The sequence below is a fragment of the Ruminococcus sp. SR1/5 genome, from assembly GCF_000209835.1.
GTDB classification, from domain to species: Bacteria; Bacillota; Clostridia; order Lachnospirales; family Lachnospiraceae; genus Blautia_A; species Blautia_A fusiformis.
The window spans coordinates 266,954-324,624 of record NC_021014.1 but is presented as its reverse complement, the minus strand read 5'-3'; the positions used below and the strand labels follow the sequence as shown (position 1 = coordinate 324,624).

The 57,671-nt window shown below is 41.9% G+C and carries 47 protein-coding genes and 7 pseudogenes (1 of these 54 cut by a window edge); 4 read left to right on the top strand and 50 right to left on the bottom strand.

The window, feature by feature from the left end; genetic code table 11:
• The 31 genes and pseudogenes from CK1_RS01655 to CK1_RS01515 all read right to left on the bottom strand — a co-directional run.
• Positions 1–1,781, bottom strand: the 5' end (the start) of a protein-coding gene (locus CK1_RS01655; protein ID WP_306288681.1) for a SpaA isopeptide-forming pilin-related protein. The gene continues 2,341 nt to the left of window position 1, outside the view; 1,781 of the gene's 4,122 nt are visible here — the first part of the coding sequence; it begins with the start codon at positions 1,779–1,781; its stop codon lies beyond the left edge, outside the window.
• 83 nt (positions 1,782–1,864) lie between these two features.
• Entirely contained in the window at positions 1,865–4,342 is a 2,478-nt protein-coding gene (locus CK1_RS01650; protein WP_015524589.1) for a SpaA isopeptide-forming pilin-related protein, read from the bottom strand.
• A 36-nt stretch (positions 4,343–4,378) separates the two neighbouring features.
• Positions 4,379–6,481 (bottom strand): DNA topoisomerase 3, encoded by a 2,103-nt coding sequence (locus tag CK1_RS01645; protein WP_055066058.1) that lies wholly within the window; start codon positions 6,479–6,481, stop codon positions 4,379–4,381.
• Positions 6,482–6,529: 48 nt separating this feature from the next.
• Positions 6,530–8,257: a DUF4315 family protein gene (locus CK1_RS01640; protein ID WP_306288680.1), complete on the bottom strand. Its 1,728-nt coding sequence runs from the start codon at positions 8,255–8,257 to the stop codon at positions 6,530–6,532.
• A gap of 12 nt (positions 8,258–8,269) precedes the next feature.
• A complete protein-coding gene (locus tag CK1_RS01635; RefSeq protein WP_306288679.1) occupies positions 8,270–10,537 on the bottom strand; it encodes a CD1108 family mobile element protein in 2,268 nt (755 codons plus the stop codon).
• Positions 10,538–10,551: 14 nt separating this feature from the next.
• Positions 10,552–11,109, bottom strand: a complete 558-nt coding sequence (locus CK1_RS01630) for a hypothetical protein (RefSeq protein ID WP_306288678.1) — start codon at positions 11,107–11,109, stop codon at positions 10,552–10,554.
• Positions 11,110–11,136: 27 nt separating this feature from the next.
• Positions 11,137–14,000: pseudogene (locus CK1_RS01625) on the bottom strand (VirB4-like conjugal transfer ATPase, CD1110 family).
• Positions 14,001–14,014: 14 nt separating this feature from the next.
• Positions 14,015–14,887 (bottom strand): VirB6/TrbL-like conjugal transfer protein, CD1112 family, encoded by an 873-nt coding sequence (locus CK1_RS01620; RefSeq protein ID WP_015524586.1) that lies wholly within the window; start codon positions 14,885–14,887, stop codon positions 14,015–14,017.
• Positions 14,888–14,891: 4 nt separating this feature from the next.
• On the bottom strand, positions 14,892–15,107 hold the full coding sequence (locus CK1_RS01615) for a Maff2 family mobile element protein (protein WP_015524585.1): 216 nt from the start codon (positions 15,105–15,107) through the stop codon (positions 14,892–14,894).
• 241 nt (positions 15,108–15,348) lie between these two features.
• A pseudogene (locus CK1_RS01610) lies at positions 15,349–16,148 on the bottom strand (VirD4-like conjugal transfer protein, CD1115 family); the annotation flags it as partial.
• A 41-nt stretch (positions 16,149–16,189) separates the two neighbouring features.
• Entirely contained in the window at positions 16,190–16,348 is a 159-nt protein-coding gene (locus CK1_RS01605) for a transposon-encoded TnpW family protein (protein ID WP_015524582.1), read from the bottom strand.
• 142 nt (positions 16,349–16,490) lie between these two features.
• Positions 16,491–18,362 carry an AAA family ATPase gene (locus tag CK1_RS01600; RefSeq protein WP_015524581.1) on the bottom strand — a complete coding sequence of 624 codons (1,872 nt, stop codon included), beginning with the start codon at positions 18,360–18,362 and terminating at the stop codon, positions 16,491–16,493.
• Positions 18,359–19,855 carry a MobQ family relaxase gene (gene mobQ / locus CK1_RS01595; protein ID WP_015524580.1) on the bottom strand — a complete coding sequence of 499 codons (1,497 nt, stop codon included), beginning with the start codon at positions 19,853–19,855 and terminating at the stop codon, positions 18,359–18,361. Before mobQ ends, CK1_RS01600 begins: the two co-directional genes overlap by 4 nt.
• On the bottom strand, positions 19,821–20,180 hold the full coding sequence (locus CK1_RS01590) for a DUF3847 domain-containing protein (protein WP_015524579.1): 360 nt from the start codon (positions 20,178–20,180) through the stop codon (positions 19,821–19,823). Before CK1_RS01590 ends, mobQ begins: the two co-directional genes overlap by 35 nt.
• 44 nt (positions 20,181–20,224) lie before the next feature.
• On the bottom strand, positions 20,225–20,410 hold the full coding sequence (locus tag CK1_RS01585) for a hypothetical protein (RefSeq protein ID WP_005944784.1): 186 nt from the start codon (positions 20,408–20,410) through the stop codon (positions 20,225–20,227).
• Between the two features lie 153 nt (positions 20,411–20,563).
• Complete coding sequence (locus CK1_RS01580) at positions 20,564–21,169, bottom strand: ATP-binding cassette domain-containing protein (RefSeq protein ID WP_015524578.1); 606 nt, start codon at positions 21,167–21,169, stop codon at positions 20,564–20,566.
• Complete coding sequence (locus CK1_RS01575) at positions 21,166–23,130, bottom strand: DUF1430 domain-containing protein (RefSeq protein ID WP_015524577.1); 1,965 nt, start codon at positions 23,128–23,130, stop codon at positions 21,166–21,168. Before CK1_RS01575 ends, CK1_RS01580 begins: the two co-directional genes overlap by 4 nt.
• A gap of 215 nt (positions 23,131–23,345) precedes the next feature.
• Positions 23,346–23,690, bottom strand: coding sequence for a TnpV protein (locus tag CK1_RS01570; RefSeq protein ID WP_002593326.1), 345 nt, complete (start codon positions 23,688–23,690; stop codon positions 23,346–23,348).
• Positions 23,687–25,186 carry a DUF6075 family protein gene (locus tag CK1_RS01565; RefSeq protein ID WP_015524576.1) on the bottom strand — a complete coding sequence of 500 codons (1,500 nt, stop codon included), beginning with the start codon at positions 25,184–25,186 and terminating at the stop codon, positions 23,687–23,689. The genes CK1_RS01570 and CK1_RS01565 overlap by 4 nt, the downstream gene beginning before the upstream one ends.
• Before the next feature lie 552 nt (positions 25,187–25,738).
• Positions 25,739–25,948 carry an integrase gene (locus CK1_RS01560; RefSeq protein WP_502685084.1) on the bottom strand — a complete coding sequence of 70 codons (210 nt, stop codon included), beginning with the start codon at positions 25,946–25,948 and terminating at the stop codon, positions 25,739–25,741.
• Positions 25,949–26,115: 167 nt separating this feature from the next.
• Entirely contained in the window at positions 26,116–27,693 is a 1,578-nt protein-coding gene (locus CK1_RS01555) for a recombinase family protein (protein WP_012744257.1), read from the bottom strand.
• Positions 27,690–29,381 carry a recombinase family protein gene (locus CK1_RS01550; RefSeq protein ID WP_015524574.1) on the bottom strand — a complete coding sequence of 564 codons (1,692 nt, stop codon included), beginning with the start codon at positions 29,379–29,381 and terminating at the stop codon, positions 27,690–27,692. The genes CK1_RS01555 and CK1_RS01550 overlap by 4 nt, the downstream gene beginning before the upstream one ends.
• A 1-nt stretch (position 29,382) precedes the next feature.
• On the bottom strand, positions 29,383–29,919 hold the full coding sequence (locus CK1_RS17790) for a DUF4368 domain-containing protein (RefSeq protein ID WP_353611207.1): 537 nt from the start codon (positions 29,917–29,919) through the stop codon (positions 29,383–29,385).
• Positions 29,920–29,973: 54 nt separating this feature from the next.
• Positions 29,974–30,069, bottom strand: a pseudogene (locus tag CK1_RS17785) (hypothetical protein); the annotation flags it as partial.
• Between the two features lie 122 nt (positions 30,070–30,191).
• Positions 30,192–31,073 (bottom strand): annotated as a pseudogene (locus CK1_RS17780) (recombinase family protein); the annotation flags it as partial.
• Positions 31,074–31,181: 108 nt separating this feature from the next.
• Positions 31,182–31,301 (bottom strand): DUF6870 family protein, encoded by a 120-nt coding sequence (locus CK1_RS17775; protein ID WP_353611206.1) that lies wholly within the window; start codon positions 31,299–31,301, stop codon positions 31,182–31,184.
• 108 nt (positions 31,302–31,409) lie between these two features.
• Entirely contained in the window at positions 31,410–31,790 is a 381-nt protein-coding gene (locus CK1_RS01535) for a type II toxin-antitoxin system PemK/MazF family toxin (RefSeq protein WP_012744261.1), read from the bottom strand.
• A gap of 498 nt (positions 31,791–32,288) precedes the next feature.
• Entirely contained in the window at positions 32,289–32,837 is a 549-nt protein-coding gene (locus CK1_RS01530) for a sigma factor-like helix-turn-helix DNA-binding protein (RefSeq protein WP_306288677.1), read from the bottom strand.
• A 326-nt stretch (positions 32,838–33,163) separates the two neighbouring features.
• A complete protein-coding gene (locus CK1_RS01525) occupies positions 33,164–33,595 on the bottom strand; it encodes a hypothetical protein (protein ID WP_012744263.1) in 432 nt (143 codons plus the stop codon).
• Between the two features lie 7 nt (positions 33,596–33,602).
• Positions 33,603–33,815, bottom strand: a complete 213-nt coding sequence (locus tag CK1_RS01520) for a sporulation initiation factor Spo0A C-terminal domain-containing protein (protein WP_012744264.1) — start codon at positions 33,813–33,815, stop codon at positions 33,603–33,605.
• Between the two features lie 175 nt (positions 33,816–33,990).
• Complete coding sequence (locus CK1_RS01515; RefSeq protein WP_015524570.1) at positions 33,991–34,284, bottom strand: helix-turn-helix domain-containing protein; 294 nt, start codon at positions 34,282–34,284, stop codon at positions 33,991–33,993.
• A 179-nt stretch (positions 34,285–34,463) separates the two neighbouring features.
• On the opposite strand from CK1_RS01515, the gene CK1_RS01510 reads away from it, so the two are divergent.
• Positions 34,464–34,670 (top strand): DUF6219 family protein, encoded by a 207-nt coding sequence (locus CK1_RS01510; protein ID WP_015524569.1) that lies wholly within the window; start codon positions 34,464–34,466, stop codon positions 34,668–34,670.
• A 74-nt stretch (positions 34,671–34,744) separates the two neighbouring features.
• On the opposite strand, the gene CK1_RS01505 is transcribed toward CK1_RS01510, so the two are convergent.
• Positions 34,745–35,116 (bottom strand): hypothetical protein, encoded by a 372-nt coding sequence (locus CK1_RS01505; RefSeq protein WP_012744266.1) that lies wholly within the window; start codon positions 35,114–35,116, stop codon positions 34,745–34,747.
• A gap of 53 nt (positions 35,117–35,169) precedes the next feature.
• On the opposite strand from CK1_RS01505, the gene CK1_RS01500 reads away from it, so the two are divergent.
• Entirely contained in the window at positions 35,170–35,508 is a 339-nt protein-coding gene (locus CK1_RS01500; RefSeq protein WP_306288676.1) for a S24 family peptidase, read from the top strand.
• A 56-nt stretch (positions 35,509–35,564) separates the two neighbouring features.
• The gene (locus CK1_RS01495; RefSeq protein WP_005344265.1) at positions 35,565–35,765 is read left to right on the top strand and encodes a helix-turn-helix transcriptional regulator; all 201 of its coding nucleotides are present in this window, start codon (positions 35,565–35,567) and stop codon (positions 35,763–35,765) included.
• Positions 35,766–35,822: 57 nt separating this feature from the next.
• Here the strand turns inward: CK1_RS01495 and CK1_RS01490 are convergent, their stop codons facing one another.
• Positions 35,823–36,212, bottom strand: coding sequence for an MmcQ/YjbR family DNA-binding protein (locus tag CK1_RS01490; protein ID WP_012744272.1), 390 nt, complete (start codon positions 36,210–36,212; stop codon positions 35,823–35,825).
• 250 nt (positions 36,213–36,462) lie between these two features.
• Here CK1_RS01490 and CK1_RS01485 point away from each other — a divergent pair, with 250 nt between their 5' ends.
• Positions 36,463–36,642 (top strand): plasmid mobilization protein, encoded by a 180-nt coding sequence (locus CK1_RS01485; RefSeq protein WP_015524568.1) that lies wholly within the window; start codon positions 36,463–36,465, stop codon positions 36,640–36,642.
• Between the two features lie 591 nt (positions 36,643–37,233).
• Here CK1_RS01485 and CK1_RS01480 read toward each other — a convergent pair.
• The 17 genes and pseudogenes from CK1_RS01480 to CK1_RS01400 all read right to left on the bottom strand — a co-directional run bounded on the left by CK1_RS01480 (position 37,234) and on the right by CK1_RS01400 (position 57,569).
• Complete coding sequence (locus tag CK1_RS01480) at positions 37,234–38,982, bottom strand: ABC transporter ATP-binding protein (RefSeq protein WP_015524566.1); 1,749 nt, start codon at positions 38,980–38,982, stop codon at positions 37,234–37,236.
• Positions 38,975–40,756: an ABC transporter ATP-binding protein gene (locus CK1_RS01475; RefSeq protein ID WP_015524565.1), complete on the bottom strand. Its 1,782-nt coding sequence runs from the start codon at positions 40,754–40,756 to the stop codon at positions 38,975–38,977. Before CK1_RS01475 ends, CK1_RS01480 begins: the two co-directional genes overlap by 8 nt.
• 121 nt (positions 40,757–40,877) lie before the next feature.
• On the bottom strand, positions 40,878–41,735 hold the full coding sequence (locus CK1_RS01470; RefSeq protein WP_015524564.1) for an AraC family transcriptional regulator: 858 nt from the start codon (positions 41,733–41,735) through the stop codon (positions 40,878–40,880).
• Positions 41,736–41,829: 94 nt separating this feature from the next.
• Positions 41,830–43,366: pseudogene (locus CK1_RS01465) on the bottom strand (ABC transporter ATP-binding protein).
• 4 nt (positions 43,367–43,370) lie between these two features.
• A complete protein-coding gene (locus CK1_RS01460) occupies positions 43,371–43,922 on the bottom strand; it encodes an energy-coupling factor transporter transmembrane component T (protein WP_502685083.1) in 552 nt (183 codons plus the stop codon).
• 184 nt (positions 43,923–44,106) lie between these two features.
• Complete coding sequence (locus tag CK1_RS01455; RefSeq protein WP_015524559.1) at positions 44,107–44,685, bottom strand: MptD family putative ECF transporter S component; 579 nt, start codon at positions 44,683–44,685, stop codon at positions 44,107–44,109.
• A 656-nt stretch (positions 44,686–45,341) separates the two neighbouring features.
• A pseudogene (locus CK1_RS01450) lies at positions 45,342–45,911 on the bottom strand (toprim domain-containing protein); the annotation flags it as partial.
• Positions 45,908–46,468 (bottom strand): MT-A70 family methyltransferase, encoded by a 561-nt coding sequence (locus CK1_RS01445; RefSeq protein ID WP_306288675.1) that lies wholly within the window; start codon positions 46,466–46,468, stop codon positions 45,908–45,910. The gene CK1_RS01445 and the pseudogene CK1_RS01450, both read right to left, overlap by 4 nt.
• Before the next feature lie 4 nt (positions 46,469–46,472).
• Positions 46,473–47,906 carry a CD1107 family mobile element protein gene (locus CK1_RS01440; RefSeq protein WP_015524557.1) on the bottom strand — a complete coding sequence of 478 codons (1,434 nt, stop codon included), beginning with the start codon at positions 47,904–47,906 and terminating at the stop codon, positions 46,473–46,475.
• Complete coding sequence (locus CK1_RS01435) at positions 47,860–48,162, bottom strand: DUF4315 family protein (RefSeq protein WP_008688068.1); 303 nt, start codon at positions 48,160–48,162, stop codon at positions 47,860–47,862. Before CK1_RS01435 ends, CK1_RS01440 begins: the two co-directional genes overlap by 47 nt.
• A 42-nt stretch (positions 48,163–48,204) precedes the next feature.
• The gene (locus CK1_RS01430; protein ID WP_353611205.1) at positions 48,205–50,976 is read right to left on the bottom strand and encodes a CD1108 family mobile element protein; all 2,772 of its coding nucleotides are present in this window, start codon (positions 50,974–50,976) and stop codon (positions 48,205–48,207) included.
• A gap of 175 nt (positions 50,977–51,151) precedes the next feature.
• Complete coding sequence (locus CK1_RS01425) at positions 51,152–53,608, bottom strand: VirB4-like conjugal transfer ATPase, CD1110 family (protein WP_015524555.1); 2,457 nt, start codon at positions 53,606–53,608, stop codon at positions 51,152–51,154.
• Positions 53,490–53,952 (bottom strand): annotated as a pseudogene (locus CK1_RS01420) (PrgI family protein). Before CK1_RS01420 ends, CK1_RS01425 begins: the two are co-directional and overlap by 119 nt.
• Before the next feature lie 23 nt (positions 53,953–53,975).
• On the bottom strand, positions 53,976–54,845 hold the full coding sequence (locus CK1_RS01415) for a VirB6/TrbL-like conjugal transfer protein, CD1112 family (RefSeq protein WP_015524554.1): 870 nt from the start codon (positions 54,843–54,845) through the stop codon (positions 53,976–53,978).
• A gap of 12 nt (positions 54,846–54,857) precedes the next feature.
• The gene (locus CK1_RS01410; RefSeq protein WP_017144663.1) at positions 54,858–55,073 is read right to left on the bottom strand and encodes a Maff2 family mobile element protein; all 216 of its coding nucleotides are present in this window, start codon (positions 55,071–55,073) and stop codon (positions 54,858–54,860) included.
• A gap of 121 nt (positions 55,074–55,194) precedes the next feature.
• Positions 55,195–57,054, bottom strand: coding sequence for a VirD4-like conjugal transfer protein, CD1115 family (locus CK1_RS01405; protein WP_330620328.1), 1,860 nt, complete (start codon positions 57,052–57,054; stop codon positions 55,195–55,197).
• A 23-nt stretch (positions 57,055–57,077) separates the two neighbouring features.
• On the bottom strand, positions 57,078–57,569 hold the full coding sequence (locus CK1_RS01400; RefSeq protein WP_015524552.1) for a PcfB family protein: 492 nt from the start codon (positions 57,567–57,569) through the stop codon (positions 57,078–57,080).
• Positions 57,570–57,671: the final 102 nt, after the last annotated feature.

The window sequence follows — 57,671 nt, the reverse complement described above, 5'->3', positions numbered from 1 at the left end:
TTCACAACTGACACTTCTACTTTCTGGCGGTCATTTATAAACTCTGCACTCTGTGAGATCACTGGTGTATCCTGGTCTGCATAGACGAAAGAAACCTTCTGTTCTTCTTCATTTAATACAAATCCCTCCGGTGCAATTTTTTCTACAACTTTGTATTCTCCTAGAGGCAGATTATCAAGATCTGCTTTTCCGGATTCATCCGTTGTCAGTTCTGCAACTTTTGCACCCTTTGCATATTCCAGGATTCTTTTTCCTGTGTCATCTTTCTGGAAATCAGCTGTATAAATATCCTCTGCAGCATACACTTCATATACTGCACCGGAAAGATTCTGAACTTCATACTTAAAATCATTCTTATAGGTCGAAAGAACCTCTCCTTTTTTCTGTACAGTGAGTTTTCCTTTCACCGGATGATTCTCATATACAACTTCAATGATTGCATCACCTGATACCGGATCAGTCTGATACAGGGTATTGGTGTCCACCTGTATTTCGACATAATTTTTGTTAATGGTATAACCGTCCGGTGCTGTTACCTCTTCGATTCTATAATGACCGATTTTTAAATTCTGCGGCAGGATCAGATATCCATCTGTATCTGTGAAATAAGAGATATGTGTAACGGTTGTCGGATATGTAGTTACCTGCTCTACATATTTTTCATGATCCAGATCATAAATTTTAAACTCTGTTCCCGGAATTAGAACAGATTTTTTAGTCTCATCATCCTGTTTGATAATTTTCAGTTTTGCAGAAAATTCTTTATCCAAAAGAACTCTCCATGTCTGCGGCTCTGTTGGTTTATTCTCTGTAACCCGGACAATAAAATCATCTACAGGTTTGTAATTATGGGGTGTTGTAGTTTCTCTCACCAGATATGTTCCATATGGAATTGCAATGGATTTTACATAGCCTTTCTCATTTGTAAAAATTTCCGTTGCTCCATTTTCACCGATCACAACCGGCTCTGCAGAGGAAAAATCATAATTTCCATCCTCTTTTACCACCAAAGAAGATACCAGATATGCACTAAATCCAGCTCCGGATAGTAATGCAGCATCTGTGTCTCCATTATTGGCAGCTTTAATAAGTTCAAACGGCTGTTTCTTCACCGTTTCCAGTGAGGTACACTCTTTTTCTACAACCGCTGTCAGATCACCTTCATCACTGCATACAAGATCATATTCATGCTCGTCTGCCAGATATCCTACGGATGGGGTAATTTCCTTGATGTAATACTCTCCAAGATAAAGATTCTCTATCCTTGCTTTTCCTTCTTTATCGGTAGTTAGCGTACAAATCTGGCTTCCGGCTTTATAAATAACGCCTGTCTTTCCATCTGGATGGGTAATGTCGTTTCTTGCATAAAGTCCATACACCGCATTTTCCAGGGAAGCATCTCCCTGTGCCTTATTTTCTTTTGTCTCGGCATCTTTTTTATTCAAAGAGATTGCAGCACTGACCCTGTCATTCACAAAAGTATGACTGAAAGAAATTTTTGCCTGTTCATCATTGGTATAACTGAACTGGAAAGAATAAGTATCTTTCTCATTTCTGACATAACCAGCCGGAGCCTGGACTTCTTTTACATAATAAGAAAATCCCACTGGAAGATCTGCTTTAAATGCTGCTTTTCCATCAGTACCAGTAATTGCAGTCTCAATCAGAGCATCTTTTTTTACTGCTACTTTTCCATCCACAGTTTTCATATCCTGCGCTGCAAACAGAGCAAAATGCCCTCCGGATAGTGTATTTTCAGTATCTTTGTCTTTCTTTATCACCTGCACCACTGCTTTCTGACGGTCATTTGTAAAGGTAGTCTCTGAGAAAGCCGCTTCTGCAGTTTGCCCTGCATAAGAAATGGTTACTTTTTTGTTTCTTTTGCATTATAAAAATTTTCCGGGGCCTGTGCTTCTGTTACATTATAGCTTCCAAGCGGAAGATTCTTTACCGTTACAGAACCGTTCTCACCTGTGATCAGATTTTTTGCTACTTCTGCGCCTTTTTTGTAAACTGTTTTTCCACCTGCTGTTACAATATCCTCGGCAGCATATACGTTATAAACGGCTCCTTTCTGACGGCGTTTCTCATACTGGAATAAAGTTCCATTTTCATCAGATACAGCTCCTACGAAAACCTCACCCTCTTTATAAACGGTCAGATTTCCTTTCTGCTCTTTGTCCGTTACAGTCTGTTTGGTCGTACTGCCAACTACTAATTTCACTCCATAAGAGGAAGCCTGGACAACATAACCTTCTGGTGCTGTAATTTCCTTTAAGTAAACTGTATCCTGTGTCTTAGTAAGAGTTACACGTGAAGAACCATTGCTGTCTGTTGGCGGCATTTTAGCAATCAGCTTTGTGCAGGCGTTATCACTATATACCCCATACACGGCTCCAGCTAGATTTTTTCCAGTGTCTCCATCTTTCTTTGTAATTTCAATAACTGCTTCTTCCGGCCAGTCAACTGTAATCTGCAGGTCAGAGGAATCTGTATAGTAGCCAAAACCAATGTCCTGTGAACTCTCCAATTTTAAGAGCATTGCATGGAAATCCAAAGGGAAATTAGATGTAATCGCATACTTTCCTTTCAGGCTACCCATATTGGCTGTTGTAGCTACAAGATGGAATTTCTCTCCACCCTTTACAGTGACATTTCCAGATGCCGTTTTTCCTGTGGTTTCATTAACAAGGCTTACTCCGTTCTCCAGATGAATGGTAATGGTAAATGCTTCATTTGCCTTCCAGGTAAAACTTTCTGTTTCCTTTCCCGTTGCATTAACGGAAAGTCCTGGAAGAAGTTTCATTGCTGTCGGATCAGGCATTTTAGCAAGAGCTGCTTTAATCTCTTTCAGCATATTTTTAGCGGTTGTAGAAAGCGCACCTCCAAATCCGGATTCGCCATCATATAAATAGTCAACCAGGTAATGCTGCATGGCTCTTGTCTCAGAACTGCATCCATATTTTTCCATAATGGATTTTACATTATATCCATTGAATGTATGTCCCCATCCTGGACCGCCATATCCATAGAATAAGGCTTTTCTCAAATATTTATCATCTCCGCCTTCATCCAGTTCAACCATATTTTTATATGTTGTCCCACTTGGAGGTGACTGCATGGAGTGCTGCATACAATACGCATTTACTGTATAAGTCTTTCCGCCTGCTTTGTAACGAACATATTTGTAGCTGTCATTTCCACCCTGTCCCATAACTGTATCAAACGGATGAAGCTGGCCATCTGAATAATAGTAATATTTATTTGCTTCAATATTTGTTGCATCATCCCATGGAGTATCGGTTGCAAGTAACATGATACCGTTTTCTGCCTGATCCATGGAAACACTTAGGTCAATGTCATCTGCTGGCATTTCAAAACTGAATTTATCCGATTCTTCGTGATAAGTCACCTCTGAATACAATAAATCTTCTGTATTCTCTGTCTGGTTTGCCTGTACTTTTGTTGTTCCTACTGCAATTAAGCTGCCTTGCGGCATATCTCCGGAAAATACAACGGTTTCTCCTGGCTGATACTGTCCATCTTCATGGTTCAGCTCAATATGAAATTCCTCTCCACGAACAATATTTACCTGATAATTTCCATCTGCATCTTCTGTTTTCTCTGTTCCATCTGTAAAAGAGTCGTCTGTCGCCTCTGGCATTTCTTCCGGATCTGTATCTGTAATTTCTTCAAATGTGCTGTCTGTATCCGGATTATCATCTATGGCAGGTTCTTCTGTTGAAACTTCCTCAGACGGGTTTTCCGGGATTGGTGTATCTATTGGCTCTTCCTCAACCGGAATTTCTGTCGGAGTTACTTCTTCATAGATTTCATCCTCTGACGGAATTTCTACATTTACCTCATCCTGCACAGGTTCTTCACTCTCTGCAGTGCCTATGGCTGGTTCCTCGCCTTCTGCTTCATTCTCATCTTCCTGGTTGCTTACAGATTCCTGATTCTCAGATTCAGCAACCTGCACCACCGCTTCCTTTACAATCAGCTTACGATTGATCTGATAAATTGGGTGGCCACTTACTGGCTCTACATAATAAACAGCTTTGTATGTATCTTCGTAATCTGTTGTAAAATCCTGCTTTTCCTCATTTTTTGCCTCATGGAAAGTGATCTTCACCTTTTTTTCATCTGGTATTTCCAGTCCGGTAAAATCTTTCTCCACTTCAAAAATACTGCCTGTTTCCAGTTCCAGATCTTTTGCTTTTACCACCTCATCTGCATCAAGTTCATTTTTTACCTCTTCGTATAACGGTGGCTCTTCTGGCACTACATCTGCCGCATAGGACAGTATTGGAGATAGAATTGTAGATAACACTGTAAGCATTGCCAAGAATCCCGACAAAAATCTTCTCATATTTTTTTATTCTTCATTCTTTTTTCCTTTCTTCCGTTCCGGGAAAATCAACTGAAACTTTGGATTTCCGGTTTCTGAAACCTCCATCTTTATAGTTGCTTCATACTTCCTTTTTGTTTTCTCTGATACCAGATCTTTGAAATGCACCTGCTTCTCACTCAGCAGCTTCCTGACAGTTGCTTCATCAAGTGTTTTTCCCTGACTCTCAAAAAATCGGTTATTTTTCCATAAAGTAAAACTGCAATCACTTCCTGAACAATAATAATTTCTCTTTCCCACATAAACCTTATTGCCACATCTTGGGCATTTTCCAATTTCCTTCCGACCATCTGAAAATAGTTTCTGGTATTCTTCCACTGGCTGTCCATTATCACTTACCAATTTGGTAACCATTTTTTCAATTTCGAAGAGAAATTCTTCTACATTTTTCTGGCCTCTGGAAATCAGTGTCAGATCATTTTCCCATTCTGCTGTAAGTTTTGGTGATTTGATCATTTCCGGAAGAATCCTGATCAGATTTCTTCCATCTGCTGTAGGTAATATCTGCTTCTTTTTACGCTCAACAAAGCCTTTCTCAATCAGTTTTTCAATAATCGCTGCCCTGGTAGCCGGAGTTCCAAGCCCTTTTCTCTCTGCGTCTTCTATCATATCCGAGCTTCCAGCGTGTTCCATGGCACTAAGGAGCGTATCCTCCGTATAATGTTTCGGCGGTGCTGTAAAATGTTCACTAAATTTTACAACAACACATTCAAATACCTGCCCTATTTTTATATCTGGAAAATCACTTTCCTCCTCTTCTGGCTTTTCTGCATTTTTCCCATATGATTTAAAGAACCGTTCTTCCACTTCTTTCCATCCATATTGGAGAACATTCTTTCCAGATGCAGTAAACAGTTCTCCATGACAGGAAATTTCAGTCTTAATACTCTCATATATGTATTCCTGTTCCGATGCACATAATAACTTTGATGCAATCAGCATGAGAATTTTCTTTTCTCCACCCGGAAGTGCTTTTAAATCCATGTTTGTAATTTCTACCGTTGGTATAATTGCATGATGATCTGATACCTTTTTACTGTTCAAAATTCTCTTTATATCTGGTTCTGAACCCTTTATTGACATTTCAGGAAACATACTATTTACTGCCCCGACAACTAGAAGAGCATTTTCTTCCATATCATCTGTAAGATATTGGCTATCCGTCCTTGGATACGTCACCAGTTTCTTCTCATAAAGGCTTTGGGTATAGTCCAAGGTTTGCTGTGCCGTAAATCCAAGAAGACGATTTGCTTCCCTCTGTAATGTGGTCAGATCATATAATTTCGGCGGCTGTACCTTTTTCTTCTCTTTCTTTACTGAAAGAATCTGTGCAGTTTCATCCTTCATATCCTCCATCATCTGAACGGCAGCACTTTTCTCTTTTATCCGGCTGCTTACAGCATCCAATCCATCCATCAGAAGATGAACCAGATAATACTTCTCTTTCTGGAAGTTCTCGATGCTCTTTTCCCGTTCCACCAGCATTGCAAGTGTAGGTGTCTGCACCCGACCTACAATCAACCGATGGTGATACAGTACCGTAAACAGTCTGGTGGCATTAATTCCTACCAGCCAGTCTGCTTCACTTCGCGCCACTGCAGAATAATAAAGATCATCATATTCATGTCCATCTTTCAGCTGCTGAAATCCTTCCAGAATTGCTTTTTCCTCCATGGAAGAAATCCACAGTCTTTTAAAGGGAAGTTTACATTCTGCCTGGTTATATACCAGACGGAAAATCAACTCCCCTTCTCTTCCTGCATCTGTTGCACATATAACTTCTGTGATATCTGCTCTGTGAAGCAGTTCCTTTAAAACCCGAAACTGCCCTTTGGTACTTTCTTTAATCTGATATTTCCAATTCTCCGGAATCATGGGAAGTGTTTCATATTTCCATGCTTTCCAGTCATCCCGGTACTGATCCGCACTAGCCAGTTCAATCAAATGCCCAATACACCAGGAAACCAGATATTCTTTTCCTTCCAGGTAGCCATCTTTTACGTTTGTGGCATGAAGCACCTTCGCAATGTTTCTGGCTACGCTGGGTTTTTCCGCAATTACAAGCTGCAATTTTCAATCTCCTTTCTGCACCTGTCGCTGTAATTAAGTGAAACAAAGTTATTCCTCTGATTCTTCGTCTTCTACTTCACCTTCCATTTCATATTCTTCTAATTCTTCATCATCCTCACGAATTGTATCTTCCTCCTCATCGTCGTCCTCGTCCTCTTCATAATCAAAAGAAGTATTTCTTCCTTTCATAAATTTCCAATAATAGTAAGCACCACAAACTCCTGCCAGAACCAGCAGCATTAATAAAATCGTGCCAGAATTATTGCTTTTCTTCTCAGGTTCTTCCTTTTCTTCCGGTATGATCGTAACTTCTGGTTCCGGTATCTCTGTGATCTTCTCTGTTTCAAGTGGCAGTGCGGATTCTGCAATAGCCTGGTTCTGTGGAAGTGTGACCATGTTGGTATCCGTAAAGTTCAAAAGATCATTTTCGCCTACCTCTGTAAGAAGATAAACATTTTCATCCGTTTTATCCTTATCTACGATCAGATAAAAAACCTTATCACTTTTTGTCTTGATCGTATAAAATTCCTTTCCCCCTTTGTCCTGAACTGTTCCTGTTGTCATGCCGGAAGCAGAACTTTCTCCCTGCACCCGTCCGGTATCTGCTTCTGTATCCGTTTCATTTCCTGTGTTTTCTGGTTCTGTTGGTGCAGTAGCAGTCTCGTTCGTTGTCTGATGTTCCGTTACGGTTGCCGTAGCACTGGTGGGCTTACTTGCAGTTCCATCGGCTGGCAAAGAAGCTGCATTCTGCTCCGTTCCGGAAACCTCTGTATTCTCTTTTACTGCATCTGGATTTTCATAATAAGGGTTTCCTACTTTATAGATCTCTGACATATTTCCTGCTTTGTCTTTTGCCTGCAGGGTAAAGTATTCATAGGAAGTATCCGCTTTTTGCAAACGGACATTTAATGTATTATTCGTCAGTTCTGTGAATTCATTTCCATTGACATACAAAGCAGCAATTCCCGATTCCGCATCAACTCCCTGCACGATCAGTATCCCATTCTTCGCAGCCGCAATAATAGTTGGTTTGGTTTTATCAAAACACTCTATGTAACGATTCTGCTCATAAGTATTTCCATTCTGATCGGTAACTCTCACATAAACACTACAATTAGAAGAGATGGATACTTCCATATTTCCGGTTATGTCTGACCATCCTCCATTTTCTGAAAGTCTTGCTTCTACTTTTGCAATAGAAAAAGCACCTGTATTCTTTGTATCTTCCACTTGAATTTTTACGGTTGCCGTATCTGTCTGCCAGCCTTCGGGTTCTGTAAAGGTAATCCCTACTTCCGGTGTTTCCGTCACATCATTTCCTGCATCTTCCTGTGCCTGTTCCACTGGATCTGCAAGAATTTCAGCTTCTGATTCATCTGAAAAATCAACATCTTCCGGGCTGCTTTCTTCTGATGATTCCACTTCTACATTATCTGCCCATACAGTCAGACTTCCGGGCGAACTATAAAAGAAAGCTCCTGCCGGAAGTCCTGCTAACGTAGCTGCGGTTAAAAATACAGCTGCTCTTTTATGAAATTTCTTCATTTTCTGTCTGCTCCTTTTCTCTGGTTTCCAATATCTTTTTTGTTCCTCCTTACTGATATCAATCATCAACTGAAGTTCCTCTGCGGAAACTCCATTGCTTCGGATAATTTTCAGATACTCCATATCCTCTGCCTGTTTCTTCTGTTCTTCCAGATCCCTTGCTTTTTTCTGTAGCTTTTCAATCTTAGCGTAGGTTCTTGCAAGTTCTTCTTTTATTCGTTCAATGTTCAAATACGCCCCTCCTTATGGCCTGCCAAAAGCATAAAAATGAGACTGCCAGTATGCAGAATTAATGGACGTATACTGAATTGGATTTCCACAATGGATCATCTGTCCATCTCCGGCATAAATTCCTACGTGGGTAACCGGCTCTCCCGCATCATACGTCCCAGTGAAAAAGATAATATCTCCTGGCCTTGCTTCTTCTGGTGATACAGGCATACAAATGTCATAAATTCCCTGTGCAGTAAGTCTTCCCATATTGCAGACACCCGAATTGGTAAACACATAGCTTACAAAACCAGAACAGTCAAAAGAAGTCTCCGGGCTGGAACCGCCCCATACATACGGCATACCAAGATATTTGTCTGCTTCCGCAAATAATCTCCGCACAGTCTCATCATCATAACTGCCGCCTCCACCATACAGCCCGCTATCTCCGGTACTGATATAAAAAACAGGATTATAATATTCCCCATCTTTGACCAGTTCCAAATATAACTGGCTTCCGGTTGCACTTCCTGTACTTCCCGTTGTACCAATTACAGTATCTGTTGTTACTTCCTGACCATTTGCTACCGAAATGCTCTGCAGATAAGCGTATTTAATCTGCACACCTTTTTTATCCTGCGTAACTACATAATTTCCAAAAGTTCCGCTATATCCTACATCTACAACAAAACCATTCATCGCTGACTTCACTTCTGTTCCCTGTCGTACATTAACCGTCACACCTCTGTGAAGTTGTGTCTGCCCGGTTCCATTGTTTACAGAATACCCATAATAGGTACTGATATAGGCATACCAGTTTAACTCAACCGGAGTTTTATATGTCTGTAAATTTCCTCTGTTGGAATAGACCTCTTCATAAATTTCCTGCTCATCCTCTTCCATTCTGGACAGAATAACACTTCTAAGCGGTTTTGCCTGAACAGAAACATTCAGTACATCTGCAGTTACTGTACGGGTAACTTCCACAGAGTTCTGATTGCCCTCTGCCAGAAAACATTCCCAGGTCTGATGACCATGTGCCTCAGCTACTGCGTGATTATCATAATAAACATCAAACTGGACACCATACTGGGCAAAGTTTCCAGTATCTTCTACGGTGTACTCAATCCCATTCATCACTACTTTCGTCCCCATTGGAAGAAATGGGTTTGCAGCATCAACCGCAAGCGTATGATTAGCCTGTGGCATTGCCCCTGAAGCAGTTGGTCCTCCACTCCACACGCCACAGCAGATAGGACAGTTACAGTATCCACTGGTCACAACATTTCCCAATGACTGCCCTACCTGTATTGTAGATGTTTCCTGCCGGGTTTCACTTTTTTCCTCTACGGTGATTCCGTACTGTAAAGAAAAAATTGTTTCCAGTTCTCCTTTTATCTCATCAAACTTAAAATCCCCATACCTGGCAGTCAGATAACTGATCAATGTATGGGGATCATGGCCGATTTCACCAATGTTATATCTGTATTCATCTTTTCCTGGATACCGGGCTTCCATCTGGTTTATTTTCTGTTGAAGACTGGCTTCCAACTGCGTATAATACAACTCTGCTTTTTCAATTTCGTCCGGATCCGCAATGTAACTGGAAGCGATTACCGTAGAAATTCCATTAGAAAACATAGCCGAACAGGAAGCAAATCCTGTCATTACGGAAAGAAGCAAAATCAATAACAACCCCATTGAGATCAGAGTAGTTACATTTCTTACAAATACTTCCTGTGCCTTTCTTGCAATTTTAGTAGCAAGATTTACTGACCGGATTGAGGTGTCTTTTGTTTCTTTTGCAATCTTCCCAGCCCGGTATGCCATCTGATACTCTCGCTTAATCCTCTGCTTCTGTATTAATTTTCTGATCAGCTTTTTCTGCATCTCTGGATGTTCTTCCAGATATTTCTGATATTGATACCTGGATGCACTCTTCCAGGCTCTTTGCTCTAAACGGTTTTCTTTATGTATCTGACTGCGGTTCTTCCGGATATTTCTACTGCTATGTTCCTGTAATATCCACTCACCTGAACGCACCAGCTTATGTGCTGCATCTACAGCACTGTTTTCCTCTTCGTCTTCGCCTGCTTTCTGATATACTGCATTTTTTAATGCTTTCTTTGGAACAGAAGACAAGGTTTTCTTTTTACCATCCGTTTTCCCTGTTTTTTTGTCGAAATATAAATGGTACTTTACCTTTGCTTTCTGTTCCTCATTTGTTTTCTTGGTATAAACAGAATCTTTCGGAATTTTGTTCTGCCTCTCAGCTTCCTGTTTTCTTGCAGCCTTATCCACTTCCTGATAAGTTTTTATTGTTTTTCGGCTATATTTCTGCTTTCCTTTTTTCGGTTTGTAGAAACATCATTCTTCTCTGCCTGAAAATGTCCTCCATCTGTTTCAGCCGAAGTTTTCTTTTCTTTCTTCAGACTTCCATCTGTCTCCAGTTTTCCAAACTGCAGTCTCTGCTGTTTCTTTTTCTGTCGCTGATACTGGCTCCTGTGTTTTTCTTTGCGCTCACGTATTTCTACCGCTGAATCCACAGATACACCTGCAGGCTTGTCCCGATATCTGTACCGTCCCTGTGTTTTTCGTTTTCCCGGAGGACTGTTTGCAGCCTCTTCTTTTTTGGCAGGATTTCCCTCCTGAACTTTTTCGGAAAATTGTTTCTTTTCAGCTTTTTTATGAGAGTTTTTCTTCTTTTCAGAAGTAATAAATGCCTGTTCTACATCCTTCTGTTTATAAGGCAACTCCTGATCGCTGTTTGTAACTTTTCTGGTCTCCTTTGTTGCAAGATTTTCCTCAACCAGACCATTTCTGGTCATACGGCTGACTTTCTTCTCTTTCGCCGTATATTTTTGTTTTCCCAATGTACCTCACCTCTGCTTTTTTGTCCGTTAAGTCTGAATCTCATCCGGTTTAGTACTCATCAAAGCATAGGTTCTGGTATCCTGCGGATATCTGTCTGCAAAAGGTATGATTACATTTCCGTAAAAAAGCAACCCTTCTCCTGCATTACTGTTATTTACAAAAGAAATCTGATGCTTGGAAATATTCAATTTCTCCGCAAGGATCTTCTGATCCCCGCTGTGCTGATTTAACATCAGGATAAAATCACTGTTTCCCACAATACTTTCTACTGCCAGAGAGCCAAGAAAATCTGTTACATTCTGACTGATTCCTGTAATGATTCCACCCCACTTACGAAATCTCTTCCACATTTCAATAGAATAATTAGCAGTCTGTGGCTGGTTCAGCAAAAGGTGAAATTCATCCACATAATAACGGGTTGATTTCCTGCGACTGCGGTTCTGTGATACTCTTGTCCAAACCATATGCTGGACAATCAACATCCCTGCTTTTCGTAGTGTGGTTCCAAGTTCCCGGATATCAAAGCATACCACTCTGTTCTGCGTATCGACATTACTTCGATGGTTAAATACATTCTGCGATCCTGTTACATACAACTGCAGACTGTTGGCAATGTTCTGTGCTGCTGGTTTATCTGGTGCATAAAAGTTCAGACGTTCATAGAAATCCTGCAGAGTCGGCATATTTTCCGGTTTTGGATCATTGTAAAGATATTTTTATAAATGTCTTTTACACACAGGTCAATCATGGAAACCTCATCACCATTTAATTCTGCATTTTGAGGTTTCTTCATAATGACCTCGCAGAAAGATGTGATAAACTCTGCTTTATCAGCAATAATGGTATCAATATCCTCCACATCGCCATTAATCCTGTATTTCTCCGGATGATAAATAACATCCAGGTTCACTTCCATAGGATTGATGTAATCATTACTTTTTGCACTGATTTTAATAACTTCACCATTTAAGGCATTTACCAGCGGAAAATATTCTCCCTCCGGGTCACAGATAATAATGTCATCGTCTGTAATCAGGAAAACATTGAGAATTTCTCTTTTCGTTGCAAAACTCTTACCGGAACCAGGAGTACCCAAAATCAAGCCGTTAGGTGTTTTCAATCGTTTCCGATCCACCATAATGAGATTGTTTGACAGTGCATTTAAGCCATAGTAAAGAGCTTCACCGCCTTGGAAAAGTTCCTGTGTGGTAAACGGAACAAAGATTGCTGTAGAAGTCGTAGTCATAATTCTCTGTATTCCAGTCTGGTTCATTCCCAGTGGTAGTGATGCCACAAGTCCCTGTTCCTGCTGATATTGAAGTCTCCGTATATTGCAATTATATTTCTGGGCGATTCCTGCAGTCTGATACACAATATTGTCCAGTTTTCTCTTATTGTCCGCTGTATTCATCAGCAAAAAAGTAAGTTCAAAAAGTTTCTCATTCCTGGACTGGATTTCATTGAGCAATCCCTCCACATCCTCTCCGTATGTAGAAATGTCCGTTGGAATAATATCCATATCATATCCGCTTCTGACCGCTTTCTTCTGTTCTTCAATTTTCATTTTCTGAATATTTGACAGCGTACTTTTCAGGCTTTTAATAGCTGCCTTGGGATCAATTGGACGCAGGTGCATATTGATGATAAGATTCTCTTCCAGATCCAGCAGATCTGCCAGCAGTTTATCCGTAAGTTCTGGTGATGTAATCTGTAAATATGACACGCATCCAAAAGTCTGTCCCATCCGAAAATAGCTGTCATTGCGAAAATCAAATCCGGTAGGTGCAATAAAGTCTTTTGTCTGCAGACCTGTTTTTGCAACCATCCCATAATGGAAATGGAAAGATTCTTTTGTGTCCATATTCATCACATCATGCAAGATTTTCAGACGTTCTACCCCATTTAAAGGCTCTGCCATGGCTCCCATCACCTTAAAATTATTCAATACACTGGCTTCAATTCTCTCCAGCCTGGATTTTGCATTTCGCAGATTATCCGCCTTAATGGAAAATGTAATATATTTTGTTTTTACAAGCCCATTATTTCCTTTGGAAAGCTGCATTTTCAACATATCCGAATATTCTTTCCGAATATCATTGAAACAGTCATCCTGCTCTGGAATATCAATATTTTTTGCATACTCATCAAAATTCACCTGTTGATTAAGAAATGTAATTTGTACCTCAACAGAGCTGTCAAATGAATTCAGGAACTCACAATAGTTCTCAAAAATAGCCGCTTTATCATCATTCTGCGCTAACTGGTAATTTATATCGTAAAACTGCACCATTTTTGAATAATAGTTATCATCCGTCCTGCAGATACCATCCTTATATATTTCCTTATATGGAATCGTATCCTGCGCTGTAAAAGGCTTCCTCTTCTTCTGATTCTCCGCTTTTATCATCCGAAGTTCTTTCAGACGCTTTTTTTCTTCTTTCGTAAGTCCGGTTTTCTGTTTCTTATTTTTTCGGTCTGCTTTTTTAAGGAAATGGAACGGATTTCTCGCTTCCCTGGCTTCTTTTGCCTTTTTCTCAAGCCATGCACCCTCTTTCTCTAATTTATCGTACTCTATAATCCGGTCATATAAGTTTTGGGAACGATAGAACCTGATTCCAGGTCTTAAAAATTTCTGCCGGATAATGTGAAGCAATATTTTCTCTGCTGGAAATCCATCCTTTTCATACATTGCAAAAAAGAAAAATGGCAGCATCACTATGATCATAAGCGTTGCTGCCACATCTGTTCCCAGTCCTGCTTTTGTCAGCAAATAGACCGGAACACCACAAATTCCTGCCAGAGAAAAACATATAATTTGTCTTTTAGTTAAATTCAGTGCTAATTTTGTCTTTATTTTTGAAAAATCTTTCGGCACTGGAACATATGCCATATTCTTGTTTCCTCCTAATGTGCATTGAAGATTGATTTTGCCAGGGAACTGGTCTTAAACAGGCTGAAACATAAAATAACTGTATATGCTGCAACTGACCAGATAGCTGTATGAAGATTATCCGCAACTGTAATAGCATTTACCAGAACTGCATAAATCGCAACACATACCATCATAAAAAATCCCTGGAATCCCAACGCTAATAATGCCTTCACATAATTATTTCCAATACTTCCCCATTCCCTGTTCGTAAATGTTGAAATCGGAATAGGTGCCACAGAGACATAAAGATATATTTCTATCATTCGTCCATATAAAATGACGGTAATCAGGACTGATATGATTTTTAGACATAAACTGACCAGCATCGTTTCCAGACCAAGCCCCAGTAATTCTCCGATTCCCATATCTTCAATCTGCGTTTCAAGAAGCGTTTTCAATGCTTCTGTAACATCAATAGATGCGGAACCGGTTATCATACCGCCAGCATTGGATACCACATGATTCGCTACATCAAAAATTGCCATCGCAATATCAAAAGTATGAGTAACCAGATATACCGCTACCCACATCTTAAAAATGTATTTGAAAAACATAAACGTATCCGTATCGTGCATATTGTTTTTTTCCATAATCATGGAAATCAGCTCATAACACAGTACAAATGTAATAATCATCCCCGCAATGGGGACAATGACATTATCCGACAGATTTTTTATCATGGAAAAAATGCCACTGTTCCAATTTTGGGGTGTTTTCCCAACCTCTGTAGCAATCGTTTCTACTTTGGTATTTACATCGGTGAACATGGTATCCAGGTTTGATGTGATCCAGCCTGTTAGCAGATCCTTTATGAACTCTGTTATTTTTTCGGTTATTCCACCCATTTATTTATCCAAACAAAGTTGCAAGCTGTGGAATCAGGTTTATTCCAATCAGTACGATGCCACCGCCCGCCATCAACTGTTTTATTCCTTGTGACTTTGCACCCGGATTGTCCGTTCCATATCCTTCCAGCAGATTGATCACTCCCCAGGCTGCAAGTCCGGCTCCGATCGCACAAACCAATGTTTTTAAGGTCGTAATTGCCGTTGTAAAAAATGCCATAAGTGTACCTTTGGAAAACTTACATTTTCCAGTCCTTTCTTAGATTTTTTCCAGAAAGGGAAGAAAACACTATATAAACCCTGCCTTTTGTGCTACACTAAGCATAGGATTTTCTACTTGGAAAATTCTTCACACGTACAGTCGGTATATTCATTTTCGTCGATGGATACCGACTGTTCCTTTTTTCCAAATTATTCATGATTTCCTCCCATGATCCACTTCCCGACAATTTGTCGAGAAGTTACATCTGATACAGTTCCACTTCATCCTCTGGTTTCAGTATCAGATTAGTACTCAGATATTTTTCAATATCAAAGATATTCTTTTTGTCATAATCGGACAGATATTTGTAGTTTTTATGTTTGCAAATATCGTATTTATTTGAGAAAAATGGTCTGACACCTCTCACCTGCAGAATACATTTTCCTCCGTCCATGACTGCTATTTCATCCTGGCTCATCAACTCCTTTCCTATTTTCTGGTAGTTCATTCCATAAGACCGCTGACTGCCTCTCGTATCCGATGTGTTATAAAGATCTATGGTTTCTTTTCCCAGGATCTCCGCTATTTCCTTTAATGTCGTTTTTCCTTTCCCCCCAGGAATAAGGTCGTATCACAGTTCCCTTCGATGGTATCGGCATTATCCTTATAAATTGCCTTAAGCTGAGACTTTGACTGCAAAATAATAGAAGCTGAGATTTCCCGGCTTCTAATCGTAGCAATCAATTTTTCAAATTTAGGAATTTGTCCGATGTTCGCAAACTCGTCCAGGAGACACCTCACATGAATTGGAAGTCTGCCTCCATATACATCATCAGCTCTGTCACAGAGCAGATTAAAAAGCTGTGTGTACATAATAGAAACAATAAAATTAAAGGTATCATCGGTATCTGAAATAATAACAAACAATGCAGTTTTCCTGTCACCAACCAGATCCAATTCCAGCTCGTCATAACTCATAAGCTCCCGCAGTTCCGCAATATCAAAGGGTGCGAGTCTTGCACCACAACTGATCAGAATAGATTTTGCTGTCTTACCAGAGACGAAAAGTCAAGGACTTTTTCATCAAATTCAAAAAGAAGTCACATTTTGCGGACTTCCTCACGGAGCAGACGCTTGATTTTGTCCTCCATTGTCTCCTTGGCGGTCTCGCTGAAATGCACACGGACGATATAGGTTGTCTTGCCGATCTGCTTTCTCACAGTCGGGCAAGTGGCGGTGTTGGTTGCGGTATTGTTCATTCAAAATCCTCCTGTAAATGAAAAATGCCCGGTGACTGTTCATCATCGGGCGGTGTCGGTATGAGGGAACAAGGCAAGGCGGCAACATTAAGGTATCTATAAAACCCTTGCCGTCTTTGCCACGCTTGCCGTGTTCCTGTTGTCAATCTCGGAGATAGCAGACCCATGCTGTGCCGTCTTTCTCGGTCACAAGTCTGTCCCCGATACGGCTCTTTGCCGTTCTCATGGTGCGTGAGGAAATCCCACGCTCATTGACTGCCTTTTCCAGCTCTGCACTCGGCATACGCTTTCCGTCCGCAAGCAGTTCCAGAATGAGCATTTGCGCCTGTGCGGTCTTGCTTTCGGTCTTGGCGGTGTCTGTCCCGGCAAGAAGCTCGTCAGCGGTAATGTCATAAGCCCCTATCCACTCAAAGCCTTTCTCGTCTCCCAGAGAAAAGGCAAGGGACTGTCCGGGCGGCGCAAGGGAGCTTTTCTCATGGATAAGCACCCTCGTTGTGGGACTGTCCTTCAGCTTGCCGATAAAGAGCAGACTGCGGACTGCCGCCGTAATGTCGATAGACCCTAATCCCCGGTAGGTGCTTTGCGTTCCTGCGGCTTTGTTCAGGTGTCCAATCAGCACGATAGCGCACCCGGTAGCCTGTGCAATGTCTCCCAGACTGCGGAATATCGGGCGCACCTCGTTTGCTCTGTTCATGTCCACATCTGCGCCCAGAAACGCCTGTACCGGGTCAATGATAACAAGCCTTGCGTTGTTCTCCCGGATTGCCCTTGCTATGCGCTCATCGGCAAGGGTCAGCGGTGTGTCCCTATCGTCAATGACAAGCACTCGTTCAAGGTCTGCGTCAGCTTCCATCAGCCGGGGCTTAACGGTATCGCCCAAACCGTCCTCGGCGGTCTGATAGATGATATTAAAAGGCTCAATTGTTTCCATACCGGGCAAGGGCTTTCGGTTGGTGCAAGCCGCCGCAAGACGCATGGCAAAGTAGGTCTTTCCCTCGCCGGGGTTGCCCTGTATGATCGTCAGCTTTCCAAAGGGGATATACGGAAACCATAGCCAATCCACGCTCGTCAGCTCCACATCTGCCATACGGAGCATGGGGACAGGCTGGGCGGTGGGCAGCTCTCGTAGCGTGATTGTTTCCGCTATAAATTTGCGGCTGGGAATGTCCCCTTGCTGACGGAGAACATCGTTCCAGTCTTTCCTTGCCGGGACAAGGCGAATGACGGCGATCTCGCCGGGAATGTCCTGTGCCAGCCGGGTGCAGGCTTCACTTCCTGCGGTGTCGCTGTCAAGGCAGAGGAACACTTTTCGGGTGTCCTTGCGTTCAGAAAGGAAACGGTCAAGGGCTTTGCCTGAAACGCCGCCCAGGGCAAGGTAGCTCCTTGTCTGCCAGTCCTGCGGATAAAGGCAGATAAAGGACAAAAGGTCAATCGGTGCTTCAAAGACAAAGAGCTGGTTGCCGTTTCCCTCATAGTGGAACGGATAGGATTTGTCAGACCCGGCAATGTCCTGTCTGAATGGGTCTGCCGTTCCTCGCACATGGGCGTATCTCGGCGTACCGCTTCGGTCTCTGCCGACAAACACAGCATTGTGCCGCTTTGCGTCCTCGTAAATATCCCCGGAAAGAAGAAAAGCCTCAACAAGCGTTTTGTTGAGACCTCGGCTTTCGCAAAGATATTGAATTGCTCTGTCGGCTGTTCTGTTGTGCAAGGGCAAGTGAAACGCTGTGGGCGGTGCTGTGGCGGCTTCGGTCTGCCCCTCGCCGCTTTCGCCGGTCAGAAGCTGGACGGCTTCGGGAAAGGACTTGCCGTAAAACTCCATGACAAAATCAATGGGATAGCCGCCCTTGCTCTGGCTGTGTCGAAACCACTTGTTTCCACGGACGGTCAAGCTGTCATGTTCTTTCCAGCGGTATTCTCGTCCGCTTTTGATTAGCGTCTCTCCCTGTGTGCGGAGAAAATCTTCCAGACTGACGGCGTTTGCCCGGTCAATCTGCGCTTGGGTATAATTCATCGGGATAGTTCCTCCTTTTTGTGTCGTGTTTGGGGTCGATTTTGGTGCATTTGTTCCTCTGTACGCTCGTTAAATCGGGCGGCAGTATCTACACATGACTTGACCTTCCAAAGACGGTGTAAATCGTCTCTGACAGTCTTAAACTCGCCATAGGTGGTGTTGTGCGCCTGTTCCAGCTCGTCATACTCTTCGGTCAGCTTTTTCATATCCACCTTGCCGTCCGGGAACTCTCCGGTCAGCTTGCGTCTGGCGGCGTAGAACTGTTTCAGTTCCGCTTCATGCTCTGCCTTGTACTTGGCTCTGGGCTTCTCAAACTTGATTTTCTGCAAGCCGTCATAGACAGGCTTCAAGCTCTGGAAAGCAGCGGAGCTGTCATAGAGCTGCTTAATTGCTTTCATTCGGGCGGTCTGTTCGTCCAGCGTTTTCTTCAAACTCTCTGTGGCAGCACTGTGTTCGCTGACACGGCGTTCCAAATCCTCAAGGGAGTAAATGCCGTTTGCCCGGAGATAATTGAAAGTATCGTTCATCTCCTTTAGGTTGCTGATTTTGCCTTTCTGGGAATACGCCCCGGCTTTGCGCTGGGTGTAATAGGCGTTCAGCAGAGAAACAAGGTCGGGTGCCTGTGGCTTGGCAAGCTCGGCTTTCATATCCGCTATCCAGCCCATAAGCGAAGTGATTTTCTTCTTGATGTCCCGGATCACGGCGTTGGTGGCTTTGATCCAGCGGTTGAACTCGCCTTTCTCGGTGCGGATACCTTTCTTCTCCATTGCCCGGACGGTTGCGCCTTCATGGATAGTGGGAAGTAAATCCACGCCTTGCCGTTCATAGCTGCGGTGGTCGATACGAACATCAAGCCCTTTTTCCGCAAACTTGGCATTGCATAGCTCCGCCCATGTCTGCCGCCAATGTTCCAGCGTTTCGGGACTGCCCCAGTCGGTAGTGGGAACGGCATTGAAAACATACTCGCCGTTCTGGTCTCTGATACGATTTCCGTCCTCGTCCAGCTCGTACACTCGTCGTTGCTTTAGCCCCCATTTACCGTCCTGCTCGATGGGGCGGATGGGACAAAGCACATGGAAGTGTGGGTTTGGTATGCCGCCGTCCTCCCGGTCTGGCTGGTGTACGGCGAAGTCAACCACCATGCCACGGCTCACAAAGTTCTCCAATAAAAATCGCCTTGCAAGAGCGATGTTTTCCTCAAGGGAAAATTCATTCTGCAAGGCAATGTCAAAGCTGTATGCAAGCTGGGCGTTCTTTCCACGCTCGGCTTTTTCCACGGCGTTCCATAGGGTCTGGCGGTCTGCGTATTCTGGCGGTGCATGGGACGGCAAGAGAATGTCAGAGCAGATCACGCCGCCCTTGCGGGTGTAGTCGCTGTATTCGCCGTAATACTCGCTATACAATCGCTCCCCGGCACGGTAGGCGGCAGAAGCAATAGCGGACTGTCCTGCGCTTCGCTTAGTCTGCGTGACGCTCAGATGAAATAGTGCCATCGGCTTTCAACTCCTTTTCTCTGTTCGCTTGGTTGGTGTGAGTAATCGCCATGTGACGGACGGCTCGCTGGACTTCGGACAGAGAAAAGATGTACTCCATCAGCTCTGTCATTTCGGTGCGTGTGAGATCTTTGACCTCCGGGGCAAGGCTCTCAATCGTGCCGCCCAGATTGCAAAGACGATGGGTGCGTTTCTGCCTTTCGCCTTTCTCCAGATATTTCTTTCTGTTCTCAAGACGGTTGAGCTTGTGCTTCTCCTGTGCAAGCTGCGTCTCGGCTCGTTCCTTTTCGGCTCGGAGCTGTTCAAGGGTTTTCGGTTTTGTCATTGTGATTGACCTCCTTTTTTGATTTTTGGGATAAAAAAAGACCGTCAACTTTTCGCATAGTGCGACCAGTCAACGGTCAGTTTTTCGGTATTCAGTTTTTCAAACTTGCTGGCGGCGAACAGCATTTTATGCTGTTTGCGGACGGCAAGTCCACAAGGGATAGCCGCTTTAGCGGCGCAAGGGGGTGTAGCCACCTTGACGGAACGAAGTGACGCAACATTCTCGGTCAAGCAGTTTTCTTCTGCTGACGGAGAATGAAGCTCCGCAGGACGCACGATACTCCCGATAGGAGAGTATAGAAGTGCGCCCTTTAGTTCCTAAAGGGATTTTCTTCTGACCCAAATTACATAAAATGTAGATCAAGACATTTCTAAGAGGTACTCTCAGATTTTCACAACATAAGGTTCATCTTCAATAATACCCTGATCGTGGGTAACAATGATAACCGTTTTACCTTCTTCATTGAGTTCGTGCAATAACCTCATAACAATATCTCTATTTTTCTTGTCAAGTGAGCCAGTAGGTTCATCTGCCAAAACAACAGAACATTTTTTCATCATAAGACGAGCTAAAGCAACTCTCTGTTGTTCACCACCGGAAAGCTGATAAACTTTTTTGTTAACTTCCTTTGATAACCCCACACGATTAAGAGCTTCTTTAAGTGATACTTTAGTTCGGCTTGATTTTTTAATCAAACTTAAATTTTCTTTAACTGTCTTATTTTCAAGCAGTGCAAAATTCTGAAAAAGAAACCCCACTGTATCCGCAAAAAACTGTTTTATTTTAAGCCGGGTAATATTCAGCCCTTCGATTATGATACTGCCGCTATCCGGCTTTTCGATACCACCAATCATATTGAGCAAAGTGCTTTTTCCACTGCCGCTATCCCCGCTGATTACTACAAAACTTCCATCCGGAATTTCCAAATTAAAGTTGGAGAAAATTATTTTCTCTCCAAATGCTTTATTTAAGCCACGAATTATAATCATAAACATCCACCTTTCAAGGACTTTGAGATATTTGTTTTTTCAACCCACATAACATTTGTGAAAATGATTGCCATTTCAATAATGGTGAGCAATGCTCCAACCAGTAAAGCAATCCCGACACTTGCGTTAGATATAAAAAGCGAAACAATGCAAATCAATATCACAACGGCTATATTTTCTAAGAGATTAACGGAAATAAATCTTTTGTGCCTTTCATAAAAGCGATAGCCCAAAACCTTTTTGAGGGAGATTTCCATCGCATTAAGTCTAAATTCCATTTTCACTTCAGATATGACGATAGCGATATCTAACAGCAATACTAATACGCAAAGAGAGCTTATAAAGCCAATCAGTTTCACGAGGAAACTATGACTATAAGTATAATCCTCCCCGACATTCGTCAGCATAAAATAGTGTGGACCAAGCTGTTCTGCATATTTTTTCGCAGCATTACGAATTGTGCTTTCATCGCATCCGTAGATCACCTCACCATTATATGTTCCTGTTTCGATATAACTTCCATTCAAAGCAACAGCCTCATTTGCCTGATAAATAACAATCGGATTTGTTGCTCTTGACAATCCGTCAATAGCCTCTTCTCTGTTCGAATTGAGATAATAAAATTGCTCTCTGCCAGAATATTCTTTATAAACAACACGCAGTTCTTCTGCATTTTGGGTAAGAGAGTCAATTTCCTCTTTTGCGATATCTTTGTATGATTCCGCATTTTTTCCCTTTGGCACGAAGACCACGATATCCTCTTTTTCATCATCTTCAGTAAGCATATCAGAAAACCCTTGCAGCATATCTCTGGCATTATGATTTACAAAAATATAATTATCCGTATCGCTTATCCGGCTGCCTATGCAGACCACCGGATTTATAGTGTTGTATTCATTTTCGTAAAGGTCATTCCAAAATTCGCTCTCTTTGGATTCCTCCTCATTTTCTTCAAAAGGAGGTTCAATCTGCATAACTCCAAAATAGTAATCATTATAATGATTTTCTAAAAGAGTAGTGTTTGTAAGTAAATTACCTTGAATGCTACTGAGATTTGTAGTTATTGTAAAAATCGTCATAGCAGTAGCAAATACTTTAAGACCGTTCAGAAGATAAAACATACCTTTTTTATCTGAAGCATTGGCAAAGGCTTTTTTTACATCAAAGCGGACAAAAGCAGCATAAGGAATTACGGAAAGAACTGCTCCGGCACAATACACTGCCAAAATGAGATGATCTTCATACGCTCCCGATATAAATTGAGAAACAAGCAACTTTGCTAAGACGAATAATGCAGCATATGAAATCATATCAGCCACTACAGCTTTTAGAGCAATCACAGCAGCATTTTCGCCCAGAGAAGCTCGTACAACTACTTCCTTTTGTCTGCGTATCACCTCAATCATATTAAGTACAATCATCAATATGGCAACCAGGCCCCAAACAATGAACATCATATCAGTTTCGGTTGATTGCCAAAACTCTGGCTGCGATATAGAATATTCTTTTGCCAAATCTTGATATGTGGCAATAATGTCATCATCGTCACCGATATAGCTGACCATTATTTCCTGTCCATTGCCTGTGTTTTTTGCTTCTCTAAAATCTTCAAATTCTATTACGGTGATTCCGCCTATCAAAGCCGTATATGTTTTTTCCTCAATATCCATTGTGCTTTTAAGACTATCCCGAACAACGGTATCATCACCATAAATATAAAGTCTTGTCTGATAATTAGAAACTCTCTGATTAAAAGTCGAAAAAATATGAACACCATGCTTCTCAGCTGTATCTTCTGCATTGGCTAAAAATGAATCCATATCGTCATTAGTAGTTGTGTATCTGGACGATAAATAATAAGCACCATTAAAGTTCCAGAGCATATTTTGATATACTTCAGCTTGCATAACAAAAGCAAAAATAATCGTAATCAACAGCAATATATTTCTTATATGTTTCATTTAAAATTCTTAAACCTCCTTTGAATAGGTAACAGACACACGATTGCCCAAAATACTAATATGGATTTTTTCATACAACCACATTCTCTTGTTAGATTCTAATTTTCCGTTTTCTTTATTCGCATAAATTGTACCATAAAACTCGTGAACAATTCTACCGCAACTTTGGACTACATGAGAAAAGTCCGAACAGTTTTCTGCCCGGACTTCCTCGCTCAATCATAAATCAATTCCACTTTCACAATCTCCTCTGCCTGTGCCTTGCAAGCGTTCATCTGCCGCACCCATTCCATTTGGTTTTCGGCTTTCAGTTGCTCGGTCACGCCGTTTTGCTCTGCCAGTGACCGCACGATCAGCTCCATGCGGTTTCGTGCTGTTTCGTCAATCTCGGCGCAATGCTCAAAGAGCTTGTCGGATAGCACCAGCTCATTGAACAGTATCGGACGGTGCATTTCCAGATACGCCTTGCGAAGTCTGCCGTAGTGTCCGAGGGGCTTGGTCTTGCGGATAATGATGTTTGGGATAAGATAATCGCCGTTCTGTGTGTAAGTGATATTCATGCTGTTTGTACTCCTTTCATCGGCTCTCTCTGCGGTAAACTGCTGACAGGGACGAACACGCCCTTTGCAATGTCCTCCGCACGAATGGCGGCTTTCTTGGCTTCGATTTCTGCCTTTTTCCGCTTTTTGATTTTGTCCTCGTATCGCTTCTGTGCTCCGCTGGCTTTCCGCTTCAAGTAGTTCTGGTGGAGCCTGTCCTTGCGTTCCTCACGCTTGCGGATTTCCTCTAATTCCTCCGGGGTAAGCTCCACTTCGCCAAACGCAGGGGGAACGAAACGACCCACGAAATTGAAGTAAATCTCGACCTCCTGTGTGGTCTGAATACTGCCCTTGCGGTCACGCTCATGCACAAGGATTTTCTCAATAAACTCATTGAGCATGGCAATCGTCAGCTTGTCGAAGTTCTCATACTTGTCAATCAGAGCGATAAAACGGTCAGCGTCCTTTTCGTGCTTCTCGTAGCTCTTGATAGCCTTTTCCAGAACAGAGATTTCAGCGGTAAGCTCGGTCTGCTCCTTTTCATATTGAGCGTCCAGAGTGGCATATCTGCTGTCAGACAGCTTTCCTAAAATGTTGTCCTCATAGATTTTGCAGAGCAGGACTTCCAGCTCGGAAACTCTCTGCTTTGCGGTGGCAAGGCGTATCCGCTGTTTCTTGACCTCTGCCGTCTGCTGGCTGGACTGCGCTTCCTGCACCACTCGGACAAACTCGGCTCTGTCATGCTTCGCATACTCGGCAATAGCTTTGAGCATTTCGGAAACAAGGGACAGTACCACATCTTCATTGATACGGTGCTGTGTCGTGCAGAGCTTTCCAACTGGGACTTTGCTGTATTGGGAACAGGTATATTGAGAAATACGCTTGCCGTTGTTGGTACGGTGGACATACATCTTGCCGCCGCAATCGGCACAATAAAGCAAGCCTGTGAGGGGAGCTGCTTCGCCCCAGCCGTCCGGGTAGCGTCTGACATTCCCACGGATTTTCTGCACAAGGTCAAAGGTCTGCTGGTCAATGATAGCTTCATGGGTATTCTCGAAAATTGTCCATTCGTCCTCCGGGACATAATGGCTTTTCTTGTACACTACATATTCCGGATAACGGATCTGTATTGCCTGCCAAAAATATGGTGCATATGCACAGCAGAAGATATCCTCTACTGTATACTGTCTGCACTCGTTTACCTGTTCCTCTGCATCTTCATAATCCCAAACACTTGGCGTGCTGTTACAGTACAGATTAAATGCCATCCTTACCACTTTTAAGCTACCGCTTGTCTGCCATCCTTCATGTAAACATTTCGTTTTAACAGACCCCGTTTTAAAATTATAAATTCTGTCAGCATTTTTTCTGGTATCTCCATTAATACCCAGACAATAACACAATGCCTTATGGTACACATCCTGATACCGTACTTCTTGTAATTTTTCATAGTAGAATTTTTCATGTGCATCACTGATAAAAATAATGTTTTCTGCTCCTAACGCTGTACTTTTCATTTTGAACCTCCTTGAAATAAAAAAGGACCTTACCAATTGTTCTACCAATTAATAAGGTCATACTATATGTTACTTTTCTAAATTCGTGCTAGGGATTCCTCTTTAGTAAAAACTTAGTAAAACATCCCTACTGGTTCAAAAATATACTGTAAAATCAAGGTTTTTCAGAATTTTGCTAAGGTAGTGCCGTGGCAGACAAATAACACTCTAATCATCTATTTTTAACTCCTTTTTTATCTCAGATTATCTCGGTTTTTCCTTATTTTTCAAGCATTTGCGCACTTTTTCAGTCTATCAAGATTTTTCCCATTTCTCGGCTTATTTTGGCTTATCTCGGTATGTTTCTTCCTTCAAATGGTCTAAAATATGGTCTAAAATGGCCTCGGATTTCAAATTTAGACCAGCCGACATTTGCCGTTCTCCTATGTCTGAAATCTTTGATTTTCCAAAAAAATTTGGTCTAAAAATTTTACCCTTTTTCAATCTGTTTTAGACCACGACCATCTTCAAAGCCTTGAATTTACTGACTTTCTAGCCATTTTACGAAATGGTCTAAATTAGACCATTTACCCCCATCTTCTTGAATTTGACCTTGTCCTCCTTCATACCTAACTGCCGAAACTCATTTTCAGCTTCTGCCTGCTTCCTGGCAAGCTTCTCCACTTCTTCTCTCGCGTCATCCAGCTTAAGATGTGTATAGGTATTGAGAGTGACACTGATATCCGAATGACCCATCAGATACTGAAGTACCTTTGGATTCATTCCGGACTTCGCCATATTAGAGCAGTATGTGTGTCTGCATACATGTGGATGTGTCAAGTATAGGACAAAAAAATTTTATTTTTTCTGCCGAAGACTATCTGACGCTTCCATCAGGTAGTCCCAGCACCTTTATTATCTTTTGATAAGTCATTCTTGTCCTGCTCAAGTTATCTCTGTTCTGAAAAAATATCGTCAAAATTCCATTCGATTTCAATTTCATCCTGACTATGAACACGGATCACCTTGATAACCTCACGCAGCTTCTCTGTATCGAACTTCTGAATTCCCAAGAAATCTTTTAGTTTTATTTTATCAGAAAGTTCATTTTGTTCAAGAAGCTTTTTACTATTCTTCGCATCTTCTATCTTTCGTTTTATTTCATCCAGCTGTACACTTATCTTTTCAGCTCTCTGCTTATACGAATCACGATCTATACGACCATCTTTGTAATCATCATAGAGTTTCATCTTTTCCGAGGTCAACTGTCGGCTCTGTTTTTGCAATTCTGTAGTATTGATCTCTTTGTATTCACATTGTCTTTTGGAAGATACTTTCTTTCCTTTTTTCAACATTGACGCTGCATACTGACGGACAAGCCCAAGGATATTCTCCTCCATCGGTTCCCTACGAATCACCAGACTTCGGCACACAGGATCACCATTGGTTCTGGCATCTGAACATTTCAGCAGATGCTCTGTTTCTTTTAACAGAGAATGCCCACAGTTGGCACATATCAGCAAGGCCGGCTGTTTTTTACGTCTTTCCAGAGTAAAATTGGTGCGTGATTCTGCAACACTTCTCTTCTTTTTCGGATGCATTTCATTTGCTTTTTCAAACAATTCCCTGTCTATAATTGCCGTATGATGATTTTCCAGGCGAACCCATTCTGTTTCATCATTCAGAACTGCTTTATGGCCCGTATGCATACTGCAACGTGTTTTGCCCCAGATTCTGGTTCCAATATAAATCTCATCCCGGACGATTGCCGATACTGTCGTAGGGCTCCAGTGTTTCTTTTTGATCGTGTCAAACCTCTGGAACTGCACCTGATCCCCTCTTGATAATTTCTGCTCATCACAAGTAGCAATCGCCTGTCTGTTCAATTCCCTTGTAATATCTGCAAAACTTGTTCCCTCCGCTGCCATCTGAAAAATCATTTTCACGACTTTTGCAGCCTCCGGATCAACTTCCAGCCTTCCATCTTTTCCTTTTTTATAGCCATATCTGGCATTTACCGGAAGACGTGTACCATTTTTTGTTCTCGTCTGCATTGCTGATGAAATTTTCTTGGACAAATCCAGGCTATACATATTGTATACCAGATTCTGCAATGCCACATTCATTCCACCAGTCATTCCGCTGCTTGCTGCACTGTCATAGCTGTCATTAATCGAAATAAATCGAATCTGCAGAAGTGGAAAAATATATTCAATATAAAATCCAACTTCCAGATAGTCTCTTCCGAATCTGGAAAAGTCTTTTACAACTACACAGCCGATTTCTCCACTTTTCATGTCATCCTGCAGCTGTTGAAATCCCTGCCGTTTAAAATGAGTACCGCTGACACCATCATCCACATATTCCAGGATATCTGCCTCATCTACACCCAGCTGATCAATCACAAATGATTTTAACAGAATTCTCTGAGAAGTTACACTGTCGCTCTCTTTTTTAGCTCTGCCATCTACATTGTCATCTTCTGCGGATAAACGGATGTAAACAGCTGTTTTTCTATGATCTGTCATCTTGACTGCGCCTCCTTCTCTTTCTTTAATTTCTGTAAATCTGCAAACTGATCGTCATATACCAGCTTGATCTCATAATCATACTTACCATGGATAATAATTGAATCCACAAAGGCATCTGCCATTTCTTTTGTCAGCTTACGCTTTGACATATAAGTATGTATCACTTTTCCCCATCCTTCCTCGATATGATAATCCTTGGAATACCGTACCTGTGCCGCCAATACTACATCCAGGCGGTTCTTGATGTTTTCTATTTCATTGGAATAGATACGGGAAAACTGCATGTATTCTTCTTCTGTAATCAGACGTTCCGAATAATCCTCATATAAATCAGATTTACGCTTGCTGATCCTGCTCAACTCCCGCCGAAGTTTCCCCACTTCCTTATCCAGAAGCAAATACTGTGTCTGGTTTCTGGAAGCAGAATTCATTTCACGGATCAGTTTCTCTGTATCCAATACGGCTTTCATATGTGACTGGATCAGGCGAAGGACGTCTTCATCCACGTATTCTTTTTTGACTCTGTGCCCCTTACACTGATTTCCTCCGGATTTATGGTTCGCATCTGCACCACAGATATAATAAAATGTCCCTGTTTTTTCTCTGGACAACACCATGCGGTTCCCACAACCCCCACACCTGATCTTGCCGGTATAGAAATTATGATTCCGAATGGCTCCATTATTCAGCTGATGCTTCTTTTTGTATGCTTCCGTAAATTCCCGGATTTTTTCCTGTACCTGCCGGAACAGTTCTTTATCAATAATTCCTTCGTGGGTATTCTCAGCATAGAGCCACTCACTCTCCGGTAGATTTCTCTGCTTGTTTCCTTGAAAAACACTCTGCTGATATTTTCCATATACAGAATCTCCGGTACAATGGACATCCTGAAGTACACGTTTCACTTCATAATTATTCCAAGGTTTGGATTCCGGTGAAGGCTTTTCGCCTGTTTTATAATATTCCCTCTGCAAAGTCGGGGAAAGGATACCATCTGTATTCAGTCTTTTTGCAATATCGCTGTAGCTGCATCCATCCATATACATAGTAAAAATTTCTCGTAAATGTACGGCAGCCTCCTCGTCAACTACCAGCTGGTGTCTGTCCTGTTCTGATTTCCTGTATCCATAAGGTTCCCATGCACCAGTAAATTTTCCTTCTTTCCACAGGGCTTTTTTGGCACTGCTGCTCTTTTTTGCAAGGTCTTTGGAATAAAACTCATTGATGATATTTTTTAAGGGAACTGTCAGATCCACTCCCTCACGGAAAGAATCAAAGTCATCCGTCACAGCAAGAAACCGCACATGAAAAAACGGAAATACACGCTCAATATAATTACTTGTCTCTACATAATTCCTTCCAAGTCTGGATAGATCCTTTACAATCACACAGTTAATTTTTCCATGCTTGATATCTTCCATCATCTGCGTAAAACCAGGACGGTCGAAATTTGTACCAGAATAATCAGAATCCTTATATATTTCTGCAACTGCGATGTCTTCCGTATCTGCCACAAAGTTTTTCATCAGTTCCACCTGGGTTTCTATCGTTCCTCTTTCTAAGGTTTCTTCTGTTTCCATTGAAATTCTGGCATACAATCCTGCCCGGAACGGTCTGCTCACCTCTGTCTGGACGGTTGCACTGCTGACTACTTCCGGAATGTTTTTCCTGCTCTTTCGTGCCATTTTATACAACCTCCTTTACATTGACCTGCAGATTGTTATCATCATCTATTACCATATCAACTCCCATAGCAGGTAATTGATTCAGCAATGTCTGATAACAATCATCAAAATCAAAAGTGATCTCTATATTCTTTTTATCATATACTCTGATTTGCCTGATCAGTTCTACCACCACAGTGCGGGACAGTTCTTCAATATCCTGATATTTCACAAAATAATCCAGCCAGGTATTGGCTTTGTCTGCTTTTTCCAGCTCGTTATCCATTTCTTTCTGGATCGCACGGATACTCTCTTCCGCATTTCTAAGCCGCTTTCCATATGCTGCATGAAGCTCTACATAGTCTTCTTTTGATACAATGCCCTCTTTCATATCCGAATAGAGCATCATCCGTAACTCCTTACAGCGTTCTTTCTCCTGCTTTTTCTTCTCCAGCCTGTCCTGCAGCTTTTTCATATTGATCTCCTGAAATGGCACAGTACCGATAAATTCCAGGACTCTTTTCAGGTGCAGGATATTCTGGATATGCTGTTTCAACATCACTAATACGGCATCTTCCAGATCCTTTTCCGGTATTCTATGACTGGAACAGCGTTTTGTTTCTTTATTTGTGGAACATAGATAATAAGCATATTTTTTCCTGCCACAGTAGAAACCTTTCTTGTCATAGGTGCTCCACAATCCGCACATACAGCAATTCCGGATAACAGATATACCTGCTTTTGGTCAGGTGAAGTACGTGTATCCATGCCAAGAAGCCTCTGAACAATTTCAAAATCACGGTCACTCACCAGAGGTTCATGATTTTTCTCAATCCGGATCCAGTCATCTTCCGGTTTCACATAAGTCTGCTTCACTTTATGGTTTGGAGTTGTCCTTTTTCCCTGTACAAGGTTTCCGATATAAACCTCGTTTTCCAGTATCCTGCGGACCGTAACGGAACTCCAAAGTGCCTGTTCTTTCTGCCGGAAACCTGTTTCATAACGACTGCCGCTGCTTATTTTATACTCAAATGGGGAAAGAATACCCAGTTCATTTAAACGATTAGCGATCGCATCCTGACTCATTCCCTGCAGCTTCATCTTAAAAATATCCTGTACTACACCGCCCGCCGATGGATCAATCTCTAATTTATGCTTATCTGTCTTTGTCTTCCTGTATCCAAATGCTACAAACGGAGTCACGCACTCGCCTTTTTTCCTCTTAATCTCAAGATTACTCCTGATCTTAATAGAAATATCACGACAATAAGCATCGTTGATTAAATTTTTAAATGGGATAATGATTTCGTCTGCCTGATTCTTTCCCTTAAGACTGTCATAATTATCATTGATGGCAATAAAACGCACACCAAGAGCCGGGAATAATCTCTCGATATACTTCCCGGAATCAATATATTCCCTTCCAAATCGTGATAAATCTTTTACCACTACGCAGTCTACAATCCCATGCCGGATATCTTCCAGCATTGCCTGGAATGCAGGGCGCTCAAAATTAGAGCCTGAGTAGCCATCATCAACTCGGACTGAAACAACTTCAATATCTTTTTTGTCTTTCAGGAAATCCAGAATCAAAGCTTTCTGGTTAGAAATGCTGTTACTTTCCAGTTTTGCTGAACTGGAAATATCGCCATCTTCTTTAGATAATCTGACATAGATGGCGGCATGATAGATTTTGTTGATATTCTGATACATATCTTACCTCCTTTTATTACGTCAGAAAATCCATGTAATAAAAGGGGGCTGCATAATTTGTCCTTACCGACATTCTAACACAGTCCCCTCAATTTTACCAGTACTTTTTCAGACACTCAGAAGCATATTCTCAAATGCCTGCTCCATAGATATACCGTTATTTGCAAATCTGACTTTTACTTTCATATTACCGATCCGGACCAGATAAGGATTTCCTACTTTATTCAGAAAAATATCTCTCCGTTCCTGAAGCGATTTATTTCTGTCTGTTTTATCATCCGTAGATCAGTCATTTCATTGATATCCACATCACTGAAATCCTGATCCAGATAATTTCTATATTCCTCTGCTGTCATGCCCTTCTCCTTCCATTCCCATCTGAATCCGTACTGCTTTCAGTACCCGATCCAGGCTCCACTTATTTACTCTTCCGCATTTCTCAATAATACATTTTGTAGAAATACTCATAACCTGTTCAGCCAATGCCAGGCTTCCTTTTCGGATCCCTGTCATATCGTACTTACTGATAAATACATGTGTTGGCAAATACCGCTTCTTATATATTCTTGACGTCAGCGGAACTACTGTAATGACTGAACTGTATGTATTAGCTTTGTTGTTACTTACTACGATCACCGGTCTTACTCCACCCTGAACCGAAGTTGTCGGAAACATACCGAGATCCGCCCATAAGATATCTCCTCTTCGAATCGTCACTTGTCATCTCTCCAATCTTTTTTTATTTGTAAAGCATCCCTAGCGCTATATTGGCTCCACAGGAATACGGCAGAGTTCCTTTCCAAGATGGAAAGCTCTGCCGCATAACCTCTATAACCAATTTGATTATTAAACAGTGCTCGCTCGATTCTATTTATCCTCGATACCCCGAATCGTTACTCCTGCATCTGCAGGAAGGGAATAATAACCTGTCCGAATGCTATACTCCGGACCACAACCCAAAAACTCTCGTTTCCAGGCTCTGGCAGTTCATAGGTTTACCAATTACAGACTTCTCAGGGTCTGCAAGTGTATCGCATCTCACACATGTCATCGCATCACCAGCCTGCCGACTGGCTTTGGTCAGTGCTTTTTCGCAGCATTATTAGCTCTAAAAATGTTTTTACGTCTTATAATCCTATAGCGGCATCTTCCTCGTGCTCACTGTATGAAATGTCACGTCAGTTATTATTGGATATTCAGTTATCACGGTGCGTTTTAGGGAGTCCTTAAAGCTCCTCTAATTACTAAAGTCAAATGACTTCGGAAGATGCAAAAGATTTTGAAAAATTTTTTAAAAAATTTATTCATATACATTTCACGCATCTTATTAAGAATGGATTTCAGCTTGTATGACAGCATCTGTCTGGAAATTCCCATAATCTCTGCCATCTGTGTCTGTGTCTTGTTTTCAAAGAAAATACCGTAAATAATCATGCGTTCCTCGGAGTTCAGCTGATTGATCACTTTGTGGATATCCTGCTGTTCCATTTTTGTCAGCACACTATGCTCCACATCACAATTCAGATCCGGAAAATCCTCTATCATAAAGCCTTCTCCATCAATGGACTGACCACTGTAAGGTACTTCCCTCAACATCTTGTCCACGACCTCTCCCAATTCGTTTTTGATTTCTACCTTTTTTGCCTTGCTGCTTCTATAAAAATTGTTCATCGCATACGCAACCTCTTTTGTAATCTCAATCATCTCTCCATCAATATTTGCGTAATACTTTCCTTCATAAAAATATGGGTGTTCAATATACATGTCCGTTCCTCCTGAATTTGAAATCTCGTTGCTTGTTTCAAATCCAGAAGGCGGACCTCTGTTTAGAATCATGCCTGCTCCGCCTTTATCCTGCCGGGACATACCCGCAGTTATTGGCTGAGAAATTCAGGCACGAAAAAAAGCCCCAGTAGTTTTTTCTTAACTACTGAGGCCTTCGTCTCTTTCTTATATTCAGTTATCTATGCCTTCTTTCATCAGCATAATCATTGTATCAGGATAAAGTTCACAAAGTATCCGCAATACATTCCTATAAGTTCACATCATTATTGAAATCGTACATATTTCAGTATAAAAAGTTCACCGTGTTATTCTTCTACTTCTTTTCCATCTATATATAGTTGAAATTTATCAGGATTATTGACAACATCATAGTCCTTTCCATATTCTACAGGTCTGTATTCGGCTGTCATTACCGATTCCCCATCTTCAATATCCTCTTTCCATAAATAGATGTTCATATCAAGACTCGTCGCATATCCCCTGTCTGTGGAGAATTTTGTCGAATGAAAAGAATTCTCCTTGTACATCTGCAAAAGTTCTCTTGCAAACGCTTCTCTATCCTCAATATTTTCCCGGTTAGCTACTACGGTTAGATTTTCATCCTGATTTATGGAAAATGTTCCTACTACATCAGGTTCACCTTCCTTATGACCAGATTCAGGTTTCCCATAAATACTTCCTGTAGCAATTATCAAGATGACTGCTCCTGAGATTACTGCAATTATCTTTCTTTTCATATTTTCATTAATTTCCTTTTAATTGTTTTACTGCGTAATTGATTACTTCTTCCGGTGTGGGTCTGTCTCCTTTAAGTGTCATTTTCTTCCATTCTTCCTGCACATCCGGATCAGGATTATCAAATCCTGCATCTATGGCTATCTGCATTTCTCTGCGTACCTCTTCTGGTGTTGTGTTGTACTTTTTTGCAATTTTCTCATAAATAGTTTTCTCTCTCATTCATTTTCCTCCAATATATAAGTAGAATTACACATTGTTCTATAGAACTAATTTAGCATATTTCTATTATCATGAAAAGACACTTTACAATTTAAAGCGGAATAAAAAAGTCAAAAAAAAGAAGAGCTACTTGCTCTTCCCATTTTGTCATATTACTCTTCCAATAATGTATGAATTACTTTGATAATTTTTTCTGCTCTTTGATCGGAAGTTTTTCTATTTTCTCTGTCAGCTCATTGGTAACACCTGTAACTGAATGTGCCACAACATCAATCAAAAGAGTATCTGCAGAAACATCTAATGCATTTGCAATTGCAACAAAGGTATCCAATTTTGTAACTTTCAAGCCTCTCTCTATTACACTCACATGCGTCGGACTTAAATTTACTAATGCAGCCAGTTCCTCTTGCGTGAGATTTTTTGCTTCTCGTGCTGATTTGATTCGCTGTCCTACTGCCTTCAAATCCATCGTAACACCTCCTCCAGAACGAATAATCGTTCTGGATTTAGTATACTTGTGGATATCTTAAATATACAGAATCGCAAAGCCAAGTTCTAATTCTACAGAACTATATTTCAAGATTTTCTTTGCATATTCGTAAAATAGAGTTATGATTGAAGCAGCTAAATCAAAGGAGGTATCAAATCATGAAATCACATAAATACTGGTCCCTAGGCGCACTTTTCTGTATGTTGGGATGCATTTATTCTGGAATCAGAAAATCTATGACTGCACATAAATACTTTGCCTATTCTTCATTGCTTTGTATGGGCATGTCCATTTATTCCGGTCACAAACTGGTTTCTCCAAAGAAGAAAAAAATCACTGAATCAAACAATAGTGAAAATAATTGAACAAAAAATTGACCTCTATTCATCAAAGACAAAGTTGCTGGAGAGTTTTTTCCCTCCAACAACTTTCTTCATCTTTAAGCCATTGAAACACAATACTGTCCAATCAACTTCATCCAACTATTATATTTATTCTTTTCACACACCTTTCGGCAAATTTCATTTTCCATCAGTACACAGAACATCTTATCATAATCAAATGCCCAAACAGCACCATTCACATGGTTTTCCACTGCTTTCTGATCTATGCTTTTCAAGCGTGTGACCATTTTCTCAATTTCTCCATTTCCCAAGTTACCGATATTTTTGCAGATAAACCGAAAGAAATTCAACGTTGCATATTCGTCATGCCAATGGAACTCTTCTGGATTGTTTTTTATTTTACTGGCTCGCTGCTGTTCTTTGATTATCTGAGCAGCTACACCTTTCATCGAATCTTCGTATCTCATATTACTCACCTACTCTTCCTCTACGCCCAGTGACGGTTTAAATCTTTTATCCTTTGCCTGCGGTACCACGATCTCATGACGTAGGACATCTTGCTCCTGAGCAGACTGACTTTGGTGTGCGGATCTCTGGTGATAGTATGGAGCCACTTTATCATACAGACGATGTTGCATGGATTCAGAAAAAAGATTCTCTTGCTAATGGTGAAATTGGAATCTTCTATCTCAACGGCAATACTTACATCAAGGAATTACACGATGAGCCAGATGGTGTTTATCTGATCTCTTTAAATCAAAAATATCGTCCTATCCAAGTTTTGGAATCTGACTCTTTTAAGATTTTTGGAAAAGTAATCGGGAAATGCAAAGGTGCAGAAATTCCAGGATTTCATTAGATTTCAACAGCAGGTTCATGATCCTACTGATAACAATAAGCAAAGGAAGTGATTGAATGGCAATCAATAATACATTAAAAGATATTCGTGAAGAACGGAATCTCATTCAAGCAGATTTGGCTGAAGCCATAGGTTCCTGCAGCCAGACGATAGGCCGCATCGAACGTGGAGAACGAAATCCCTCTCTTGAGATTGCAATCCGGCTGGCACATTACCTGAAAGTGCCTGTAGAAGATATTTTTCAAGTTGAAGACTGAAGCACAACAGCCAGAAAACCGAGGAGTAAAATCCCCGGTTTTCCTTTTGCTCAAAAATCACTGTAATCCACTTACATTTTCTTCTTTTCTGCCTGCTCCGTCAATCAGGTCATAGCTCATATCCAAAAAGTCCAGTGTCTTAGCCTCACTGACAGAACCATCCAGTAAAATCGTGATCCAGTGCTGCTTATTCATATGGTATCCAGGTAAAAATCCATAAGTCTGAATAATCATATTCGTCATGTCCGGATCACACTTTACGTCCATGATATCAACCGGATCTTTTCCTTCTAATCCCAGTTTCGATTTTTCAACCGTCATGACCACAGCATACCATTTTCCATTCTTATGTCGTAGCACAGCATTATCTGGTGATTGTGCCCATAAATACTCCGGCACCGTACCATACTGTTTCTTCACATATTCAAAAATTTCTTCTTTCTTCACAGTTTATTCAACTCCTGATTCTTCTGATATCCTGCCCATAATCATACCATATTTTCAGTTCCCGTACTACCTGCCAAATTCTTTTGCATTTTCCCGGTTCTCCTGACTTTAACTAATAGAGGGGTAAAACAGCAAGGACAGGAAGTGAGGATACACTTCCGGGAAATCCCAATTTAGGGAACCCTACCCTAAATTGAAAAAACGCTGAAAGCAACGATACTACTGTCCTCTCAGAAAGGAGAACCCGCCAATGGCTGAAAGAAAGAGAAACAAAGAAATCCATTTCTATGTCACCGAAGAAGAACGAAAGTTAATCCGCAGGAAGATGATAGAATCAAAGACAAAAAACATGGGAGCTTATCTGCGCAAAATGGCAATCGACGGTTACATCGTCAACACAGATACCACTCCACTTAAGCATTATACGTAACTCCATACCCATTCACAACCAAAACAACCTTATTATTAACTTTATTTTGATTAATTCCATAGAAATATCCTGTTAATTTATTTTTTCCCGAATAAAATTCTATTTTTTTCTTCTGGGAATATCTGATTTTTTATCCGCTTCACAAATATCTATTCTCTTTCCAAACTGCATACGATACATTATGAACGTAAGCAAAAAACTCAAAGCAAGAATAATAAATGCCAACAAGATAATAATAATTATTATTTTCATGATAACCTCTTACTAATATTTAGGTATGCCGTTTCATTAGGAAAACAAATTTTTCATTATTATAATTATAATTTTTTGCTTTCCTAAAATACCAACGACATATTAAATTAATCCAAACTTAACACCGCACTCTGCAAGCAGTCATAATCCATAAACAAACAATGTGCAGAATACTCCTTGCATCTCAAGAACACAAATTGCACAACAATGTTTATAAATGACTTTTTTAATCTCAATACATTATGCCAGAGAACACACAAAACCTCAAATCACTCCTATCAAATATTAACCAATGGTATTTTCTGAATATTGCGTTTTCCTGCAACTTCTTTTCGTAATCTACTGAATTCTCCAACCTTCAGCCTGCTCACGAATACTAATAAAATCTCGATAGGTTCCTTTTTGTTTCAGTAATTCTTTATGAGTTCCTTTCTGCACTACCGTTCCTCCATCAATAACGAGAATCTGATCCGCATTTTCAATCGTCGCCAGTCTATGGGCAATCGTTATGATTGTTTTACCATGTGTCAGTGCGGAAATAGCCTCTTGAATCAAATGCTCATTCTCTGGGTCAATGCTGGCCGTGGCCTCATCCAAAATAACAATCGGCGCATCTTTCAGCATGGCTCTGGCAATCGAAATCCGCTGCTTTTCACCGCCGGAAAGAGAAGAACCGCCCTCACCAATGACGGTATCATATCCATCTGGCAAGGCCATAATAAAGTCATGGCAGCGCGCTTTTTTTGCAGCGGCAATCATCTGTTCCTCTGAAGCGTTCGGGCTGCCGAATTTGATATTGTTACGGATCGTATCCCGGAACAGATATACATTCTGGAACACCATACTGATATTTTTTAGTAAGCTGTCACAGGTAAATTCTCGAATATCTGTTTCTCCTAAAATGATTTTTCCGGCGTCAACATCATAAAAGCGTGCAATCAGGCTGCACAGGGTAGACTTGCCGCTCCCGGAGGGACCTACAATCGCTGTTGTGGTATTCTGCGGAATCGTGAAATTCACATCATGCAATACAGTCCGTTTATCGTAACCAAAGGATACATCCTGAAAAGTAATGTCATACGAGGTCGGTGTAATATCTTTTCCGTCCTGGTCGATATATTCTGCATTTTCCAGAGCTTCCAGCTTATTCATAGCGGAATCTATAAGACCCAGCATGTGAGCCGCGTCGTTAATGTTTTCCACACTTCCAAAGATTACGAAAGAAAACAGAACAAACATCAGGAAATAAGCAAGACTCATTTGCCCGTTAAGTGTCTGCCATGCACAGATAAACACAATCCCCATAGATGCCAGTTTTAAGGAGAACAGATGCAAGCAGTTAAATGGCGTATAGCCTTTTTCTACTTTGATATGAATATTTTTCAAATCCGTATTTGCCTTGCGGAAACTTTCGATAGAAGCCCCTTCCTGTCCGAACGATTTAACGATGGACAGCCCGCGGATATATTCAATCGCAGAGCCAGACATATCCTCCATGGCCTGGTGCGTGATAGCAGCGGTCTTTTCACTATGCCTGCTGATACCATGTAAGGCCAATGAGGAAAAGGCAACGCCGACAACAGAAATCACTGCTGCGGCTGGACTCAGGAAAAGGAAACACAGGAGAATTGCAATAAACTTTGCATATCCGTTGATGATGATGTCAACCATCTTCATTCCCTGCAATTCAAGTGTGGATAGCTCCGTGGTAACACCTGTCAGAATATCGCCCACGCTGTTTTTGGAAAAATATCCCAGAGGAACCCTTTTCAGCACATCGCCTAAATGGATTCGCTGCCCTGCGGCTACTTCATAACCAATGCTTTCCTGCAACACCGCCCGCAAATAAGAGAGTAGAAAGTTAAGCGCAATCGAGCCAACAGTAATCCAAAGCGTCTGCCAGATCAGGGAGGATTCTATTGTGTTGCCTGCCCAATAAGCTGCGATTGCTTTATCAAGGGCATAAGCGGCAGCCATTGTAGGGATCGCCGTAGACAGGCTGCTGAAAAAGGAAAAAACAGAGCCAAGATAGAGGCGTCCCTTATATTTCCCCGCCCATTTAATGATCCGTTTCATAGACTTAAACATGAGCGACCACCTCCTTCTTTTCACTCACAGACCAATTCTTCGCCCCGATGTGGGCTTTCCACATATCCGCATACAGCGGACACCGCTTCAACAATTCTCCCTGCTTTCCGCAATCCACAATCCGGCCTTTTTTCAACACGACAATCTGATCTGCGTTCTGAATGGTGGAAAGGCGGTGGGCGATCACAAGAAGAGTTTTACCCTTTGATAACGCCATGATAGATTTCTGAATTTTATCTTCGTTCTGCGGGTCAGTAAATGCTGTCGCTTCATCCAAAATAACAATCGGGGCATTTTTGAGGATCGCCCTCGCAATCGCAATTCGCTGTTTTTCGCCGCCGGACAGCCTCTTTCCGGCATCACCGGCAGGGGTATCATATCCTTTGTCCAAACGCACAATAAATTCATCACAGCAGGCCTCTTTCGCCGCCGCATATACTTCTTCATCTGTGGCGTTTGGATTTCCAAGACGGATGTTTTCTTTCAGGGAGCAATTAAACAGGAAGTTATCCTGCGTCACAAAACTGACCAGTTCGGAAAGCTGGCGTATAGACAACTCTTTGATATTCTTCCCCCCAATGGTAATGTTGCCACCTGTCACGTCCCAAAACCTTGCAATCAGACGGGCAATCGTTGATTTACCGCCGCCAGACGGTCCTACAAGTGCCGTAAAACTTCCCTCTGGCAATTCCAAGTTCACATCATGCAGTACTTCATTTTGCTCGGAGCCGTCATAGGAAAAGGTTACATGCTCCAACACAATATCATTGCGGGATATGGATACGATTTTCCCTGAATCCGGCAGCATAGGCAGGTTCAAAAGTTCATTTGCCGCCTCTACTGCATATTCCATAGACTTTGCTTCGTTAATGAAAGTGGTTGCTTTCATCAACGGCCCAACAATGCTGAGAGAAAGAATAATCCCCATTGCAAGCTCTGCGGGGGAAATACTTCCATTCTGTACCAGCAGAAGGCCGACAGGAAGAACCCCCAGTAACGTTGTTGGCATAATCGCCATCATCAGGTTCATCGTTTTCCATGTGCTCTTAAACCATGCCAGGGTAAACTCTTTGAACGACTGGACAGCATTAACAAATTTTTCATAGGAACTTGTGCTTTGATTAAAAGCCTTTACAACCTCGATGCCTTCCACATACTCAATAATAATACTGTTGACATGGTTATTTGCCTCCATATAAGCGGCGTACTGACTGTTATAATTCCTCATAAGGAAAAACATAGGAATCATGGCCAGCACCGGAGCAATCAGAACCGCCAATCCCATGCGCCAGTCAATGACCATCATCCAGGTAAAAATTGCAACAGGGAGTAGGAGGTTAGAAGTCAATTCCGGGATCATGTGTGCCAAAGGCGGCTCTAAATCCTCCACCTTATCCATGATGATATTTTTCAGATAGCCGATTCGCCGCCCCATCACTTCGCCGAGAGGCGCTTTCATCAGCCGGTCCGCAATTTTAAGCCGGATTCCTTCCAAAATGGTATAGGCTGAAATATGCGCCAGGATCGTAGAGATTCCATGGCAGGCAACCCGCAGCAGGTAGCCCGCTGCTCCAACCAGACACCAAATCAGAATGCCATTCAGGGTCACATTCTGATTGATAAATGCCAGCAGGATTTCATATACAGCCCAAAAAGGAATAAACCCTCCTGCAACGCTCAGAATGGCGCAGAATACCGAAAGAGCCATTTTCCCCTTGCATGGTGCGGCGAAGGAAAACAGAATTTTCACCCAATTATCTTTTTGCTGCTTCATTACAATCACCTTCCTTCTTTTTAGTCAGCAAAGAAAAAAGGATGGGTAGTCTTTGCTAACCATCCTCATTGTAGCAGTATTCAATTCTTCTTTCCTCTCCAAAACGGCATTTATGCACCATTTAGAAAAAAGATTTTCGGTACTCCATAGGCGTTTGTCCCATCACCTGACGAAAGGCCGTTGCAAATTTACTGGGACTTTCATATCCGACAGCCCCGGCAATTTCTGCAATCCCCTTTTTGGAATCCTGCCTGAGCATTGTAGCAGCGATATTCATTCGATAACGGCGAAGATAAGAATACATGGAATCTCCGTAAACCTCTTTGAAACAGTTTTTCATGCCCGTCAATGAAATCTGGAACCGTTCAGCCAATTCATCCATTGTATAATGCTCTTGCAAATCCGTTGTAATCAGGTCGTGGATTGCTTTTATTTTCTCTACCTGCCCTTTATAAAAATAAGGACGTTCCTCTTTGGACTCGGAAATTTGCAAAGCGTCCAGATACAAAAGTAGTTCCAGTGCCTTTACTTTATAGTAGTCTCCTTTGATTTGCTGCGGGACAAAGTAAAGTTCTGAAAAAATATGTTCAATTCCCGGCTCATTATGAATAACAAACGGTTTCTTGTCGTTACAATACTTCTTTTGAAGTTCATATAAATCAACCGAAAACCCGCCAAAAAAATCTCTGAGGGCTGGCACAGCAATTTCCAAATCAAACCCGAGCGTCATCCCGTGGTAATGGCAAAGCGGAAAGCAAACTCGTCCCGAATGGAAACGCCTGTTATCAACTCGCATTTCATGCTCCTGTAAATAGCCATAAGCATGATTGCCAATTTCGTTTTCGATTCGTCCCTCCCGGCAATGGTCGATATAGAGAAGCGAACTGCCTGTACTACTCTGAAAATGAGAAACGCATTCTTTTAGGTGCATATCACTATACATCACAAAAGCGCCATCAAAAATTTTGTGAGCTGTCATTGTCCCTTCGCCGCTTTCGTCAAAAATTTGCAGGACAACACAATCCTCAGTTTCAATGACATTTTTTACATTTGATCCGCAATTTATTTTACCATCAAACAGTTTGATTTCCGCCGCCCCCTTCCAGTATAAAGAAGTTTAATAGCCGTTCTCGTCCTTCCATATCCCAGAGGGAATAGCTTTCTTCCAGCATTCCGTTTTCCAGATGAATCACATGATTGCAGCATCTGAGTATAAATTCAGGATCATGGGTCACAATCACAATGGTTTTTCCTGAATCGGCAAGTCCTTTGACCGAATCGGCCACCTGCCTCATATGAAAGAGATCAAGGCCGCTGGTAGGTTCGTCAAATAGTATAACCGGACGTTCAGAGGCAATCGCAGAAGCAATCGCCACACGTTGTTTTTGCCCTCCCGAAAGCCCCATCGGATGGCAGGCTTTGTACGGGAGCAAATCCATTTCTGTCAAGATAGCCTCTGCCTTTGCCACATTTTCAGGCGATTCATCGGAATCTTTCCCCGGCATACTTAATAGGACTTCCTCTAAAACGCTCTCCGTAAAAAAGCTGATGATTTACATCCTGCATGACCATATAGCATAGCTTCAGCCGCTGTTTGCTTGAATAGGAAGTACCTTCTTTTTCGAGGATACCTTTACATCTTTTTTCCAATCCGCATAAGCAACGGGATAGTGTCGTTTTTCCGGCTCCATTGTGCCCGATGACCGCCGTTACATTTCCGGCAGGAAGCTCTATATTTTCCAGAGAAAGCGTTTCCGGCTGTTTCTTGTATGCGAAATGGAAGTGGTTCAGTTTCCATATCCCCTGCCCTGAATGTAGACTGGCAGGCTCAATGTCTGCAAACTCACCCAGGCCAAGAGGCCGTAATCCCATTTTAGCTTTTTCCGCCGCCGGAATCAACTGAAATTCCGGCAAAGTATAATCCCCTTGTATTTCCCCGTCGCTTAAATATATGATCCTATCTGCCAGATCATAAAGATAGTAGAGCCGGTGCTCCGCAATAATAATTGTTTTGCCCTGTGACTTCAATATTTTTAACAGTTTCCGAAAATCAGCGATGGAATAGGCGTCAAGGTTGGAAGATGGCTCGTCCAAAACAAATACATCCGGTTCCACAGCGGCGGCAGATCCACAGGCGATTTTTTGCTTTTCCCCACCGGAAAGGGAGAAAACACTTCTGTCCAGTAGATTTGTAAGGTTCAACTGCTCTGAGACCAGTTTTACCCGCTTTCGGATTTCTGCTTCTTCCAATCCATGGTTTTCACATCCAAAGGCAATTTCGCTGGTCGTATCCACATTAAAAAATTGAGAACGTGGATTCTGAAAAACAGAACCCACTTTTTTTGATATATCAAATAACGACAGGCTACTCATATCTTTGCCATCGAGTATGACTCTACCTTCCAGCTTGCCATCGTAATAGTGCGGAATCAGGCCATTAAACAAACGAGTTAATGTAGTTTTTCCGCATCCTGATGTTCCGCAGAGCAACACGAAATCTCCATCATTAATAGACAGGTCTATATTTTTCAGCGTTCCATGTACTTCACGTTCTCCGTCGATACTTTCATTTGAAGGGTAGGAAAAAGAAACTTTTTTACATTCAATCATAATCCTACCTCCCTGCAATCATTGTTGCAATCGGAATAGCAAAAGCCACTACACACAATAACAAGAAAAGAATATCCTGCACATGAAAACCGATTTCGCAGATATTTGTTCTCTTAACCGATCCGCCCAATCCTCTCGTCAGGGCTGCAGCACTTAATTCTTCCCCAATCTTAACAGAACACATAATTACAGGAACAAGCCTATATTCCAACATTGCGCCTGCTTTGCCTCCGCCGAAGCGAATCCCTCGCATTTTCATAGCATCGCCTATCGCATTATATTCCTCAACAACTGTTGGGAAAAAGCGGAATATAACAGACATTGGAATAATAATTTGCTCCGGCAAATGCAGCTTCTTCATGGCAGCAACAAATTCACTGACGGTGGTTGTTTTGACTGTAATGTATCCCATCATAATTCCCGGAACAAACCTCATTAAAAAGCCACAAACTGCAACAACAAAAAACTTGGCAGTCCTGACAAGTACGGGAGTGACAGTATTTGCAGTAGATAGCTGCCACCGTACAAGGCAAAATAGATACATGACCCCTTCCATGCCCCTTCGGTCAGCATCAATATCAGAGGAACTGCCGACAAAACAGGAGCGAACTGTCTGGAAGTTACACCAATGCCTCCACTTAAAACAAATACGGAAATTGTGATAAGCAAAGCGAGTTTCGTCCGGGGGTCTAACAGTATTCCTCTGCCGCTTTTCTGACTTGCTAATAACTCCTGACGCATTATGCAATACCTGCCCTTTTGAAGTGTTTCTTAAAAATCTTCTGTCCGATGATACCGCCAATCACGCCGCAGACAAAACCGGCAATCAAAAGAAGCGGAAGTGTATATGCACTGATATACCCCATAATCGCATCGGCATATTCCTGACTATAGCCGGTAATCAAATCTTGGTAATAGCTGTCCCTTGTTACAACAATAGGAATATAATTACCAATAATCCACATCGAGAAAACCCCATGAGAAATGATCCCTTTCTTTGCGCTCTTATAATCGCCGGACTTCAAGATTAGATCAGCCAGAACACCAAAAACAAAACCGGTAATAATACTCCAATATCCCATACCTGTGAGCAGCATCAAAATACCACAGATCAAACCGGTCAGAGACACCATTCCAAACTTTTGGATTTTAGAATAGTACAGCATCATAACAATGCCGGCAATAAGCGGCGCAATCGCAATCAGCAGTGGCAAAAAAATAGGGATAAAACCCAACATAGCAACGGCCATAAATACCATGAAATAAATTGCAGTAAAGATTCCAACGTTAATAAGGTCTTTTCCTTGTAGTTTCTTCATTATAACATCCTCCTTCTTTTGGTTAGCCAGTTCTAACCTTCTTCAACGTAATATAACAGATATGATAATTTTTTTCTACTCCAAAAAGGCATTTTAAATCCAAATAGATTTTTTTCTGATTCATTTGAATATTATTTTTGAAATAGAATTCTTTTGTTTAAAGTTTAACTATATTCTGTTTTATTTCTCCCGGAAGACTCTCTATAAATTTTTTGAATACCTTCTATTTCATCTAAATTATATGCCTTTCCTTTTGAAATTTCATCGTTTAGGCACCATTCTGCCACCAACGCACAAACATACCCCGATAGGGAATTCCAGTTACACGCATATTCAAAAGACATAAGTTTTTTTTCTACATCATTTCCATTTACAAGTTCTATACCAAACCAAAATATAGTCTTTTCATTTTCTGTACTTTTGTTCCTATACATTTTTTCCAATTGCTCTGTATATCCAAAAGTATCCATACTATTCGAATGATATATTTTGCTTCCAATTTCAAAAAAACTAGCCATGGAAGACAGATCAGAAAATGTGTTAAAAAAACAACCTTCCTTGACTCCTGTTTCCTTGCACACTCTTCGAAAATCTTTACTAATAATAGGATACAGATACATTGTTCCTACTTTCTCATCTATACATATACTTTCCCCTACTCTTCCAACTTTCAGATTCTGGTTATACAGAACGGAAAAAAGACGGCTCGCATTGATTCCCACCAGCCAGTCTGCCTTTGCCCTGCAAAGTGCTGACTGATAGAGACTGTCATAATACGAACCGTCTTTTAATGACGCAAATCCATCTTTAATTGCCTGTTCTTCCATGGAAGAGATCCAAAGCCGCTTCATCGGCTTTCTGCATCCTGCCTGCTCATACACCAAACGAAAGATTAACTCACCTTCACGTCCTGCATCAGTTGCACAGATTACTTCATTCACTTCGGAATCTCTCATCAGTTTCTTTAAGATTCCAAACTGCTTCTTTGTACCCTCCAAAATCTTGTGTTTCCAACATTCCGGCACAATCGGCAGATCTTCATATCTCCATTTTTTATATTTTTCATCGTATTCCGATGCATCGCATAATCCCACCAGATGTCCTACGCACCAGGAAACGATATAACCGTTTCCCTCCACGTAGCCATCTTTTCTTGTTCTGGCTCCAAGCACGGAAGCCAGTGCCATCGCAACCGATGGCTTTTCTGCAATCACTAATGCTTTCATTCTATTTCTTCCTCACTTTTCATTTCTATATCTGACTGTATTTCATTTCCCCAGACATCCCACCCAGGTGTTGTCTGTCGTGCAAATAATTCTATTCTCGATACATCACCAATAAGCTCAACAATTCTATCTCTTGCCACATCTGGTTTTTTACTGTGTCTTTCAATGTGTGATAAAATAATCTGTCGAACATATGCTGATTTCCTATGAACAGACCCTTTCGTTGCAAGCAAACAAATTTCAGCATTGCTCCTTGTCCAGTGTCCCAGACCAAGAAACAAAGTATCTGCCTTTTTATTCTTCTTTACCCACACGAACGCTACTGTCTTGTATTGAAATCCCCATGCTTGAATCACACTTAATCCTTCTCTCAGCTGTGGAAAAGTGACCCAGAGAAATAAAACACAATCTTTATCCGCTAATTTTCCAACTGGAAGATCACAGATTTCCTGCAAACTCATGGTCGGGTAATGGTCTGCGGCAATTCCCTGCCCCGCCTTCCTGTTATACTGCCAAGGCGGATCAGCGTATATAATCTGATATTTCTTATTCCGCACTCAATCATCGCCCTTCCTCCTCTTCTTCATCTTCCAGCACATTATCGTCAAAATCTTCATCTCTCAGGATTTCCGGTTCTGTACTTTCTTCCTGCTCATCTGCATCGTCTACTTCCCGCTTTTCAGACTCTGAATCTTCGGATTCATCTTCATCCTCTTCCATCTCATCCTCGTCATCATATTCATGCTTTGGTTTATAGACTTTGAAGTAATATCCTCCTGCCGCAGCTCCGACTGCAACCAGTGCAATCAAAAGATACGTTCCAAATGGACTTTTATCTTCAGGCATCTGAATATCATCCTCTACCTTATCTTTCTCGGCTGACTCTGTCGTTTCCGGCTTTTCTTCCTCTGCTTTTTTCTCTGGTTCTGCATAAACCGTATCTACTTCCGGAAGTATCACCGAATCAGAAAGTGTAAAGTTCATCAGATCTTTTTCACTAACTTCGGTAAGAAAATACACATTATCCTGAGATTTTGAATTGTCGATGATCAGATAGAAAATCTTACCACTCTTAGTTGAAATGGTATAAAACTCTTTTGTGCCTTCCGTAGCTGTTTTGGTAACAGAATCTGCTGTCTCGCCTTCTTTATTAAGCTGTTCCTCAATACCTGTCACTGTCCGATCATCCACGGTTCCTTTTGCATCTGTCGGCTCAGAAGCCTGTGCATCCTGCGGAAGCGGTGAAGTCGTTGTTTTCTCAGTCCCAGTTGCATCTGCACTGGTCGTGGTTGCCATTGCACCATTACTGTCACTGGAAGTTTTCTGTTTCTCTGCCTGCTTCTTTGCCCATTCATAATAAGGATTCTGTAACACATACTTTTCAGACGTATTTCCGGCACCGTCTGTTACCGTAATCTCAATCTGTTTTGTAGTAAAATCTTTCTGTGTCAATTGCACTCTCAGCATTCCATCCTTCAAGTCTGTATAAGTGGTGCCATTGACTGTTACTGCAGTAATCCCTGATACTGTATCATTCCCCTGAATCGTCAGCACACCATCTGTCAGGGAAGCAGAGAGTGTAGGCTTTTCCGTGTCATAACACTTAATAGAGCGATTCTGCTCATAGACCTTCCCCTCACCATCTGTAACACGCACATACACTGTCTGATTTCCAGTGATCGTGATACTTCCACTTCCGGTTACATCCTGCCAGCTTCCATCTTTTCCTGCTTTTGCTTCAATCTTTGCTATTGAGAAACCTTCCGGCATATGACTGGCATCTACCGTAACAGCAATGGTTGTTTCTCCCTGTTTCCAGCCATCCGGTTTCTCAATCGTGATTGCAGGCGTGGTATTCTCAGCTGCATAAGCAGTCTGTGTCTGGAGCAAAGGTGTTGTCAGGCAAAGAAATGTCGTTGCTGCAAGCAAGCTCTTTTTTACCCTGCTTTTAGTAATTGTTCTCTTCTTCTGTTTCATTTTTTCCAGATTCATCATCGGCTTTTGTTTCCTCCTTCTGTATTTCTACCCTGCCGGGCAGTTCATTTTTCATTCTCTTTTTGAAAGCTTCCAATTCCGGAATACTCATATCCATTGCACGGATAATTCTTACAATTTCCAGATTTTCCGCTTCTGTTTTTGCAATCTCCGCAGCCTTGAACCGCTTTAAATCTGCTTCATATCTGGCTTTGGAAGCTTCCATTTTCTCTTTGGCTTTCTCATAATCTGCCGTAGCTTTTTCAAGACTTTTCATCGGTTCTCCTTTCCGGACGGCTGATGCAGCCGCCCTTTTTTCTTACCATCGTCCAAATCCATAGAAATGGCTCTGCCAGTATGGGGAATTGATGGACGTATACTGCACCGGATGTCCACAATGGATCATCTGACCATTGCCTACATAGATTCCGATATGCGTTACCGGCTCCCCTGCATCGTAAGTTCCAGTAAAGAAAATCAAATCTCCCGGCTGCGCCTCCGACTGGGATACTGGTGTACAAATGTTGTACAGTCCCTGTGCTGTTAATCTTCCTGTATTCCTTACACCAGAGTTTGTCAGACAGTAGCTTACAAATCCGGAACAATCGAATCCACTTGGGGAATATCCACCCCACACATACGGTGTTCCGAGATATTTTGCCGCTTCTTCTAGTAATCGCTGTGCCGCTTCACTGGTGTATTCATTGCCACCAAAACTGGAACCTTCTCCTGTTTCCAGATAAAAGATCGGGTTCAACCGTTCTCCATTTTTTAACAGTTCAATATGAAGATGGCTTCCTGTCGAATTTCCAGTGTTTCCTACCAGACCAATTTCATCACCTTTGCTAACAGATGCTCCTGCAGATACGCTCCGGCTGCTAAGGTGTGCATAGCGAAGCTCATAACCTTTGCTGTCTTTGATAATGACGTAATTTCCATAGCTGTCATTATAAGCAGAAGTTGTAACCGTTCCGGTCAGCCCTGCCATTACTTTTGTCCCTTCCGGTGCTCCGATATCCATACCATTATGAAGCTGATTTGCTCCTGATATTGGATGAATCCTGTATCCATAATAGCTGGTCACACTGGAATACCAGTTAAAATCAACCGGTGTTGCAAACATCTGCAAGTTGCCTTTTGTATCGTTGTAGGCACTGAACAGTTCTTTCTGGAAAAATCCCAGCCTTTCCTGACAGATTGACATCAGGTTTCCACTATTTAAGGTGACATTCAGTACATCTACATCTCTGGTCCTGGTCACTTCCACTTCCTGACTTCCATTATCATCCGCCAGATAACATTCCCATGTCTGATGTCCATGTGCAGATGCTGCCGCATGACTGTCATAATAGACATCAAACTGTACACCGTATCTTGCGAAAGCTCCGGTATCTTCTACAATATATTCGACACCATTCATAACTACCTTTGTTCCCATTGGTACAAACGGATTGGAAGCATCTACCGCTAAGGTATGATTGGCAGTTGGATATGCTCCACTGGCAGTCGGTCCTCCGCTCCATACACCACAACAGATCGGACAGTTACAATATCCACTGGTCACTACTTGTCCCAAAGATTCTCCAACTCTTACAGTTGCTGTCTCTGTCACAGTCTCATTGACTGCTTCTGTTTCTAACCGATACTGCAATGCAAAAAGAGCATCCAGTTCTGGCTTGACCTGTTCAAAAGTAAATTCTTCATACTTTGCAGACAGATAACTGATCAGGATAAACGGATCATGCTCAATAGGTCCGATATCATATCGGTATTCCTCATGTCCCGGTTCTTCAGATTCCATGTTGTTGATCCGCTCTTGCAGATTAGCTTCCAGCTGTGTGTAATACAGTTCCGCTTCCCGGATTGCCTGATCCGATGACAGATAACTGGTTCCGGTATAAGTGATCACATTTTGTAAAAACACTGCAGAGCAAGACGTGACATTCGTTATGATCAGAAACATCAAGCCGATCAGAACTACTACACTGATATACACCTTCCGGTTTTCTTTAAAAAAGTTGGTGACTTTGCCGCCAATCTTCTTGATATAATCAATCGTACCTTTTGTAGCTGTTCCTACTGTCTGTTCACTTCGCTTCGCTTTGGCATAATCCCGTTTGATCTGTTGCTTCTGAATCTGTTTTTTCAGTTTCTTCTGCTCCTGACGGGCTGCCGCCTGTGTCTGTTTCTCTGCCTGTCTTTCAAGTCTGCTTCTTTTTCTGAATGCCCTCTGTTTCCTGCGTCTGGCACTTCTCTGTTCCAGCCGGTAAACACCTTCGCCGCTTTCTTCTAACTTATGAGCACCTTCTACCGCCGCATTATCGTCTTCATTTTTGCTGATCTCACGGTGCAATGCTGCGGAAGTTGCACTTCCTGCTTTTTTAACAACAGAAGTTTTTTCTGTTTTCACAGATTCCCCTTCGCCAAACTTCAAGCGGGATTTCTTCTTTCCAGGAGCTTCCCCTTCATTTGCCTGATAGACCTGTGCTTTCTTGGAATGCTGCTTTGCTTCCTTTTTCTTTTTGGCTTCTTCATAAGAAAACTTTTTGGCTTTTTCCTTCTGTTTCTGATGTCGGAAATTGACTCCATCCGTATCCATCTGGTTCAATTTCTCCATATCTTTGTCATTTTTCACAGAAGCACCAGTTTCCTCATAAGCAAACTTCAAACGCTGTTTCTGTTTTGGCTTTTTGCTGCCACCATTCCTCTTACTTCGGCTGTCTCCTCTGTTTTCTGATAGATCAGCACGTTTTTCTTTCAGTCTCCCTGACTGTCCGGCTTCGGATTTTTCTGCTAGTCTGGATTCTTTTCCGACTTCAGCACGGATTCTTTTTCTATTTTGCTGTTTACTACTCTGTCCAAAATCCTCACTTTGCTTCTCTGTCCGTATCAGTTCCGGTGCATCTCTGGATTTTTGCACAGAAGGACGAATATTTTTCCCACTCCGTTCAGACTGGCGAGGAGACTTATCCACAAGGTTTTCTTCTTTTTCCCTCTGTTTTCTTCCCATCTGCACATCACTTGCACGGTTACTGACACGAACAGAAGATTTATCCGTCAGGTTTTCTTCCACCAGACCATCCTTGGTCATCTTCTGGACTTTCTTGTCCCTGACTTTCATTCTCTGTTCTGTCACTGATTACTCCTCCTTCTTCGGATACCCTTTCCCTGCCTGTAATAAACAGAGAAAAACGATGCCAAATACAGCACCGCCACTAAAAGTTAATACATATGAAATTGCTCGTAACATTGTTTTCTCCTTTGATTTAACCTGCTTCAGAAGTTTCCTCCAAGCGGGTTGTCATGATTTTATAGAGGGAATTCTTCGGGAATCTGTCTACGAATGGGATAATGACATTTCCATAGAACAGAAGACCTTCACCCTCATTACTGTTGGTTACATAGGACAGCTGGGTTGGTGAGATATTCAGCTGTTTTGCAAGAATCTGCCTGTCTCCGGAAGCCTGGTTGAGCATATAAATGAAATCAGAGTTTTCAAAAATATTCTCGATTTCCCTGGAAGACAATAAATCCTTAATGTTCTGGGTAATTCCTGTCGGGATACCACCCCATTTACGGAATCTCTTCCAGATCTCCACACTATAAGCTGCGGTCTGCTCCTCTTTTAAGAGAAGATGGAACTCATCCACATAGTATCTGGTGGATTTATGGGCAGAACGGTTCATCGTTACCCTGTTCCAGACCTGATCCTGAATGACGAGCATCCCAATCTTTTTCAGCTGTTTTCCCAATTCTTTGATGTCAAAGCAGACAATGCGGTTATTGATATCCACGTTTGTCTGATGATTAAATACATTCAGAGAACCTGTAACATAGATCTCCAATGAAGTGGCCAGTCGCTGTGCTTCCGGCTCTTCCTGTTTTCTCAGAAGATTATATAAATCCTCCAGGATTGGCATCTTCTCCGGTACTGGATCGGCAAGGTATTCCTGATATACTAACCGCACACAACGGTCAATGATGGTCTTTTCTACCGGCTCCAATCCATTCTTTCCACCAACGATCAGCTCACACAAAGACAGAATGAAATCTGCTTTCAGTGACAACGGGTTGTCTTCCTCGGAATAATTCAGGTTTAGATCCATTGGATTGATATACTGGTCAGATACCGGAGAAACCCGTACCACCTGCCCATGCAGTGCCTGCACCAATGGGGAATACTCGGCTTCTGGATCACAGATAATGATATCGTCTTCCGTGATCAGGAAGCAGTTTGTAATTTCCCTCTTTGCTGAGAAGGACTTACCGGAACCAGGTGTACCAAGAATAAGTCCATTCGGGTTCTTCAGACGCTTCCGATCAACCATGATCATGTTGTTGGATAATGCATTCAGTCCATAATAAAGAGCCTCCCCTTCCTGAAACAGTTCCTGTGTCGTAAATGGCACGAAGATTGCTGTTGAAGATGTGGTAAGCCCTCTCTGAATTTCAATCCGATTGACTCCCAATGGAATACAAGACATAAGTGCTGCTTCCTGCTGATAATCCAGCTGTTTTAAGGAACAGTTATATTTCTGTGCGATTCCCTGCACCTGGAAAATATTATTATCCAGCTTCTGACGCTTCTTTGCGGTATTCATTACCAGAACTGTTACAAGGAACATTCGCTCATTTCTGGACTGCAGATCTTCCAGCAGGTTCTTCGCCTCTTCTCCATAAGTCACAAGGTCCGATGGAAGCACATCCATATCATAACCGGAACGTACAGCCCGTTTTTGCTCCTCAATCTTCATCTTATCCAAATCTGAAATTTTACTCTTGATCATTTTGATCGCTGAACTCTGATCAATAGACTGGATATGAATGTTGACATTGATGCTGTCATCCACATCCAGGAAATCTGCAAGCATCCGGTCTGTAAGCTCCGGTGCAAGAATCTGCAGGTAACTCACACTTCCCATCGTTCTTCCCATCAAAAATGTCTGATTCTTGGAAAAGTTAAAGGAAGTCGGTGCAATAAAATCTTTGGTCTTTAACCCTGTTTCCGGCAGCATCTTATACTGGAACTTAAATGGTTCAATCCGATCCTGGTTGAACACATGATATAGAATCTCCAGCCGCTCCAGACCATTCAGGGAATGTGCCTGTGCACCCAGAACCTTAAAGTTGTTTAAGATATCTGTTTCAATTCTTTCAAGCCTCGGTCTTGCCACCTTCAGGCTCTCTGCTTCGATTCCAAAAGTGATATACTTTGTCTTTACCAGACCATTATTTCCTTTGGAAAGCTGATTTTTCAACATAATTCGGTACTCTTCACGAATGGCATTGAAGTCATCGTTCTGATCTGGAATATCAATGCTTTTCTCAAATTCTGCCACATCCACCTGCTGATTGATAAAGGACAGCTGCACACTGATGGAAGAATCAAAGTAATTTAAGAAATCACAGTAATTTTCAAATATCGTGGTCTTATCCTCATTTAAAGCAAGCTGATAGTTGATGTCATAAAACTGAATCGTCTTGGAGAAAAAGGTCTTTGTCACCTGGCAGATACCATCCTGCAGCATTCGAATATACGGAATACTCTGCTGTGCAGTTGTAGGAATGTTTTTCTGTTTCCTACGATCCCGTTCCTGCTTCTTTCTACGCTTTTCCTGTTCTCTTTCTTTTCTGCTTTTTTTGTTTCTTCTTTCCTGACGGTTTCTTTTTTCCGCCAGGGACAGACGCTCCTGCTGAGCCTCCTGCTTTGTCTTTTTTGCCATCCGGCACACCCTCCTTTTTCACAAGGGTGGAAATCTCCTGATAAAAATTTTCTGTCTTATATGGTCTTACTGCCGGACAGATAAACTTCTGTCGAATGATATTTGCCACCACTTTTTCAAAGGGAAGACCGTCTTTTTCATACATTGCCATGAAGAAAAACGGAAGCATGATCGTTACCATCAGGATGGCTGCGATACTGGAACCGATTGGTTTTCTCATGACCAGATAAAACGGAATTCCCACAACTGCGGCAAGTGAAAAAAATCAACTGCCGCTTTGTCAGATTTAACGCTACTTTTGTTTTGACCTTGGTAAGGTCTTTTGGTACTGGTACATACGCCATGGTATGCGCTCCTTTCCTGCCCGCTAATGGGCATTGAATATTGATTTGCTAAGGCTTCCGGTCTTGAATAATGAAAATGCAAGAATCACGGTATAAGCCGCTACTGAAAACATTGCTGCATGAAGGTCACTGGATATGGTCATTGCATTTACTAAAACTGCATAAATTCCCACACAGACCATCATGAAGAATCCCTGAAATGCCAGTGCGAACAAGCCTTTTAAATAGTTGTTTCCGATATTTCCCCATTCCTTATTGGTCATGGTGGCAAACGGAATTGGTGCTATGGAAGTATAAAGGTAAATTTCTATCATTCTTCCGTACAAGATTACCGTAATGATAATTGACAGAATGTGCATGGTAACACTGATCAACATCGTTTCCATGGATAGCAGGAACAAATCCCCTAACTCCATATCCTCCAGAGCATCCACAATCCGTGAAATTGCTTCTGTTGCATCCACCGCAGTGTTTCCTGATATCACCCCGGCGGCATTGTTGACCACATGCTGGCCAACATCAAAGACCGCCATCGTGATATTGAACGTATTTGTCACCAGATAAATGGCTACATACGCTTTGAAGATCCAGAGGAAAATGTTATAAGTCTCAAATTCATGGAAATTGTTTTTCTGTGTTACCATCGTGATCAATTCATAGCACAGGACAAAGGTGATGATCAGTCCCGCAATGGGGACAATCACCGTTTGGGATATATTCTGAATCAGATTAAAAATCCCTGCATTCCATCCCTGCGGTGTCTGTCCCACCTGCCCGGCTATGGTTCCCACCTGCTCATTGACAGACGTGAACATGTTATCCAAACTTGACTTGATAAGCCCGATCAGGATATCCTTTATCGCTTCCGTAATTCTCTCAATGATGGTGTTCATCTACCACTCCTCTTAAGAGAACAATGTTGCCAGCTGTGGAATCAGGGTAGTTCCCAGCAGCATGATTCCGGCACCAGCCATCAGCTGTTTGATGCCCTGGCTCTTAGCGCCGGGATTGTCATTTCCATATCCTTCCAGAAGGTTTACGACACCCCACACGCCAAGACCTGCGCCGATTGCGACTACAAGAGTTTTTAAAGTTGTAATTGCACTGCTAAAAAATGCCATATACATTCACCAAAACTGACTTCTTTCAGGTGTTTACGGGAATGAAAAAACACCGACTAAAAAGCCGGCGCACCTAATGTCAGTTATTCCTTTCCTCATTATTTTTCGTTCATTCCCAAGGTTACTCCGACAGCTCCACCTGAATTACCTCCACCTCTTCTTCGGGTTTCGGTGTGTACTGCGGATTTAACTCTTTTTCTACTTTGTATCGGTTTTTCTCATTTTCATCTGCAAGAAACCGATAATTTTTGTGTTTCGTGATATCATATTTGTCTGAGAAAAATGGTCTGGCACCACGAATCTGCAGGATACATTTTCCTCCATCCATGACTGCAATCTCATCTTCTGTCATCAGCTGTTTGCCTGTTTTCTGGTAATTCAATCCAAAGGACTTCTGATTGCTCCTCGTTTCCGAAGTGTTATACAGATCAATGGTTTCCTTACCCAGAAGTTCACTCATTTCCTTTAAGGTAGTTTTCTCTTTTCCACCAAGAAATAGTGTAGTATCACAGTTACCCAGAATGGTATCTGCACTATCCTTGTACATTGCCTTTAGCTGACTCTGTGACTGCAAAATAATAGAAGCAGAGATTTCCCTGCTTCGGATAGTTGCAATCAGCTTGTCAAACTGAGGAATTTGCCCGATGTTGGCAAACTCATCAGCGATGACACGCACATGCACCGGAAGTCTTCCACCATATACATCGTCTGCCTTATCACAAAGCAGATTGAAAAGCTGTGACTGCAGCATCGCAATCACAAAGTTGAAGGTTGTATCTGTATCGGACATAATCAGAAACAAGGCTGTTTTCCTATCCCCGATCTTATCCAATTCCATTTCATCATAAGACATGATCTCTCGAAGCTCTGCGATGTCAAATGGGGCAAGTCTGGCCCCACACGATATCAAAATACTTTTCGCTGTCTTTCCAGCCGCCATTTTGTATTTTTTATACTGTCTGACCGCAAAGTGCTGCGGATCTCTTTCTTCCAGTTCCTGGAACATCATATCCACTGGATTCTGGTAAGTTTCATCCTCTTCACGGGTTTCGCTTTCATTCAAAAGATCCAGAAGAGTATTCAAATTCTTTTCCTCTTCATCCCCTTCATACCAGATAAAAGCAATCAGTGCGGTGTACAGCAATCTCTCTGCTTTCACCCAAAAATCTTCGGAAGCTTTTTCCCCTTCGCCTTTGGTATTAACAATGATTGTTGTAACCAGCTTCAGGATATCTTTTTCAGACCGTATATAAGCAAATGGATTGTAATGAAGGGACTTGGAAAAATTGACGGTATTCAGAACCTTAATCACATATGGCTCATGTACCACTTTTCCAGATTTATCTTTCATGATATTTCCATTCTTATCTTTCTTAGGTGGTCCCTTTGCTAACATCTTCCCGCACTCTTCAATCAAAGTGCCTTTCGGATCTGTAATGACCATGGAACAGTTCATTTGCATGACCGATGGTTTTACAAAAAAACGTGTCTTACCGGAACCACTGCCGCCGATAACCACTATATTTTTATTTCTTGCATACTTCGGCTGCTTCGGTCTGCTCTCCATGGTCAGTGCTTCTGTTGCTGTCAATGGAATGTTCATCCATGGATCTTCCGACATATAAGGCTTGATATCCTCTGCGGTTCCCCATCTGGCTGAACCATACTCGATGCCTTTCCGTAATTTCTTTGCGTCTGCCTGTTTCTGCCAGACCAACACTTTCAGAACGACTGCAACAACAATACCTGCTAGCAGATCTTTCCAGTTATTGCTTAACACAAAACCAGCTAAAATCCGGTCTGCGTGTTCCATTGCATATAAAAGTTTGTTCCCCATATCTTCTCCCGGACTGTTCCGGTAAAGAAAAAATGCCCGATCTGCATAGAAAGCAGCCAGAGCATAAGGGATATTTGTAAGAACCAGTTTCTTTTTATCCAGGGCGGACAGCTTACCCCCGATTTTATTCTTCCACTTCTGCATCAGAGTTTTGCCGCTTTTCTTTTTCATCGACTCTGCTCCTGATGCCGGTTCTTTACTTTGTTCTTCGTCTTCTTTGGCATCATTGCCCGGTAAGCTGCAAGACGCTTATGAATGGAAGGCTTATTCGCTTTTTGAATCTGTTTCTGGGAAAACTCACGGAAAGCAGCATTGAGGGCATCCTGATCACGTCCCTTGAAAAATACCAGATAAACCGGAGGCTCTTTGCTCTTGTCTTTTTTCAAAGCATAATTGATCCCGTATTTTCTGGCATACCGTTCAAAGGACTTGATATTTTTGTCCGTGATCTCGATATTGACCATCCCGGCATTCTGTTTTGCCAGCTCTTTTACCGTGACCTTTCCCTGTTTCGGCTGATTTTTCTGTGCTTTCTTCTCTACTGATTTCTGCTTCTGATGACGCAGATACGCAACAAGAACCTTTTTCAACAGGTCTGCTGTAATCTTAGTTGCCCGAATACAGAACGTGACCGTTTTCTGAGTTACCTCTTCCTGCATGACTTTTCCCTCCTTTCAGCGATTCAACTGCTGTCCAGATCTGTAATCATGGCAATCACCCCCTTTAATGAAAAAAGACAGATTAACCGGTAATCAGGTTTT

What these genes read in the sequence shown, in the direction of transcription:
- CK1_RS01650 (WP_015524589.1), bottom strand. Translation starts at nt 4,342, where the DNA reads ATGCTTACAGTGTTATCTACAATTCTATCTCCAATACTGTCCTATGCG.
- CK1_RS01620 (WP_015524586.1), bottom strand. Translation starts at nt 14,887, where the DNA reads ATGGGTGGAATAACCGAAAAAATAACAGAGTTCATAAAGGATCTGCTA.
- CK1_RS01615 (WP_015524585.1), bottom strand. Translation starts at nt 15,107, where the DNA reads ATGGCATTTTTTACAACGGCAATTACGACCTTAAAAACATTGGTTTGT.
- CK1_RS01605 (WP_015524582.1), bottom strand. Translation starts at nt 16,348, where the DNA reads ATGAACAATACCGCAACCAACACCGCCACTTGCCCGACTGTGAGAAAG.
- CK1_RS01600 (WP_015524581.1), bottom strand. Translation starts at nt 18,362, where the DNA reads ATGAATTATACCCAAGCGCAGATTGACCGGGCAAACGCCGTCAGTCTG.
- mobQ (WP_015524580.1), bottom strand. Translation starts at nt 19,855, where the DNA reads ATGGCACTATTTCATCTGAGCGTCACGCAGACTAAGCGAAGCGCAGGA.
- CK1_RS01590 (WP_015524579.1), bottom strand. Translation starts at nt 20,180, where the DNA reads ATGACAAAACCGAAAACCCTTGAACAGCTCCGAGCCGAAAAGGAACGA.
- CK1_RS01580 (WP_015524578.1), bottom strand. Translation starts at nt 21,169, where the DNA reads ATGATTATAATTCGTGGCTTAAATAAAGCATTTGGAGAGAAAATAATT.
- CK1_RS01575 (WP_015524577.1), bottom strand. Translation starts at nt 23,130, where the DNA reads ATGAAACATATAAGAAATATATTGCTGTTGATTACGATTATTTTTGCT.
- CK1_RS01570 (WP_002593326.1), bottom strand. Translation starts at nt 23,690, where the DNA reads ATGAATATCACTTACACACAGAACGGCGATTATCTTATCCCAAACATC.
- CK1_RS01565 (WP_015524576.1), bottom strand. Translation starts at nt 25,186, where the DNA reads ATGAAAAGTACAGCGTTAGGAGCAGAAAACATTATTTTTATCAGTGAT.
- CK1_RS01560 (WP_502685084.1), bottom strand. Translation starts at nt 25,948, where the DNA reads ATGAATCCAAAGGTACTTCAGTATCTGATGGGTCATTCGGATATCAGT.
- CK1_RS01555 (WP_012744257.1), bottom strand. Translation starts at nt 27,693, where the DNA reads ATGACAGATCATAGAAAAACAGCTGTTTACATCCGTTTATCCGCAGAA.
- CK1_RS01550 (WP_015524574.1), bottom strand. Translation starts at nt 29,381, where the DNA reads ATGGCACGAAAGAGCAGGAAAAACATTCCGGAAGTAGTCAGCAGTGCA.
- CK1_RS17790 (WP_353611207.1), bottom strand. Translation starts at nt 29,919, where the DNA reads ATGTTGAAACAGCATATCCAGAATATCCTGCACCTGAAAAGAGTCCTG.
- CK1_RS01530 (WP_306288677.1), bottom strand. Translation starts at nt 32,837, where the DNA reads ATGTATATTGAACACCCATATTTTTATGAAGGAAAGTATTACGCAAAT.
- CK1_RS01525 (WP_012744263.1), bottom strand. Translation starts at nt 33,595, where the DNA reads ATGAAAAGAAAGATAATTGCAGTAATCTCAGGAGCAGTCATCTTGATA.
- CK1_RS01520 (WP_012744264.1), bottom strand. Translation starts at nt 33,815, where the DNA reads ATGAGAGAGAAAACTATTTATGAGAAAATTGCAAAAAAGTACAACACA.
- CK1_RS01515 (WP_015524570.1), bottom strand. Translation starts at nt 34,284, where the DNA reads ATGGATTTGAAGGCAGTAGGACAGCGAATCAAATCAGCACGAGAAGCA.
- CK1_RS01510 (WP_015524569.1), top strand. Translation starts at nt 34,464, where the DNA reads ATGAAATCACATAAATACTGGTCCCTAGGCGCACTTTTCTGTATGTTG.
- CK1_RS01505 (WP_012744266.1), bottom strand. Translation starts at nt 35,116, where the DNA reads ATGAGATACGAAGATTCGATGAAAGGTGTAGCTGCTCAGATAATCAAA.
- CK1_RS01495 (WP_005344265.1), top strand. Translation starts at nt 35,565, where the DNA reads ATGGCAATCAATAATACATTAAAAGATATTCGTGAAGAACGGAATCTC.
- CK1_RS01485 (WP_015524568.1), top strand. Translation starts at nt 36,463, where the DNA reads ATGGCTGAAAGAAAGAGAAACAAAGAAATCCATTTCTATGTCACCGAA.
- CK1_RS01480 (WP_015524566.1), bottom strand. Translation starts at nt 38,982, where the DNA reads ATGTTTAAGTCTATGAAACGGATCATTAAATGGGCGGGGAAATATAAG.
- CK1_RS01475 (WP_015524565.1), bottom strand. Translation starts at nt 40,756, where the DNA reads ATGAAGCAGCAAAAAGATAATTGGGTGAAAATTCTGTTTTCCTTCGCC.
- CK1_RS01470 (WP_015524564.1), bottom strand. Translation starts at nt 41,735, where the DNA reads ATGACAGCTCACAAAATTTTTGATGGCGCTTTTGTGATGTATAGTGAT.
- CK1_RS01460 (WP_502685083.1), bottom strand. Translation starts at nt 43,922, where the DNA reads ATGGAAGGGGTCATGTATCTATTTTGCCTTGTACGGTGGCAGCTATCT.
- CK1_RS01455 (WP_015524559.1), bottom strand. Translation starts at nt 44,685, where the DNA reads ATGAAGAAACTACAAGGAAAAGACCTTATTAACGTTGGAATCTTTACT.
- CK1_RS01440 (WP_015524557.1), bottom strand. Translation starts at nt 47,906, where the DNA reads ATGATGAATCTGGAAAAAATGAAACAGAAGAAGAGAACAATTACTAAA.
- CK1_RS01435 (WP_008688068.1), bottom strand. Translation starts at nt 48,162, where the DNA reads ATGAAAAGTCTTGAAAAAGCTACGGCAGATTATGAGAAAGCCAAAGAG.
- CK1_RS01430 (WP_353611205.1), bottom strand. Translation starts at nt 50,976, where the DNA reads ATGACCAAGGATGGTCTGGTGGAAGAAAACCTGACGGATAAATCTTCT.
- CK1_RS01425 (WP_015524555.1), bottom strand. Translation starts at nt 53,608, where the DNA reads ATGGCAAAAAAGACAAAGCAGGAGGCTCAGCAGGAGCGTCTGTCCCTG.
- CK1_RS01415 (WP_015524554.1), bottom strand. Translation starts at nt 54,845, where the DNA reads ATGAACACCATCATTGAGAGAATTACGGAAGCGATAAAGGATATCCTG.
- CK1_RS01410 (WP_017144663.1), bottom strand. Translation starts at nt 55,073, where the DNA reads ATGGCATTTTTTAGCAGTGCAATTACAACTTTAAAAACTCTTGTAGTC.
- CK1_RS01405 (WP_330620328.1), bottom strand. Translation starts at nt 57,054, where the DNA reads ATGCAGAAGTGGAAGAATAAAATCGGGGGTAAGCTGTCCGCCCTGGAT.
- CK1_RS01400 (WP_015524552.1), bottom strand. Translation starts at nt 57,569, where the DNA reads ATGCAGGAAGAGGTAACTCAGAAAACGGTCACGTTCTGTATTCGGGCA.